34 protein-coding genes, 1 tRNA gene and 2 pseudogenes are annotated in these 57671 nt (G+C 51.2%); 18 read left to right on the top strand and 19 right to left on the bottom strand.

Annotated features, from left to right (window positions below; genetic code table 11):
• Nucleotides 1-110: 110 nt before the first annotated feature.
• Nucleotides 111-1553: a GTP-binding protein gene (locus tag NDA02_RS07670; RefSeq protein WP_190794429.1), complete on the top strand. Its 1443-nt coding sequence runs from the start codon at nt 111-113 to the stop codon at nt 1551-1553.
• 307 nt (nt 1554-1860) lie between these two features.
• Here the strand turns inward: NDA02_RS07670 and NDA02_RS07665 are convergent, their stop codons facing one another.
• Together NDA02_RS07665 and NDA02_RS07660 are read right to left on the bottom strand one after the other, a co-directional pair.
• Entirely contained in the window at nt 1861-4230 is a 2370-nt protein-coding gene (locus NDA02_RS07665; RefSeq protein WP_190794428.1) for a response regulator, read from the bottom strand.
• 9 nt (nt 4231-4239) lie between these two features.
• Nucleotides 4240-10278 (bottom strand): AAA family ATPase, encoded by a 6039-nt coding sequence (locus NDA02_RS07660; protein ID WP_348254741.1) that lies wholly within the window; start codon nt 10276-10278, stop codon nt 4240-4242.
• 477 nt (nt 10279-10755) lie between these two features.
• On the opposite strand from NDA02_RS07660, the pseudogene NDA02_RS07655 reads away from it, so the two are divergent.
• A pseudogene (locus tag NDA02_RS07655) lies at nt 10756-10890 on the top strand (IS1 family transposase); the annotation flags it as partial.
• A 466-nt stretch (nt 10891-11356) separates the two neighbouring features.
• Here NDA02_RS07655 and NDA02_RS07650 read toward each other — a convergent pair.
• The 3 genes from NDA02_RS07650 to NDA02_RS07640 all read right to left on the bottom strand — a co-directional run bounded on the left by NDA02_RS07650 (nt 11357) and on the right by NDA02_RS07640 (nt 15270).
• Complete coding sequence (locus tag NDA02_RS07650; protein WP_190791239.1) at nt 11357-11932, bottom strand: hypothetical protein; 576 nt, start codon at nt 11930-11932, stop codon at nt 11357-11359.
• Between the two features lie 228 nt (nt 11933-12160).
• Nucleotides 12161-12988 (bottom strand): CPBP family glutamic-type intramembrane protease, encoded by an 828-nt coding sequence (locus NDA02_RS07645; protein ID WP_190791240.1) that lies wholly within the window; start codon nt 12986-12988, stop codon nt 12161-12163.
• Between the two features lie 125 nt (nt 12989-13113).
• Entirely contained in the window at nt 13114-15270 is a 2157-nt protein-coding gene (locus NDA02_RS07640) for an ATP-dependent RecD-like DNA helicase (RefSeq protein ID WP_347277849.1), read from the bottom strand.
• A gap of 726 nt (nt 15271-15996) precedes the next feature.
• Here NDA02_RS07640 and NDA02_RS07635 point away from each other — a divergent pair.
• Together NDA02_RS07635 and NDA02_RS07630 are read left to right on the top strand one after the other, a co-directional pair.
• On the top strand, nt 15997-17250 hold the full coding sequence (locus tag NDA02_RS07635) for a DUF3747 domain-containing protein (RefSeq protein ID WP_190791241.1): 1254 nt from the start codon (nt 15997-15999) through the stop codon (nt 17248-17250).
• A gap of 819 nt (nt 17251-18069) precedes the next feature.
• Nucleotides 18070-19047, top strand: a complete 978-nt coding sequence (locus NDA02_RS07630; protein WP_347277848.1) for a phosphodiester glycosidase family protein — start codon at nt 18070-18072, stop codon at nt 19045-19047.
• Between the two features lie 122 nt (nt 19048-19169).
• Here NDA02_RS07630 and NDA02_RS07625 read toward each other — a convergent pair whose 3' ends face one another.
• Entirely contained in the window at nt 19170-20075 is a 906-nt protein-coding gene (locus NDA02_RS07625; RefSeq protein ID WP_190791248.1) for a heterodisulfide reductase-related iron-sulfur binding cluster, read from the bottom strand.
• Between the two features lie 198 nt (nt 20076-20273).
• Between NDA02_RS07625 and NDA02_RS07620 the strand changes: the two genes are divergently transcribed.
• From NDA02_RS07620 to NDA02_RS07565, 12 genes and pseudogenes are all read left to right on the top strand, one after another.
• Complete coding sequence (locus tag NDA02_RS07620) at nt 20274-22445, top strand: DNA polymerase III subunit gamma/tau (protein ID WP_242067246.1); 2172 nt, start codon at nt 20274-20276, stop codon at nt 22443-22445.
• 123 nt (nt 22446-22568) lie between these two features.
• Nucleotides 22569-23582, top strand: coding sequence for a hypothetical protein (locus tag NDA02_RS07615; RefSeq protein WP_190791250.1), 1014 nt, complete (start codon nt 22569-22571; stop codon nt 23580-23582).
• Nucleotides 23583-23857: 275 nt separating this feature from the next.
• The gene (locus NDA02_RS07610; protein ID WP_190791251.1) at nt 23858-24403 is read left to right on the top strand and encodes a pentapeptide repeat-containing protein; all 546 of its coding nucleotides are present in this window, start codon (nt 23858-23860) and stop codon (nt 24401-24403) included.
• 22 nt (nt 24404-24425) lie between these two features.
• Nucleotides 24426-24962 (top strand): DUF2243 domain-containing protein, encoded by a 537-nt coding sequence (locus tag NDA02_RS07605; protein WP_190791243.1) that lies wholly within the window; start codon nt 24426-24428, stop codon nt 24960-24962.
• A gap of 78 nt (nt 24963-25040) precedes the next feature.
• Nucleotides 25041-26228, top strand: coding sequence for a class I SAM-dependent rRNA methyltransferase (locus NDA02_RS07600; protein WP_190791244.1), 1188 nt, complete (start codon nt 25041-25043; stop codon nt 26226-26228).
• A 470-nt stretch (nt 26229-26698) separates the two neighbouring features.
• Entirely contained in the window at nt 26699-27505 is an 807-nt protein-coding gene (locus tag NDA02_RS07595; RefSeq protein ID WP_190791252.1) for an alpha/beta hydrolase, read from the top strand.
• The gene (locus NDA02_RS07590) at nt 27490-30258 is read left to right on the top strand and encodes an ATP-binding protein (RefSeq protein WP_348254739.1); all 2769 of its coding nucleotides are present in this window, start codon (nt 27490-27492) and stop codon (nt 30256-30258) included. The genes NDA02_RS07595 and NDA02_RS07590 overlap by 16 nt, the downstream gene beginning before the upstream one ends.
• Nucleotides 30255-32264: a response regulator gene (locus NDA02_RS07585; protein ID WP_348247482.1), complete on the top strand. Its 2010-nt coding sequence runs from the start codon at nt 30255-30257 to the stop codon at nt 32262-32264. The genes NDA02_RS07590 and NDA02_RS07585 overlap by 4 nt, the downstream gene beginning before the upstream one ends.
• A 236-nt stretch (nt 32265-32500) precedes the next feature.
• Nucleotides 32501-32995, top strand: coding sequence for a DUF4079 domain-containing protein (locus NDA02_RS07580; protein ID WP_190789951.1), 495 nt, complete (start codon nt 32501-32503; stop codon nt 32993-32995).
• A gap of 98 nt (nt 32996-33093) precedes the next feature.
• Nucleotides 33094-35511: a ComEC/Rec2 family competence protein gene (locus NDA02_RS07575; RefSeq protein ID WP_190789952.1), complete on the top strand. Its 2418-nt coding sequence runs from the start codon at nt 33094-33096 to the stop codon at nt 35509-35511.
• Nucleotides 35512-35525: 14 nt separating this feature from the next.
• Nucleotides 35526-35610 (top strand) — tRNA-Ser (locus NDA02_RS07570).
• Nucleotides 35587-36054 (top strand): annotated as a pseudogene (locus NDA02_RS07565) (glycerophosphodiester phosphodiesterase); the annotation flags it as partial. The gene NDA02_RS07570 and the pseudogene NDA02_RS07565, both read left to right, overlap by 24 nt.
• On the opposite strand, the gene topA reads toward NDA02_RS07565, so the two are convergent.
• From topA to NDA02_RS07525, 8 genes are all read right to left on the bottom strand, one after another.
• Nucleotides 36041-38350 carry a type I DNA topoisomerase gene (gene topA / locus NDA02_RS07560; RefSeq protein ID WP_190789953.1) on the bottom strand — a complete coding sequence of 770 codons (2310 nt, stop codon included), beginning with the start codon at nt 38348-38350 and terminating at the stop codon, nt 36041-36043. The pseudogene NDA02_RS07565 and the gene topA sit on opposite strands and share 14 nt — an antisense overlap.
• Before the next feature lie 160 nt (nt 38351-38510).
• Nucleotides 38511-39155, bottom strand: coding sequence for a DNA-3-methyladenine glycosylase (locus NDA02_RS07555; RefSeq protein WP_190789954.1), 645 nt, complete (start codon nt 39153-39155; stop codon nt 38511-38513).
• Between the two features lie 68 nt (nt 39156-39223).
• Nucleotides 39224-40033: an ABC transporter permease gene (locus NDA02_RS07550; protein ID WP_190789955.1), complete on the bottom strand. Its 810-nt coding sequence runs from the start codon at nt 40031-40033 to the stop codon at nt 39224-39226.
• A 27-nt stretch (nt 40034-40060) separates the two neighbouring features.
• On the bottom strand, nt 40061-40918 hold the full coding sequence (locus NDA02_RS07545; RefSeq protein WP_190789956.1) for an ABC transporter permease: 858 nt from the start codon (nt 40916-40918) through the stop codon (nt 40061-40063).
• A gap of 282 nt (nt 40919-41200) precedes the next feature.
• Nucleotides 41201-42514: an extracellular solute-binding protein gene (locus NDA02_RS07540; protein ID WP_190789957.1), complete on the bottom strand. Its 1314-nt coding sequence runs from the start codon at nt 42512-42514 to the stop codon at nt 41201-41203.
• 239 nt (nt 42515-42753) lie between these two features.
• On the bottom strand, nt 42754-43941 hold the full coding sequence (locus NDA02_RS07535) for an ABC transporter ATP-binding protein (protein ID WP_190789958.1): 1188 nt from the start codon (nt 43939-43941) through the stop codon (nt 42754-42756).
• Nucleotides 43942-44031: 90 nt separating this feature from the next.
• Nucleotides 44032-45378: a Zn-dependent hydrolase gene (locus NDA02_RS07530; protein WP_348254736.1), complete on the bottom strand. Its 1347-nt coding sequence runs from the start codon at nt 45376-45378 to the stop codon at nt 44032-44034.
• Nucleotides 45379-45518: 140 nt separating this feature from the next.
• Nucleotides 45519-46235 (bottom strand): GntR family transcriptional regulator, encoded by a 717-nt coding sequence (locus tag NDA02_RS07525; RefSeq protein WP_206755012.1) that lies wholly within the window; start codon nt 46233-46235, stop codon nt 45519-45521.
• 555 nt (nt 46236-46790) lie between these two features.
• Here NDA02_RS07525 and purN point away from each other — a divergent pair.
• Entirely contained in the window at nt 46791-47444 is a 654-nt protein-coding gene (gene purN, locus NDA02_RS07520; protein ID WP_348248598.1) for a phosphoribosylglycinamide formyltransferase, read from the top strand.
• Here the strand turns inward: purN and menD are convergent.
• The 5 genes from menD to serA all read right to left on the bottom strand — a co-directional run bounded on the left by menD (nt 47422) and on the right by serA (nt 54852).
• Nucleotides 47422-49182 carry a 2-succinyl-5-enolpyruvyl-6-hydroxy-3-cyclohexene-1-carboxylic-acid synthase gene (gene menD / locus NDA02_RS07515; protein ID WP_348248599.1) on the bottom strand — a complete coding sequence of 587 codons (1761 nt, stop codon included), beginning with the start codon at nt 49180-49182 and terminating at the stop codon, nt 47422-47424. The two genes, purN and menD, sit on opposite strands and share 23 nt — an antisense overlap.
• A gap of 42 nt (nt 49183-49224) precedes the next feature.
• Complete coding sequence (locus NDA02_RS07510) at nt 49225-50652, bottom strand: isochorismate synthase (protein ID WP_199296615.1); 1428 nt, start codon at nt 50650-50652, stop codon at nt 49225-49227.
• A gap of 205 nt (nt 50653-50857) precedes the next feature.
• Nucleotides 50858-52246 carry a cytochrome P450 gene (locus tag NDA02_RS07505; protein WP_242067396.1) on the bottom strand — a complete coding sequence of 463 codons (1389 nt, stop codon included), beginning with the start codon at nt 52244-52246 and terminating at the stop codon, nt 50858-50860.
• 72 nt (nt 52247-52318) lie between these two features.
• The gene (gene prmA, locus NDA02_RS07500) at nt 52319-53233 is read right to left on the bottom strand and encodes a 50S ribosomal protein L11 methyltransferase (RefSeq protein ID WP_190792513.1); all 915 of its coding nucleotides are present in this window, start codon (nt 53231-53233) and stop codon (nt 52319-52321) included.
• A 26-nt stretch (nt 53234-53259) separates the two neighbouring features.
• A complete protein-coding gene (gene serA, locus NDA02_RS07495) occupies nt 53260-54852 on the bottom strand; it encodes a phosphoglycerate dehydrogenase (protein ID WP_190792514.1) in 1593 nt (530 codons plus the stop codon).
• 379 nt (nt 54853-55231) lie between these two features.
• On the opposite strand from serA, the gene NDA02_RS07490 reads away from it, so the two are divergent.
• Nucleotides 55232-57343, top strand: coding sequence for a TolC family protein (locus NDA02_RS07490; RefSeq protein WP_348254733.1), 2112 nt, complete (start codon nt 55232-55234; stop codon nt 57341-57343).
• Nucleotides 57344-57671: the final 328 nt, after the last annotated feature.

The raw sequence follows: 57671 nt of genomic DNA, 5'->3' as shown, positions 1-57671 counted from the left end.
ACTTCCAAGACCACGGCATTCTCTACGCCCGCCTTCGTACTATCCGATCGCCCCAAAGCCCTGGTCTGAGTGAGAATAGAACTACATTTCTCATCTCGATCGCCTTTCCTATGGAAACGCCCCGTTCTTCTGCTGACTCTGCTCAATCGTCTGCCAGTTCTCATACCAGGCTGGTTCCGGCTCGGCTGCAAGATTTTCACTTCGATCGCGCCCATACAAGCTTGAAGCAGGCAATTAGCCGCTATGCCCAGCAGTTGCGAATTCGCAGACCCGGAACTCCCGTGGAGCTACAGGCAGCCCTGAAGACGGATCTCGATCGCCTCACGGCCAGTCTGGAAAAGCTGGATCAAGGGTTGATTCGGATTGCGGTGTTTGGGCTAGTGAGTCGCGGCAAGTCGGCGGTGGTAAATGCGCTACTGGGGCAAAAGGTGCTGCAAACGGGACCGATCAACGGCGTAACGCAATATCCGCGATCGGTGTACTGGTCGGTTCGAGAGGGAATGCCCGTTGAGCTAATTGACACGCCCGGATTAGATGAAGTGGGTGGCGAATCGCGGGCAAGCATGGCGCGACAGGTGGCAGACCAGGCGGATCTCATTCTGTTTGTGGTGGCAGGCGACATTACTCGCACCGAATACCGGGCACTGACTGATCTACAGCAGGCAAATAAGCCGATCGTCCTCGTATTTAACAAGGTAGATCTGTATCCGCGAGTCGATCGCCAGTCAATCTTCCAAAAGCTGCAAACCCTCTTTGTCCAAAGCGGTGACAGCGACGAGTTTAGACCCCGACTCAGTCCGCAAGACGTTGTCCTTGTTTCGGCAGAACCCGCACCGATGGAAGTTCGGGTCGAGTATCCTGACGGACGGGTCGAGTATGAGTGGGACGCACCAGAACCGCAAATTGACCCACTGCGCGAAAAGCTGCTGGAAATTCTCAATCGCGAAGGCAAATCCCTGCTGGCACTCAACGCACTGCGGCAAGCCAGCGAAACTGAAGGCTCGATCGCTCGCAAAACAGTGAAATTGCACGAGCAAGCCACTGAAGATCTGATTTGGCAGTTCGCTAAGTGGAAAGCGATCGCCATTGGCGCAAACCCGATCGCCGTTTTGGATCTAATGGGCGGAGCCGTCACTGATCTGCTAATGATCCGCGCGCTCGCTAAGCTCTACGGTCTACCTATGACCAGCTACGAAGCGGGGAAACTGCTGAAGGCAATTCTGTTTAGTTCGGGTGGCTTGCTGTTGGGTGAAGTGGGGAGCGGAGTGCTGCTCGGCATGGGCAAAAGCGGGGCTGCAGTGGCAACGGCATTTGATAGCGTCAATGGCATTATGACCTACGGCACAACAGCAGTCGCGCAGGCAACGCTGGCAGGTTTCGGCTCTTATCGCGTGGGTAAGGCGGCTCAGGTTTATCTGGAGCAAGGCTGCACCTGGGGACCGCTGGGCGCGGATACGGTGATTCAGGAGATTTTGAATCAGGTCGATCGCGAAACGGTGATTTATCGTCTGCGGCAGGAACTCCTTCAGAACGAACCGTTGAACAGGCTTTAATCGGGCTTAGATTGCGGTGGGTTTCCGAGTGTTTCCGCTGCCAAAACCATTGCTTCGGCAGCAAATTCAGCAGAGGGAATTTTGAGAAGCTGTACAATTCTTAATATTCCTTTGAGGAAGCAGACCTTTCCCGCTGAGTTCAGCAGAGAATCCGGTCACACACAATCTATTTGACATACCCGAGAAGTGATGGAAAAAGCTGTGATTTGAGTACCTAGATCTGACAGTTTCGATAGAAATTGTTTGCCTTTAAAAGTTTTTGCGACCCAACCTTCAGTAGACATACATTCACTATCAGCCAAACAACCTAATTTCCTGCTTCTACAGGTTGTTCTAATACAGCCCGTAACGTTCCTAGCAAATCTTGAATGGTATAGGGCTTATCAATAAAGTCCTTAACTTCGCTAGCTTCTCTCAATTTATCGTTAGACATAAATCCACTCATGGCAATCACTTTGATCCTCGGATTAATTCTCCGAAGGTTCTGAATCGTTGTTGGACCATCCATAGATGGCATCATCATATCCACTAAGGCAACAGTAATCTTATGTTTGTATTGAGCACAGAGCGAAATTGCTTCAATTCCATTATTCGCTATCAGCACACGGTAGTTATAGGCTTCTAATGAAGCTTTCGTTATTGCTAAAATTTCTGTTTCGTCATCTACAACAAGAATCCATTCTTCATTTCCATTAGGCGGATTAGAAGGTTCTACTCGTGGGGAAACGGATGCTCCTATCGCTGGTAAGAATACTTTAAATTCAGTGCCCTCTCCCAGCTTGCTAACCACATCAATGAACCCTCCGTGGCTTTTAACAATGCCTCTCACCGTAGAAAGTCCTAACCCTGTCCCTTTACCAATTTCTTTAGTTGTAAAAAACGGTTCAAAAATTCTATCCGTAATTTCAGCTGACATTCCGGTCCCTGTATCTTTGACTGTAAGTCCAATGTAGGAACCAATGGATGCATCAAGATTCATGCGGGCATAATGTTCATCTACAATCACGTTTGCAGCAGAGATGATGAGCGTACCGCCATTTGGCATCGCATCACGAGCATTAACGACCAGATTCATCAGCACTTGATGTAAGTGAGTTGCATCCCCAGAAACTGACCAAAGCCCCGGTTCCACATAGGCTAGCAACTCAATCGATTTTGGAAATGTCTTCTCAGCAATTTGCTTAACTTCGTAGACCAGATGCTTCACCTGCACGCTCGTCCGTTTCCCTTCCACGCCACGGGCAAATTGGAGGACTTGCTTGACGAGAGCAGCCCCACGTCTAGTATTCATTTCAATGATTTTAAATAAATGCTGGCTCTGCTCGTCGGCACTGGGAAACTTGTACTGTAACAATTGTGCTGTAGCTAGAACAGGGGTCAGGATGTTGTTGAGATCATGAGCAATGCCGCCTGCAAGGGTACCCAAACTCTCAAGCCGTTGAGTTCGCAGGAATTGGCTTTCGAGCTGTTTCTTTTCAGTGATGTCTGTATTAACTGTCAAGAAAGATTTGGGTTGCCCCTGGGCATCATGCATTAAGGTCCAACGGCTGGTGACAATAATTTCTTTGCCCTGCTTATTGACTTGATGCAATTCGCCTTGCCAAGTACCACATTCAATTAAACTTCTTTGAGCAACCTCGAGTTGCTTGAGTGAGTCTGGTCGATACAACAGTTGAGTCGCATTTTGGTCGATCGCCTCTTCAGCGTTCCATCCATAGAGATGCTCTGCACCCTTGTTCCAATACTGAATTTTGTTATCCAAATCTCGTACTAGAATGGCATCGGTTGTAATGTTGAGTAGAGCCGCCTGTTCCCGAATCTTGTCTTCTGCCTGCTTGTGCTGAGTTAGGTTAAGGACAAAACCAACGATTGCCTGAGATTCATCGAGCAAAGCCCCGCCAACCATGACAGGAATGCGGTATCCATCCTTGTGAAAATATTCCTTTTCAAAGGCACTAAACGCTCCAGTATTGGTTAATTCTGCCAGTGCGGCTTCATGGAGGTGGACATATCCTGGAGGTGTCATTGCGTGCCAATTTAACTTCCCAGCTTTCAAGTCAGCGCGATCGTATCCAACGATTTGGAGGAAGGCATCATTGGCGTCTGTAATACTGCCATCTGCCAGGCTAAAAATAATGCCAATCACATTGGATTCGATTAAACGTCTGAACCGGGCGTCACTGCGCTGCAGTGCTCTAAACGCTTGCTCACGTTCTTCTTCTACCCGCTGACGCTGTTGAATTTCCTTTTCTAGCCGCTCATTCTGCTCTGTTAATCGCTTGGTCAAGTTTTGCAGCCGAAAGTGAGTATTGATTCGCGCTAAAACTTCTTCATGATCTAGCGGTTTAGTGATGTAATCAACTGCCCCAAGATTTAAACCTTTGACCTTATCAACGTTATCGCTAACAGCGGTTAGAAAAATGATCGGGATCTCTTGCGTAGTTGAGTTTGCCTTTAGGCGACGGCACGTTTCAAACCCATCTATTCCGGGCATGAGAATGTCTAGCAAAATCAAGTCGGGTGGAGCATATTCTGCTAGAGCAATCGCTCTTTCCCCATCTTCAGCGATCACCACTTTGAAACCATCGGCTTCCAGCAAGTCGAGCAGCACATCTAGATTTGTGGGCGTATCATCCACGATTAAAATAACGCCTTTCTCAGCAATTCCTGTATTCATAAACACCTCCTAAAATTGCTTTAAAAATTCCAAAATTTGTCGCCCTTTAAATCCTTTGGCAAGCTGCCGCAAGTGGGTAGCAAAAGGGCTCCATTGCTGGTTTGACTCCTCCAACTGGGTTACTCGTTTGGCGATGGCTCGTAAATCTCCTCGCATGGCTAAATCCAGAAGAATAGCAACCTCTTCTGCTGGCGGAATCGAAAAATCAACTGAAAGGTTAGGGACAGCTGAGGCAGAACTCACTTGGCTATTTTCCTGCTGGTCCCTCTCTTTAAAGGGTTCTTGAATGTCGCTCTCATTTTCGTAAATCCATTCCAATTTCAGGTGTTCTTGCAATTTCTGGAGGAGGTCGGCCTCTCGAATTGGTTTCGACAGAAAATCATTGCAGCCTACCTTGAGACTCTGTTGCTGATCGAATTCAAAGACACTAGCCGAGACTGCAATCACAACGGTATCTTTTAGGGCTGGCATTAACCTGAGTTGTCGGGTTGCCTCAAAGCCGTCTAGATTCGGCATCACTAAGTCAATCAGAACAGCATCGGGCTGAAAATCCTGTGCTTTATTCAATCCGTCTTCACCATCCACAGCGTCTATGACGTCAAATCCGATCGGCTCTAAGAGATTCACAAGGATAGAGCGATTTGTCGGTTTGTCGTCCACCACTAAAATTTTCCGCCTGTCGCCTGTGAACCCAGTAATTGTGCGCTTTGAGGTAGCAGCATCTGTCGATGAATGGACCGCCACTAGGTCTAAATCAAACCAGAAAGTGCTACCTACACCCAAGGTACTCTTGACCTGAAGCGTTCCTCCCATCATCTCAACCAGCTGACAGCTGATGGCTAGCCCTAACCCCGTTCCTTCTGTCTTACGGCTATTTTCGCCCACCTGTTGAAACGGCTTGAAGATCTCATCAAGCTGATCAGCAGCAATGCCAACACCGGAATCTTCGACTTGAAAGCGAATCTTCTGCTCGTGATAACCCACCTTAAAAACAACCGTTCCCGTTTCAGTGAATTTGACGGCATTGCCAAGCAGGTTTAGCAGGACCTGGCGCAAGCGTTTGTCATCCGCCCGAATCACCTTAGGCAGAGAAGATGGTGTCTGATAGGTTAACGAAATGCCTTTTTGTTCAGCTTTAATTTTGCAGATCTCTACGATGCTTTGTAAGAATTCCGCAAAATGAAACTCTCTTGAATACAGCTCCATCTTACGGGCTTCAATTTTAGAAAGATCTAAAACATCATTGATCAGCGTTAGTAGGTGCTCTCCACATTGGTGAATGATTGCAATGCGATTCTTTTGCAGTTCGGATAAAGAGCGGTCTTTTTGACAAATTTGTGTATATCCTAAGATGCCATTCAGTGGCGTACGAAGTTCATGGCTCATGTTTGCCAGAAATTCACTCTTCGCTCGGTTGGCAGACTGGGCTATTTCTTCTGCCTGTTGGCGATCGCGAACCTCTTGCTGAAGCTGTAGGGTTCGCTCTTCTACTTTCATTTCCAGAGTTTTACTGTAATTCTCTAACTGTTCATGCGATCGTTTTAGATCAGTGTTGGCGGCTGCCAAATCTTGATAAAGACGGGCGTTTTCAAGGGAGATCGCCGCTTGGGAGGATAAAAGCTGCAAAACTTCTACTCGCTCTGCTGTAAAAGCACCCGTTGTTAAATTGTTTTCCAAATAGAGAATGCCAATGAGCTTACCTTGATGAACGATCGGCACACACAAAACGGATTTGGGCTGACGATCAAGAATATAGTCATCCGTTGTGAAAATTCCCTCACGGGTCGCTTCATTCAGAACCACATTCTCCTGCGTTTGCCGCACATAATTGATGATGGATAGCGGTAGCTGACTTGCCTCTACAGGAATAAATTGTTGAACGATGATTTCATGTTGATTAACCTGCCCAGTGGCTTCGATAAAGAGTTTCGAGTCTTTTTCTAGAATTAATATCCCTGTTTCTGCACCTGCATTTTCAAGCAGAATTTGCATCAACGTGGTTAGCAAATTGCTTAAAACAATTTCACCTGAAAGAGCTTGCGCGGCTTTCATGACGGTGGCTAAGTCCAGGTTGTGATTAGCTTCAGGATAATTTGTTGTTCTTTGAGGAATTGTCGCTTTTGTGCCGCTTTTAGCTGAAGTTCTGGTTAAAAATTGAGGGTATTTTTCTTCTAAATGCTCAACTTTAGCTTGAGCACCCCAAACCTGATAAGCATAATGCGCCTTTTGTAGATAGAGTTGAGCGATCGCATCTCTCCCCCATCCTAAATAACACTTACCTGCCAACTCATACGCCAATGCTTCTTCATTCAAATATTCGTTTTCTTTAGCCAAAGCAATAGCTTGATCATACCGTTCCATTGCTTGTTCTTTTTCATCTAAAACTCGATGCCGTTCTGCCTCTACTAAATAGAATTTGTGCAGGTAATTCATAGGGGCATGATGCGCCCAATTCTGCATTTTTTCTTGATTAGCTTTTACTCTGCCAAGAATTTCTTGCTGTTCGGACTGGAGGGCATCAGAATATACTGCCAGCTTAATTAAAGAATCATAGAAATGGAAGAGAGAAATATGGGGTGTTGCGATAACTGCGTCTAAATAGTCTTCTTCGATTACGGCATTTTCGATCGCTTCTGAGTAATTTTCAAATAAATAACAAAGTAAAAGTTTATTCAAATAGGTGTAAGCAATTGCTGCTCTATCGTTTGCTTGCTCGTGTAGTGGTAGCCCTATTTGTTCATCGTAGGCTTGACCTTGGAGACGGCAAGGATTTTCACTTTGCCCCAGCAGGTTTAAGGTAGCCTGCCAATAGATTTCGTGATAATTGAGTGCTGTTTTTTGCTTGATTTTATCAATTGCATCTCTATTGATTGACATCTCTCTTGCAAGGGCAGTCAATTCTTTGCTGCTGTAGTAAGCAAAATAGGAGTTTACTAATAGACCAAAAGCACCAAATTCCAAATCTCCTGTCTCCATCCCAATAGAATAAGCCGACATCAAAGGCTCTAACGTTTTTCTCAGATGTTCTTTCCAGGGTCGGATAAAGATATTGACAATAACGATCGTTTTAGCTTTAATTTCTTGAGTATTTAATCTTGACAGCAGATCTAAAGCTAATTGACCAAACTGATAGCCCGAGTCAATATCTCCCACAATTCCGCAAAGTAGAAGACCATAATTGGCATAAGCAGTAGGAGAAACGGGAGCATTACCGTGTTGGACTGATAGATCGACTTGTTTGCACACCGCCAATGGTAACAGTGCAGGAGCAGCAATATAGGCGGGAGCAAAGATACTTGCTAAAAGTTTAATGGCTGCTAGTTTGCAGGGATCACTCATTTGAGGCAGATCGACTAAATCCTCAATTCGTCTCCCATTCAAAATCACCGCAGTTTCGGAGAGTGCTTGTCCAATATCAAATGGAACTGGGTTTTCGGGAAAATTCACTCCCAACAGCTTTAAGGCTTGTAGTGCCGTATTAATTGCTTCTAGCAGTTTGTTCTGCAATACATGAGCTTGAATCTGAATCTCATATACTTTCACTTTTTCCAATAAAGTTTTAGCGCAGTTTTGCACAATGTCAACGAATCGCTGTACTGCTTCAAAATCACTGCTTAAATATGCCGACTCTGCTGCTTCAGTGTGCAGTGCTAATGCTAATTCGTACTGATCAGTCCAGCTATCTTCAACTAACAATTCAATCCCTGCTTGCAAATATTCAACAGCTGCAACATAAGCCATTGCTATCTTTGCTTTCTGTCCTGCTATCAAATTAAGCTGAGAAATTCTGTCTCGTTCTACTGGATCGGTAACTAGCTCAATTCCTAAGTTGAGGTGATCAACAATCTCAAATATCTTTTCTGATAACGTCTCTGATGACGTGTTTTGCCAAAGCAAACGCCCAATTTGCAAGTGAGTCGCTTGCTTAAAACTTTGATCAATCAGTGCATACGCGGCTTGTTGCACCCGATCGTGGAGAAATCTAAATTCCAGACTTACTAGATGTGTATCAATCAGGTCTTCAGATGCAAGCGTTAATTCAGAGGTTGGTAATACTAAGCCTTCTTCAATAGCTGGCAAAAGATCTTGATGGGTGTCAACTGGCGATCGCTTATAAATAATTGAAAGCGTCTGCAAGTCAAACGTATTACCCATACAAGCCGCCAACTGCAACACCTGCTGAGTAGATTCAGGTAATTTTCGCAACTTCTGAATCATCAACTCAATAACATTATCAGTAATATCAAGTGCCTCAATTTGGGTAATATTCCATTGCCAGCAAGGTTTATCTGCATTCAATGGAGTTGTGAAAGTTAACAGGCTTTCTTGATATAGCGTCTGGAGAAATTGGTTGACAAAGAAGGGGTTGCCAGATGTCTTGCGGATGACTAATTCGGCCAACGGTTGAACAGAACTTACATTACTGTGCAGCGTGTCAGCAATGAGATGGCTAATATCTGCGAGGGCTAAAGGAGCTAAGGTAATTTCATGAATGACAACGGCTTTAGAGCGTAGTAAATCAAGCGCCATCATCAAGGGATGACTTGGACTGACTTCATTATCTCGGTACGCTCCAATTAAAAACAAATAGCCTGTTTCTGCATCGTCTAGAATCACAGCAAGCAGTTTAAGCGTGGCAGAATCAGCCCATTGCAAATCGTCCAGAAACAGAACTAACGGGTGCTCTGGTGAGCAGAAAACACGGATAAAGTTTTGAAAAACAAGATTAAATCGGTTTTGTGCTTCCGTTGGTGCCAGCTCTACAGCAGCGGGTTGCTTGCCCACAATCAATTCCACGTCTGGAACAACATCAATAATGACTTGCGCATTGTTACCCAGAACATCTAAAAGTTTAGTTCGCCATTGCGCCAGTTGGGTTTCGCTTTCAGTCAGCAGTTGTTTCACTAATAACTGAAAGGCAGTAATAATCGCAGAGTAAGGAACATTGCGTTGAAATTGGTCAAATTTACCGGAGATGAAGTATCCTCTCGCACCAACGATCGGTCTGCGGATTTCGTTCACCAACGATGATTTACCAATGCCAGAGTAACCCTTAACCAGTATGGCTTCCGCTTTGCCAGTACTAACGCGATCGAAAGTGCTCATTAACAAACTCACTTCCCGATCGCGCCCATACAGCTTTTCTGGAATTGAAAATTGGCTAAATAAATCAAACTCTCCCACCTTGAAGTGGGAAATCGCACCAGAGGCTTCCAGCATCTTTAGACAAATCTCTAAGTCAGCCTTCAGCCCGAGTGCACTTTGATAACGGTCTTCTGCTGTTTTGGCGAGTAACTTCATGACAATATCGGACACTGCCTCTGGAATGTCCGAATTGACAAGATAAGGCGGGACTGGCGTTTTAGCAATGTGGCAGTGAATGATCTCTAAGGCATCGGTTGCTGGAAACGGCAACTGTCCAGTCAGCATTTCATAGAAAGTAACGCCTAGAGAATAAAAATCGGTGCGGTAGTCGATCGATCGGTTCATTCTCCCAGTCTGTTCTGGAGACATATAGGAGAGCGTTCCTTCGAGAACGTTGACGTGGTTAATCGTTGATTTTTCTCTTGTTAAATGTGTAGCAATACCAAAATCAATCAGCCTAACTGCACCTGTTGTTGTGTTAACCAGAATATTGTCAGCTTTAATATCTTTGTGAATAATGTGTTGCTGATGAATCTGTGCCAGAACTGAGGATAAGTGAATTATAATCTGTAAAGAAATATCTAAGTTGAGTTGTCGTGTGGCGATCGCTCTAGCTAACGACTCACCATCAAAATCAGCCAGAATCAGGGCTAGCCCGTTACCATTATTTTCTAACGCTAAAGGCTTAACAATTCCTTCAGGTTCTAGGTCTTGCAGAATCTGGTATTCATGTCTTAATCGAGTCAATTGCTCAACTGTTGGATACTCAGCTCTCAGTGTTTTTATAATGACAGAGGTAGGTTCTAGATCGCTCTTAGACACTGTCTTAGCTCGGTAAACGCGGTTAGTGTCTCCTTCATATAGAACTTCGAGCAAGTGGTAGCCAGCGATCGTAGTACTCATCTTCTTCTTTGTACTGATGATATGAGTAGATGATTAGTGCTCGAGTTTTATCTGTACCCAACGCAGCAAAGGTAGTTTGATTAGCCTTTAGACGCAATGAAATCAGTTGCAGAGCGGTCATTTCTATTCCTACGATAGATGGCATACCTTGGAGCTGTAGTGGGAGCAATAATACTTTACTTGTTAATCCTTAATACAGAGTTATGCCCTGAAGATAATAGGGTGAGAAGGCTATACGTTGGTATGCCTTAAACAAGTGTGAGATAGGTGGTGAGGGCATTCCAAGGAGACTGTAAATTAGAGTGGGTCAAAGGTCGGAAATGAGATCTACTGGATTACTGAAACTGAGACATAAGACTTCGCATCCCAGAGCAATTGACGAGGAATTGGGAAGAAACTGTCAGATTTAGGTACCCAAATCTGGGTTGTGCGCTAAACAAGTGTGGATAGATAGAATAAAAGCAATGCCGTGATAGTGTGTCTGCTATACGCTGTCCCTTCTGCGACCATAGCAAAATCTATCAACACGGTCGGACTCGTAAGGGTGCCCAACGCTTCAAATGCCCAACCTGCCAACAAACGTTTACGGAAACGTTCGACACGCTTTATTACCTATAAGTGGATTATTCAGGAAGAACTGCGTCGCTACCACGGCACGGGCTGGTCGGGAACGCTTTGCTTGCTGCCGTTTGTGCTGGGGATGGCAGTGCCTCAACTCTTGCGAATGTTTGACCCCAATGTGTCGGGCGAGTTTGGCTGGTTTTCGCTGCTGGGCATTGCGTGGATCTATATTGTGCAGTTTCGCCTCTACCACACCGTGAACCGGATTTATCAGGATGCAGGCATGAAGAAACCGCTCGCCGTCTGGTGGATTGCAATTCCCGGACTGAATCTGGTGGTTGGCTTGCGGCAAATTCACCTTCTCAGCGAGTTTTGGGCACAGCAGCAGGGTGTGGAAGGGAATGACCCGATCGCCAAATTCTTCCCGTTTTTATCTCAGCTCTAACATCGCAGGTTGAATGGATAGCTTGAATCAGCATCGCTCCGCCCTACAGGGGTTCCCTTTTCTAACCGATGCCTAACTCTTTACCGATCGTCGGCTGATGCGTTCTCGCAGTGCCCAAAGACTAATCATTGCTGCAAACCCTGCGCCTAAACTATCCATAATTAAATCTGTGACCGTATCGTTCACGTCGCCAATCACTTCAGTATTAAAAATAAATCCGGCTGACCATTCCATAATTTCCCAGATCGCACCGATCGCAATTCCAAAACTGGCAACGGTCAACACATAAAGCCAGGGATGTTGGCGAAACACGGACAGCATCGATCGATACACCAAAAACCCCAGTGCCAGCGTAATCGCAAAGGTAGTGAAGGCATGGGTAATTTCATCATAGGGTCCAGGCTGATAAAACAATCGCCACACCCAACCGCCTGCATTCAACAGGGCAGCAATCACAAACAGGAAATCAAACAGGGTCGGCAGCTTATCATCGGTGAGAATAAACACCAGAGCCGCAATCCAGAATCCTGCCAGCGCGATCGCATTGTTCCACTGCCCCTGAGCGATCGCCGCAATAATTGCAATGAACAGCACAAGCTCTCCAAGCCACGCTGCAATTCGATATCCTCGCCAGTTTGTTCTCATCATTTTACTGAACACTGCTTAATCAAGATAGCGATCGTCTGCATGATATCAATTCCTGGCCGCTCAACGATCCATAAACTCTGCTGAAAGGGTGGTTTGTGAAAGCGGTTTGCAATTTAACAGCTCAGACGACAGATTGCGTGTGGGCTCGGTATCTTGCCTGCCCAATTTGGGCAAGACGACCATTCCACAAGCCAGCTGAGAAGATTGCCCATGGCGTAAAGCCGATTTCTACAGGAACAGAGGCGCAATTCCGTGTAGAACGATATCTGCAACAAAGTGAGACAGCATCGCCGCCTCTAATCCAAACGTGAAGTAGAGATAGCCAAACCCAATCCCGGCTAATCCATTCAGCAAGATGGCTCGTGTAATCACTAGCGGCGTAAGCGGCAAAATCGCGGCGGTTGCGGGCAGGTGTCCTAAGCCAAACAGAATGGCTGCACTGATCGTCGCAATCCACAAAATCGATCGCGTCGGATGACCATTGGCACGATGAGCAATAAACTTGCCAATGAACGCAATCAACGAAAGAACAAACAGCCGCAGATAAATTTCTTCGTTAATGCCGCCGTAGAACGATGCAAGAAACCCTTGCCATACAGGAGGCTGAATCGCCGCTGCAACAGGACTGCTTGCCTGCCCCAATTGCTGAGCTAAAGCAGGCGCAAACACAAACGCATCAAGTCCCAACACCGCCAGCGATGCCACAATGCCCCAACCGATCGCCGGAAGCACAAACGCTTTGACCCGCTCACTCACTGACTCTCTTTCTGATTCTCCTTGAAGCAGAGCGCGTAAGATGGGTGTCCCTAGCCCTATGCGATTGGCAAAGAATAAGCCTGCGGCGATCGTAATTGCCAGCACGATCGCGGATTGTCCGATTTGTAGCGCAACGACAACAGGCAGCGAAAACGGAAGTTGAATCGTTGCCAAATTAGCAGATTGAAGGGTCAGTGCATAGGGAATTAGAGCGATCGAGCCCAGAATTCCGGCAAGCCAGAGCGTCAGAAAAATCCGTCGGTTCAAGGGTTTCGATTTTGATGGAACAGTTGCAACCATTGCAATAAATCTTCTCTAGCGCGATAGATTCTGTCAAGATTCTGCTCTATTCAAGCTTCGGCAAAGCCGCCTCCACCCAAAACGTAATCTTGCTCAAATTTCCCCTCATTTTCCCACTTCCCCACCTACGTCTGCAATCGTTCCGTCAGCAGCGTATATCGTTCTCGATCTTTTACTTGCCGCACCGCATAGCCGATCGCCTTTTGAGGTCCAACAAAGATCGCCAGTTTCCGAGCGCGGGTGAGTCCGGTGTAGATCAAGTTGCGCGACAGCAAGAGATAGTGCTGCATATACACGGGCAGGATCACGACCGGATATTCGCTGCCCTGAGATTTGTGGATACTGATGGCAAAGGCGAGAGCAATTTCATTCAAATCTGCGTAATCATAGCTGACGAGCCGATCGCCAAACAAAACCGTCACTTCCTGCTGATCGGTATCGATCGCCTCAATCACGCCCAAGTCCCCGTTAAACACTTCCCGGTTGTAGTCGTTGACCTGCTGAATAATGCGATCGCCGACTCGAAGCGTTGTGCCGCCGCGCGTGAGTTCTGCTTTGCCGAGTCCGGGCGGGTTGATGAGCTGCTGCAAGACCTGATTCAGGTTGCGAGTTCCCACTTCGCCGCGAGTCATCGGGCTAAGGATCTGCACCTCTTTGGGCTCAAAGCCAAGCGGGGGAATCAGGTGGGTAATCAAATCGCGGATTGCCTGCACCCCGTCTGGCGGTTCAGGTGCGTTGAGCGAAAGACAGTCCGATCGCGGCTGATTGGAAACTCGCTCGACTTGCGGCATCTGTCCCTGGTTGATGCGGTGGGCGTTCATCACAATCTGGCTGGTTTGCGCCTGCCGGAACACCTGAGTCAGTCGCACTACGGGAATTTCGCCAGAATGAATCAGATCGGACAGCACATTGCCTGCACCCACGCTGGGCAACTGATCAATATCGCCCACCAGCAACACCTGCGCCTCTGGGTCGATCGCCTTCATCAGCGAATTCGCCAGAAAGATATCGAGCATCGACGCTTCATCCACCACGATCGCCTCTGCCGGAATCGGGTTATCGCGATCGCGCTTGAAGCCCATTGTCGATGGGTCAAACTCCAGCAAACGGTGAATCGTTTTGGCTTCCTGTCCGGTCATTTCGCTCAGGCGTTGGGCGGCGCGTCCGGTGGGAGATGCTAAGGCGATCGATTTTCCCATTGCTTTCCAGAGGGCGACGATCGTGCGCGTGCAAAAGGTCTTTCCGGTTCCGGGTCCGCCTGTGAGAATCAGAACGCGCTGCTGGGCTGCCATCTCGACTGCCTGACGCTGCTGCTCTGAGAGCTGAAGCCCGTTTTTTTCGGTAAAGCGATCGATCCAACGCTGCACACGCGGCAGGTCTACCTGAACCGGCTCGATCAGCAGTCGCCGCGATCGCTCCGCTAAGCCAAACTCAGCGCCGTAAAAGGTGGGCAAATAGCACAAATACCCCCGGTCTAAACTGTCTTGAATCACCAGTTCGCCGTCCTGTGCCAACTGCGCGACCAGGGGCGCGATTTCTTCGGGAACAGGCTGGTGGTCAGCAATTGCCAATCGCTTTACCGTGCGATCGACCAATTCATCCTGCGGCAAAAAACAGTGACCCTCGTCCGCCGCTTCCCGCAAAACGTGCAAAATGCCACTGCGATAGCGATACGTGGAACCTGGAGGAATGCCCAGATTGCGGGCGATCGTGTCTGCCGTGACAAAGCCAATACCGTAAATGTCGCTGGCAAGCTGATAGGGGTTTTCTGTCACCACCTCGATCGATCGATCGCCGTACTGCTTAAAGATCTTCACTGCGTAGGTCGTCGAAACGCCGTGCCCCTGCAGGAACAGCATCACTTCTTTAATCGACTTTTGCTCGACCCAGGCTGCCTGGATGAGTTTGACCCGCTTCAGTGCAATTCCCGGCACTTCCACCAAGCGATCGATCTGATGTTCGATAATTTCCAGCGTCTCCAAGCCAAAGTGAGCCACGATCCGCTTTGCCGTCACGGGTCCAACGCCCTTGATCAGCCCACTTCCCAAATACTTCTCGATTCCCGTTAGCGTTGCAGGCTTGGTTTCTCGATACTGCATCACCTGAAACTGCTGCCCGAACTTCGGATGATCGCGCCAAATGCCTTGAAGCTGAAGCGTCTGCCCCGCCTGAATATTGGCAAAGCTGCCGACGATCGTAATCAGCTCACTGGTGCGGGGAACCTTCATTCGCGCCACGGTATAGCCCGTCTCCTCGGAGTGAAAGGTCAGCCGCTCCACCACGCCCTGCAACGCTTCTGTGGGCGCACGATACGAACCCGCTTCGTCTTTTGCTTTAGCGGCTGAAGGATTCCCGGCTGAAGTGTTCCCGGTGGAATGATAGGAGGTCTGAGGATCAGTCACAGTGTCTTATCGCGTCTTGATCAAGTCATGTCCCTTCTCTATCCTGCCACTGATTTTTAGAGGCGATCGAGATTGGGGAATCAAGAAGACGGTTCGGTTCAGATTCGGTTCAGAATCCAGTTCACAATCCAGTTCACAATCAATTCCTTTGGAACATTTTCGATCGCAAGAAGGTCAAGGCAAGCGGATGAGGACGAACGCGGTTAAATTTTCTGCTAATCTCCATCATCAGCTTGATTTCTTCTCAATGAGTTACTGATCCATCATTCGATCGCAAAAGCATTAGGAAACAAACCAAATCTTTCTGCGTCTTCGACTGATTTAACAGAAATTCAGATTTCCCTCCAGGCTATAGTTCATCTCATTTTCGATACAGAATTAGGGAACTTTTGATTTGATTTCCGTCTTTGATTTTGTGAGCTGAATTTACCGCTAAAGCGATCGTCTTTTGATTCCTTAGCTAGTTTGTTGAAATCGGAAGAATGTAGAAAAGGGCTGATTCAAACTGCAATTTTTTTAGTTCCAGACGGTCCTTTTATTCCAATCCTTTTTGCTATCGCAATTGTCATCATCGGTCTTTCATTCATTCGTCTTCGAGGTGTTCCTATGAAGTCTACTTTTCGTCGCCTTGCTGCCGTTGCCGCTGTCACCACCACTGCTGTTGCAAGTGCATTAACCGCCATTCCTTCGATCGCCGGACAGTTTGGGCAAAAAGAAGTGGATCAAAGTAAGTTTGTTGCGGTTGCAGCTCCGCTTCAGGGCGGCAGTAACCACCAGCTTTTGGTACTGGAACAGGTTTCTAGTGCGCGTCCTTGCTGGAGCGAATCGGGAGCAGCTCCGGTGGTCGTTGATCCGCTGCTGGTTCAGTTTGACTTCACAGGAATTTGCGGACGCAGCACCGACAGCAACGGCTACTCGATTCGAGTGAATGGCGAAGACCTGGGCTTGCAGTACAGCCTGCGCGTCGTGAAAAAAGATAACGATATGCTGCTGGTTGGTGCGTCGCGCGATCGTTCTAAGCCAATGCTGCTGCTGGGGCAAACTGACGGCGTCACCAATAACTTTGCCAAAATCAACCTGAATTCGGGCTGGCGGTTCACCAAGCGGATGTATGGCGAAAGCGTGCTGGGCCACGTTTATCTTACTTATGAAGGTGCAGCCGTGCCGACGATCGGGGCAGTTGGCGGCGGTACAGGAGCGGCTCCGGTGGTCACGCCTCCGAATCCGGGCACGGGTCAACCGACTTCTCGCTTCCGCGATACCGTGGGCGACATTTATCTGGCAGAGATCGATCGCGCCGTTCAGGTCGGCTTTATCTCTGGCTTTGAAGACAGCACCTTCCGCCCGCAGGCGGAGTTGACTCGTGAGCAGTTGGTTTCAATGGTGTTGGGGGCGATCGATAGCCTACCTAACGTGAATCTGAACGTTCCGGCTCAGGCAGGCGGCAACCCTTATTCCGATGTGGAAGCGTCGCGCTGGAGCGCAGCCCGGATTCAGTTTGCGAAGCAAAACAACCTGATCAGCGGCTACGAAGACGGCACATTCCGACCGGCTCAGCCTGTGACTCGTGCAGAGCTAATGGCAGTTCTGCGTCGGGCAGGTGAATATGCTAAGTCGCTTCAAGGTCAGCAGCCTCAGCTTCAGGGCAACCGTCCCGCGACTGCCTTCTCCGATACCAACGGTCACTGGGCAAACGGACTGATCAGCCAGATGTCCTCAGTGTGTAATGTAGCTTCTCCAGTGAATGAGCGCGGCACTGCCTTCTCGCCCAATAGCGCAGCTCAGCGAAACTATGCGGCGGCGGCAACCCTGCGAATGCTCAACTGTGTTAACCCTCAGCAAACTGCTGCTCAGCCGTAGCAAAACTTTTGCAGGCATCGGGAAACAGGGTTTTCTGGAAACGCTTGAGGTAAATACTTGACGCTGTCTACGGGTGGGTCTTTCGAGGCTCACCTGTTTTTTTGTATTGGAGAGGTTTTGTGCTGAAGTTGAGGTTGCAGACCGTAGTAAGGGGGCTGACGCATTCTTACAAGCTGCTATGTCTTCCGAGATATTTTACGAGACATAGAACCTATCCTTAATAGCGTCTCTGATTCGTTCCCAGAACAGCACAAAAATCTGTGCTCACTTATCAAACAAACGCTTTGTTTATATCATTACCTTTGCATCAATTTATGAAAGCTCAGCCTTGCGTATGTCTTGTCTGAGGAATTGTAAATAATTGTACGAAAGAATATCAAGGGATATTACAAGTCATGGACTTTCTCCCTGCTGCTGGCTAGTATTAATACATAGATAAATAAAGCCGTCAGCGAGAAACTCAGTATAAATACGCTGGCATTTAATAAATCAAACCCAGGCTGCTATAGTCTGGGTTTATTTTTGTTTCTTGTCTGAGTAATTTATCGCGTCATGTCTCAAACGATCGATTTTTCGTCGGGTTAGGCATCTTATCGACTCAATCTAAGTTGGGCAGGGCGTTCTCTAAGCAGCGATTTGAGAAGTCTTTGAGATGCTCCCTCAATGCTCCATAACTGGGGACTTCAAGGGGGGACTTTAACTGAGGACTTGGAAATTGCCTTCACCCTTCCTTTTAAGAAGATTGTCTTGAAGAAAAAATTTGAGGCAGAATACGGCAGGGAAGAAAAACTCGACAACTCAAATCCCTGAGGAGCAACAGTGAAACGTTGGTGGCTTGTTGGACTACTGCTTGTGGGGCTGGAAGTGCTGCTGTTTCAGGTAACGCATCGGGCCCAAACGCCCCCGCGCTCAGCCTCTACTGCTCAAATGCCTGCTTTTTCCGTTAATCCATCGGGCGATCCGTCGGGCAACCCATCTGTTGGTGAGATGGCTTCTCCTACTCCTAATCCAGCAGAGACAGTTCGCTATGAAACTTATACGCTGCCCCAAGCAACGGCTCATGTGCTGACGATTCCGAGCGGAAGTGGAGCGATCGTCCGAGTGGGGGTTGCGTCGGGCGCAGATTCCCTCGAAAACTTTGTCAAGTCTAGTGGGGCGATTGGGGCAATCAACGGTGGATATTTTGACCCGGAAAATTTGCTCTCCACTTCCTATGTAGTGCAGCAGGGGCAGCTTGTTGCCGATCCAAAACTGAACGATCGCCTGATGCAAAACCCGAATCTGGCTCCCTATATGGACAAGATTTTGAATCGATCGGAGTTTCGCCGCTATCAGTGTGAGGACGGAGTGCGCTATGCAATCACGCCGCAAAATGAAGCCACCCCTGCTGGATGCCAGCTTATCGATGGGCTGGGGGCAGGTCCGCAGCTTTTGCCCGCGCTCACCCTGGAACAAGAAGGCTTTCTGGCAGTGGAAAACGGGACAGTGATTCGAGACGCGATCGGCTACAGTCAGCCCAATGCGCGATCGGCGATCGGACTCACCGAGCAGGGAGACGTGGTGCTGGTCATGGTGGCAAAGCAGCCCAATAATCCCTCAAACTCTGGCATTTCCCTGCCTGCACTGGCGGAGTTTATGAAAACCCTGGGCGTGACACAGGCATTGAACCTGGACGGAGGCGGATCGTCTTCTCTGTACTATGACGGCAAAACGATCTTAGGTTCTGTGGATAACGCAGGAAACCCAGTGGGTCGATCGGTCAAGTCCGTGCTGCTGGTTGTGCCACCGACTCCTTAGAGGTGTTTGTTGAAAGGGTATTTGGGGAGTGTGAGAGGGACTACACTACCCCCTAAATCCCCCAAAAATGGCGGACTTTGAATTCCAGAAGTAAGTCATGGGATCTGTACTTCCGGCAGTGATTACAGCCCCAGCTTTTCCAGCACCGGACGAGTCGAAACCACATGGCGTTCTAAGCCGAGCCGCTTGGGTTCGATGCCAACCGCTAAGCCAATGAGCTGCGGCAAGTGCAGCACGGGCAAACCGAGCTTGCGACCGATCGTATCCGCAACTTCGGGCTGACGCGAATCCAGGTTTAGATGGCACAAGGGACAGGGCGTCACCATACAGTCTGCGCCAGAGTCGATCGCGTCCTGGATATGATTTCCTGCCATTTGAAACGCCTGAGACGGAGCATAGCTGGAAAGGGGCCAGCCACAGCACTGGGTTCTGCCCCGATAGAAAATGGGCGTTGCGCCGATCGTCTCGAACACGCGCTCCATCGACTGAGGATTGTAGGGATCGTCGTAAGGCAAATGCTTTTGTGCCCGCAGCAGGTAGCAGCCGTAGAAAGCCGCACACTTCAAGCCGGAGAGCTGGCGCGTCACTTTTTCCGAGAGGGCATCCAGCCCGTAGTCACCCACCAGTGCCCAGAGCAGATGCTTCACTTCAGACGTGCCTTTGTAGGGAGAGCAGCCTTCGTCTTTCAGTAAACCGTTGACCTTATCAAAATAAGCCGTATCCGATTCCTTCGCCTCCTTCAGCCGCTCATCGACGTGACCCAGCACCCCCTGACAGGTACTGCAATGAGTGAGCAAGGGCAGGTTGAGCGATTCGGCGAGGGCAATATTGCGGGCGTTGACGGTGTCCTCCATGAGCTGCGAGTCTTCCTTAAACGTCCCAGAGCCACAGCAGGACGCTTTTTTAAGCTCGATCAGCTCGATTCCCAGGGCTTCGGTCAGTGCCCCAGTGGACTGGTAAAGTTCCCGACAGGCGCCCTGTGCCACACATCCCGGAAAATAGGCGTACTTTAAAGTCATGGACAGCAGTATAAATGATCTAACATTTGCTCACTTCCATCATCTCTTTTTTAATGGGCGATCGTCCGAAGTTGACGCACTCCCTTAACATTGGTTGACTGAATCTCACCACAAGATTTCCCGCTCACCCCAAGCCAAACTTGCTAAAATCTTGACTCTCCCAGTCCCTCCCCTACCCATTCACTCATTCCCTCACCCCCCTCCCTCATGGTGACGACCCCGACCCCGCCCCTGCCCTACGAGCCGCTTCATCATAAATATCGTCCTCAAACCTTTGCTGAACTGGTTGGACAGGAGGCGATCGCCACCACATTGACCTATGCCCTGCGTCAGCAAAAAATCGCGCCTGCCTATCTCTTCACCGGAGCCAGGGGAACGGGAAAAACATCGAGTGCCAGGATTCTGGCAAAATCGCTCAACTGTCTGCAAAGCAATGTGCCTACTGAGACACCCTGCGGACGCTGCGAAGTTTGCCGATCGATCGCCAACGGCTCTGCCCTGGACGTGATCGAGATTGACGCCGCCAGCAACACAGGGGTAGATAACATTCGGGAGTTAATCGAACGCGCCCAGTTTGCCCCGGTTCAGTGTCGCTACAAAGTGTACGTGATTGACGAATGCCACATGTTGTCGACGGCATCCTTCAACGCCTTACTAAAGACTTTAGAAGAACCGCCCGATCGCGTTGTATTTGTATTAGCCACCACCGATCCGCAAAGAGTTTTACCGACGATTATTTCACGCTGCCAGCGATTCGATTTTCGGCGGATTGAATTAGGCGCGATGGTGAACCATTTGAGATCGATCGCTGCTAAAGAATCGATTCAAATTAACCCAGAAGCGCTTCAGTTGGTGGCGCAACTTTCCCAGGGCGGGCTGCGTGATGCTGAAAGTTTGCTGGATCAGTTGAGCTTGCTCGAAGGCGAAATTACTGCCGATCGCGTTTGGGATTTGGTGGGTGCGGTTCCAGAACGAGAGCTGCTGGCACTGGTGCAGGCAATGGCGGCAGATGATGGCGTGGGAGTGCTCGATCGGTCGCGGGCATTGCTCGATCGGGGTCGGGAACCGCTGGTGGTGCTGCAAAATCTGACCAGCTTTTATCGGGATATGCTGATTGCTAAAACCAGTCCCGATCGCCATGACTTAGTAGCAATCACGCCGCAGACTTGGGCAGAGCTGTGTGCCTTTGTCCAGCCCCTCGACCTGAGCCTGATTTTATCTGGACAGCAGCATCTCCGCACCTGTGAACCCCAGGTGAAAAACACCACGCAGCCACGCCTGTGGTTGGAAGTAACGCTGCTCGGGCTACTGCCTGCGGCAATGCAAAGCAGGTTTCCCGCTGGGGCGATCGGCAATATTACAGGCAATCTGGGAAGTTCAACGACCGTTCCCAAAATTACGATGCCTCCTCGTCCGGTTGCTCCGCCTGTTCAGCCTGCGTCTGAAGGAGCGCCTCCGCCAGTTCAAAAACCTGCGCCTGAAGCCAGCCCTGCTCAACCTGCGATCGAAGAAACCCGGCAAAACGCGACTCCGACCCGTAACCCTGCGGCAGCCCAAGCCGGAGCAAGCGGCAATGGTAATGGCAACGGCAATGGTAATGGCAACGGCAATGGTCATACGGCGATCGGCTCCAGCAACGGAACGCCCAAACCAGAATCCCCTGATCGGTCGCCTGCTCCCCCGATCGAGCCACAGCAGGACTGGTCTGAACTGTGGGAAAAAGTTCTGGGTCTGGTTCAGCCTTTTTCTACGCAAACCATGCTGCGGCAGCAGTGCCAGCTCATTCACTTCACAGGACAGGAAGCCCGGATTGGGGCACGATCGCAAAATCTGTTCAAGATGGCAAAAGATCGGCTGCCCAACATCGAAGCTGCGTTTGCAAAACTCTATCCACAGCCCATTAAAGTGACGCTGGAAGTGCTGGTGCGCAACGAGATAACGCCTGCGACCAGTGCCCCCATGCCTGCCCCGCCGACCCCCCTGTATCCTCCGGCTCCGCCTGCTGCTCCCCGCCAGGTCAAAGAAGAATCTCCTCCTGCGAAGGCGTTTGAATCAGCGAATGTTCCGCCAACTCAGAGCAGTTCTCCCAACGGAGTTAACCCGTCTCGGCTGCCGGTGCGCCCCTCTGAAACGGCGTTACCTACTGCTTCAGCGATGCCTGCCAGTGATTTTGTTGAACCTGCTGCAAGCTGGACTGCCGAAGATGAAGTTACTCGCGCTGCCAAAAGTTTGGCTCAAATGTTTAATGGTCAAATTGTGTGTTGGGATGATGAAACCGAGGGCGAATCGGTGAATGCCCTACCGGAGGAACCGTTGCCTGGAGGACAGCCTGTTTTAGAAACCCTGGATTCAGACCCGGATGGCGATGTCCCCTTTTAAGCTGGCAAACTTCAGGAATAATCGTGCGCTGAGCGGGGTGAACGGCTGCGCTTATTGCCCAAGACGTATGAAATCCAAGAGATTTCCGTAGATAATCGATCTGCACTGGGTAAAGCAGGCTTTATGAACGGAGACGATCGGCTGAACCTACCATTTGTGAACGATCTGTCTCAGCTTCCCCGAACCTTTGCCGAAACGATCGCTCAAATCGAAAAAGCTGCCCTGCAACGGCTGGCTGAAGAAGCAGATCGAAAAAAGCTCTATTACCATACCGAAACCCACATCAGGAACGTTCAGCGACGATCGCACCAAATTTTTGACGCAATTTACCCGGCTTTAACCCAGGAAGCCGCAGCCAATTCCACACCGATCGATCTGGAGCGAATGCGGCGATTGCTGAATCTGTGTGCGGTGGCGCATGATATGGTGCAGCTCTTTGAACACAATCCTCAAGGCCACATGGCGCGGCGGCGAACGCCCGGGGTCAGCGAAATTGCCACGATCGAGGAGCTTGTCGCCTATATTCATCAGACCAATCAGCAGCTAGAGCAGCAAAATTCCAGCCATGCCAGATTGACCGAGACCGATATTGCCATTATTCGAGAAGCAATCCACGCCACGATCTGCGCTTATGATTCTCAGGAGCAGGCGATTTATCAGCCGTTGCTTTATGACCCCCAGCAGTCTCCGGCCATCGTCACTCGGATTCTTGCCCTGGCAGATATCGGTGCGCTGGGAATGGACGGCATCGAGGTGTATAACCAGGAGGGCAGCCTGCTATTTTTGGAAGAAAATCCTGACGTGATTTCGCTCCTGCAAGACGGCACCCTCTATCAGCTCGAAGAAACCAATCCAGCCTTGGCGCAAAACATTCGGCAACGTTTATTAAGTCGCTGTCGCTTTCAGGTGAATTTTGCAAAAAGTCGGCTGGCGCGTATCGAGCCAGAGCTGCAAGGCTTTCCAGAAGCAGCAATTCCAGTTTTGAGGCATGAAATATTCAAATACCTGACTCCTGAGACCGTTCGGCGCGTTGAAGCCATTACGCCAACTGATAACGGAACTGGCTTGGGAAAGCTGCTTCAGTTTTTTCGATTTGAACAGTATCTCGATCTTGAGATTGAGGAGCTTGAGGTTTAGCAGGAGCTTGAAATTTAGATTGAGTCCGCCGAAACGAAATGGTTTGAGCGAAGAAACGGATAAAGACAAGCTGTACCTCTAGAGGGGCGTTTTGCAAACTGGGTTTCATTACGCTGAACAATACGGCGTAACAATACGGCTGGTTAATTATTCCAGCACAATGCGTCCAACGTAGTAATTCCAGCGCAGTGATTCCAGCCAGTGATTCCAGCGCAGTGATTACACCTGATTCCACCTGATTACACCTTGGCGAGATGGATACGGAGCGATCGGAAATGAATGCAGAAGAACTGATGCGGCGATACGAGGCAGGAGAACGGGACTTTAGCATTGCTGATCTGAGTCAGGCAAGTCTGGAAGGAGTGAACCTCAGCGGTGCAGTGTTGCATGGCGCAATGCTCGATCGGGCAAACCTGCGGGGCGCAAACTTGAGTCAAGCGGTGTTGAGCGGAGCCACGCTAAAAGGAGCGGATCTACGAGAAGCAGACCTGCGAGAAGCGGATCTGAGTGATGCAGTGCTAGATGAGGCACGGCTCACCGGAGCGAATCTGGAAGGGGCGATTCTAGATCAAGCCGACCTCACCAGTGCCAATCTGGAAGGCGCAGATCTGACCGGTGCAGACTTGAGCGAAGCGGAAATGTATGCAGCTGACCTGACGGGAGCAGAGCTAGACTATGCCAACCTGCAGCAGGCAAACCTGACGAAAGCCGAATTGGATAAAACGAATCTGAAAGGCGCAAATCTAGAAGACGCTAACCTGAAGGATGCGATTCTGGATGAGGCGATCGTAGAGGGCACAATTCTCGAAGGCAGGTTGTAGCAAGGGATTTTATGAGGTAGCCATGACCCTTAACCCTCCTTCCGCCTCCTCGGTTCAGCAATCTGCGGCGATCGATCGTTTGGTGGCGCGTCCCCTGATCATTGCCGGAGTTGTGCTGGGCTTGGGCATCGGCGGATTTTTTGACGGCATTATTCTGCATCAGCTTTTGCAGTGGCATCATATGTTTTCCAGCGTGGAAACCGATATGACTGTTGCTGGACTGGAGCTGAATACGCTGGGCGACGGGCTGTTTCACCTGCTCGATTATGGGCTGACGCTAACCGGGATTTATCTGCTGTGGCGTGCCGGACGTGCTGCCGATCGCTTCTGGTCGGGGCGGGTTCTGCTGGGGGCAATGCTGGCAGGCTTTGGACTGTTCAACCTGGTCGAAGGCGTGATTGATCACCATCTGCTGCAAATTCACCATGTGCGGTCGGGTCCGAACGAGCTGCTGTGGGATCTGGGCTTTTTAGCTTCTGGCGTTGTGCTGTTCGCGATCGGCTGGCTGCTGATACGAGCAGGTCAGAAACAGGGGGATCCACAGGCAGAGGTTCGCTAGGCTGGTAAGCCGAATCTTGACCCAGACCTCTGGCTCGATCGTTATAGTGGAAAAGTTGCTCACAGGCAGGGTCAGGCAATGCCTCAGTTTTCGCGGGTTATTTTGCGCCGCTCGAAGGAAGACGCAGTGAAGCGGTTTCATCCCTGGATTTTTTCGGGGGCGATCAAGCAAGCCGAGGCACAGGACGGCGATATCGTTGAAGTGTACAGCGACAGCGGCGAGTATTTGGCAACCGGGCTGTATCACGACAGCAATATTGCCGTTAAAATTCTTGCCTTTCATCCGGTCACTAACCTGGATGAGCTGTTTGCTAATCGCATTCAACAGGCGGTTCAGGTTCGCTCGCAGCTCGGCTTAACCGGGAGCGAAACCACTAACTGTTATCGATTAATTAATGCAGAAGGCGATAATCTACCCGGTCTGATTGTGGACTGGTACAACGGCACAGCGGTGATCCAGGCATACTCGATCGGGATGTATGGGCAGCGTCAGCGTATTCTTGCTGGACTGCAAGCGGTTTATGGAGAAAGCCTGAGAGCCGTTTATGACAAAAGTGCGTCAGTGCTGCCCCGATCGCTTGGCGCAACGCCAGAATATCTGCTGGGCGAAAAAACTGACGAGCCGGTGCGGGAATACGGGCATCACTTTCAGGTGGACTGGGAAACCGGACAAAAAACTGGATTTTTCCTTGACCAGCGCGAGCATCGCCAACTGCTGACCCGCTATGCTTCCGGGAAGCAGGTCTTAAACACCTTTAGCTATTCGGGCGGATTCTCGGTCTACGCGCTGCAAGCCGGAGCCACAACCGTGCATTCTGTTGATAGTTCCACAAAGGCGATCGATCTCACGAAACAGAATGTTGCCCTCAATCCGCTTCAAACGGGCACACCCGAAGGCACACACGAAGCCTTTACCGACGATGTGTTTGTCTTTCTCAAAACCTGCGATCGGCAGTATGACGTGATTGTGCTCGATCCGCCTGCTTTTGCCAAAAACGTGTCTGCTCGACATCAGGCAGTAATGGCATACAAGCGGCTCAATCTGCAAGCATTCAACAGGCTGCGATCGGGCGGGGTGCTGATGACGTTTTCCTGTTCTCAAGTCGTGCAGCGCGATCATTTCCAGGGGGCAGTTCTGGCAGCGGCGATCGAATCAGGCAGGTCAGTGCGAATTTTGCACCATCTGACGCAACCTGCGGATCATCCAGTGAATTTGTTTCACCCGGAGGGGCTGTATCTGAAGGGGTTAGTGTTGTGGGTGGAGTAGGTGTGGGTGGAGTAGGTGAAGAAGGGATGGCTGAGGAGATGAAAGGGTAAAGGAATGGGGCGATCGGGGGGTGCTATTAAGTTTGGTTTGGTTTGGGTTGATTCACGGGGCTGCCTTCTAAGATTGACATAGAAGAGGTTTGAGAAGTCCTGCTCCTGACTGGAACCCCCTCCCTAACCCCACGATTTGGGGGAACCGAGCCGCCTCCTACTCTTAAAGCCCTCCATTTATGGGAGATTTAGGGGGCAATTAGAACCCCCTTATACGCCTCAAACCCCTTCTTAAAACCTCATACCCCCTTCTCATGCCAGTTAAGTACCGAGAAGTGGCATCGCCTCTGCACCCTCGTGCCTTTATTGGGTGAGAAACGCTGTAAATCAGCTGTAAATCAATGGTAATTTTTCAGTGGCGATCGTTCGCTTGTCCTTTTACTCTCTGCCAACGAAATTTATCTGGTGCAGGCGATGGTTATGTTAAGCAGTGTATTGAAGCGAAATAATGTTGAGATGCTGGGGCAGGGAAAGCAAACCATCATTTTTGCTCATGGGTTCGGTTCAGACCAGACCGCGTGGCGGCATCAAGTTGCGGCATTTGAATCGGATTACCGAATTGTATTGTTTGACCATGTGGGAGCAGGAAATTCGGACATGGCTGCCTATAGCCCCCGCCGATATAGTTCGCTTTATAGCTATGCGGAAGATCTGCTAGAGCTGTGTACTGAGTTAAAGCTATCGCAGGTGATTCTTGTGGGGCACTCGGTCAGCGGCATGGTGAGTTTGCTGGCTGCGCTGGTTGATCCGAGTCGCTTTAGCCAGCTCTTTTTTATTGGGGCATCGCCTCGCTATGTGAATGATGCTGCCACTCACTACATCGGCGGGTTTGAGCAGTCTGATCTGGATGCGCTGTACGAAGCAATGTCTTCTAATTACTATGCCTGGGTCAGTGGCTTTGCGCCGATCGCGATGGGCAACCCCGAGCGTCCTGAACTGGCAACCGAGTTTGCCAATACGCTGTCTGCGATTCGTCCTGATATTGCTCAGGCAGTGGCGCGGGTCATTTTTCAGTCTGACCACCGGGCAGAATTGCCCCGGCTGAAAGTGCCGACTACGATTCTACAGTCGAACAATGACATTGCTGTGCCGCGAGTGGTCGGAGAATATTTGGCGCAACATATTCCCCACGCTCGCTTGATCAACATCCATGCTCAGGGACATTTTCCCCATATCAGTGCGCCTGAGGTCGTGACCCAAACTATTTCAGAATGTTTAGCCGCCTGACTCTGCTGCGCGATTACTTGATGGGAAAACGATGGAGCAACCGTTTCCTGAGCCACAAGCATCCTCCAATGCCAGACTGCCATCCAGAGCGACTGCCCAGCTTTGAACCTTTGCTGCTGGCTTTGACGACGGTTTTGCTGGGGCTGCAAGTGTTGAGCGGCTGTGCTCCGGTGCTGTGGCTGGCTCCCGTGATTTTTACCGGGTTTGTGCTGCGTCCTCCGACGCGATCGATCGTCCTGGCAAGTCTCGCGCTGGAAGGAATTTTGCTGCTGCTAAGCTGGGATGAGATGATGACCCGGCAACTGCTGACTGTGGGAATCGCTGGGCTGCTGAGTTCTTTTGTGCGGCGCGCTTTGCTGAAGCGAGAATGGCAAACGGCTACCCGCATCACCCTGGCAAGCCTGATCCAGCAAGAAACCGCCGCCAGTCCAGAGCAGACAATTGCCTTTGCCCTCACCACGCTTAAAACCTTTGCTTGCTCCGATGGGGCGATCGTGCTGCGTCAGCTTGATAATGTGACTGCGGAGGCACTCGTGTCGCTGCCTGACAACGCGCTTCCCGATCGGCTGACCACGCCCGCGCTGTTTGCCGAGGCAATTGCTCAAAATCAATGTATTTATCACACCGACTATCCGGCAACACCGAATGCGGCGGCGGTGCTAGTGGGACAGGGCGTTCAATCAGTTGCAGTGCTGCCTTTATCTGAAGTAGGGCAGGGGCAGGGAGCGATCGTGCTGTTCTGGTATCGATCGGTTCAGTTCTCGTCGGAGCTTCAGCAGTTTTTAGCGTCTTTGCTAAGCGGAATGCGAAACCTGCTGCGGTTTCAGGATATGACGCTGCGGCTCGAAAATTTGCAGGCGCGGCTGCGTGCCATCTTAGAAACCATTCCACAGGGCGTAGTGTTTGTGGATGAAAGCGGCGAACAGGGCTGGCTTAACTACATCGCAGCGATGCAGCTTGGATTACCGCAGGGAATGGCAGAACCAATGGCGATCGCCCAGGCTATGACCAGCCTCCGGCTAAAGGCAGACAACCAGCAAGACATCACCCAGCAGGCAGCCCAATTTTTTACCCAACCTCAGATCGAAATTCGCGACTGGCGATGGTTTTTTACCCAACCTCAGCCTCAGGTTTTAAGCCTTTCCAGTACACCAATTAATTTGCGCCATGTTCCTGGTCGCCTCTGGGTCATTGACGATATCACTGAACGCTGGCAAGCGGATGTCGTAACGCAGCAAGCAAAAGATATGGCAGAAGCGGCAAATCGGGCAAAAAGCGAGTTTTTAGCCAACATGAGCCACGAGCTGCGAACCCCCCTCAACGGCATTCTCGGCTACGCGCAGATCCTCAAAAAATCAACAAACTTGACCGAACAGCAGCGAAACGGGCTAGAAATTATTCACTACAGCGGCGAGCATTTACTAACCCTGATTAACGACGTTTTAGATTTATCGAAAATTGAAGCCCGAAAAATGGAACTGCATCCGCACGACTTTCATTTTTCTACATTTCTAGAAAATCTGGTGCAGATGTTTAAGGTTCGCACCCGTCAAGATGTTGCTTTTTTGTATGAACCCGTTGCCCCACTCCCTACTTTTGTACGAGCAGACGAAAAGCGGCTGCGTCAGGTTCTGCTGAATCTGTTAGGCAATGCGATTAAGTTTACCGAGCGGGGATGGATTACGTTTCGGGTTCAACCCGTTGACCATGCCCTGCAACCCGGTCTTTCCCGGCTGCGGTTTGAGGTGGAGGATACCGGGATCGGCATTTCGGCTGAGCAGCTAGAGCAGATTTTTCTACCGTTTCAGCAAGCTGGGGAAAATCGGCGACAATCCGAGGGAACCGGACTGGGGCTAACCATTACCCGGCAACTTGTGCAGCTAATGGGCAGCGAAATTCAGGTGAAAAGCCAGTTCGGGCTGGGCAGCAAGTTTTGGTTTGAGATTGTGCTTCCCGAAATTACAGACCAGAGTGGGATGTCCGCTGTCCTTCCGCCTGTTATTGTGGGCTACCACGGTGATCGTCGTAGGGTTCTGGTGGTCGATAACCAGTGGGAAAACCGCGCAGTGCTGCTGGGACTATTGCAACCGTTAGGATTTGAAACAATGGAAGCAGTAGACGGAAAAGACGGACTGGACAAGGCGCACGAGTTTCGCCCCGATGCCATTTTGATGGATCTGGTGATGCCCGTGATGGACGGGTTTGAGGCAATTCGGCAGCTACGATCGTCTCCAACGCTCAAAGATATTGCGATTATTGCCGTCTCTGCCAGCACCCTGGACTTTGACCAGGAAACCAGTCGGCGGGCAGGCTGTAATGGATTTCTCCCCAAGCCTGTGCGCGAAGTAGACCTGCTAGAGCATCTGCAAACTTACTTGAATTTAGCGTGGATTTGTCAGCCGTCCGAGGAGCCATTGCAGAAAGTCGAAACCCCTCAGGGCACGATGAAAGGCACGATGCGAAGCAGTTCCTCCTTCGGGGAAATTGTGCCTGATGCGCCCAATGGCATTTCCACTGGCATTCCCGCTAGCATTCCCGCTGCCCTTAAAATGCCGTCTGCCCAGGCTGAACTGAATACCCTCTTCGACCTTGCGATGCAGGGTGACTTGCAAGGCATTATGGATCACATCACTAACCTGGAACAGACGGACGATCGCTGGCTTTGCCTGACTCGTCCCCTGGCTCAGTTGGTTCGAGGATTTGAAGAACAGCAGATTTTAGAGCTTATTCGTCAGTATCGAGCACAGTTATGAACACTGTCACCCCAACGACAAGCCTGCCAGCGACAATTCTACCGGCGACAATTCTAATTGTTGACGATACTCCTACTAACCTGAACCTCCTGTTTGATTTTTTGCGAAATTCGGGGTTTAAGGTACTGGTTGCCCAAAGCGGCAAGAGCGCCCTGCAAAAGGTGGAATATGCCAAACCTGACTTAATCCTGCTGGATATTTTAATGCCGGAAATGGATGGGTTTGAAACCTGCCGCATCTTGAAATCTCAGGCATCGACGAAAGATACACCAATTATCTTCATGACTGCCCTTTCAGACACTGTGGATAAAGTCAGAGGACTACAGCTGGGAGCGGTAGACTACATCACCAAACCCTTTCAGCAAGAAGAGGTGCTTGCTCGAATTCAGCTTCACCTGAACCTGCGAAACCTCACCTGCCAAGTGCAGGAACAAAACGCTCGGCTCGAACAGGAAATTCAGGAGCGCATCCAGGCAGAAGCAATGGTACGGCGGCGCGAGGCACACCTGCGGCTGATCACCGATGCGCTACCCGTGATGATCTCTTATATCGATCGCGACCACTACTATCGCTTTGTCAATCGCGGCTATGAAGAGTGGTTTCAGCTTCCCCGCGAGGAACTCGAAAATCAACATTTGCGCGACCTGATGGGCGAAGCCCTGTATGAGGAATTGCTGCCAAAGCTGACGCTGGCACTGTCGGGACAAACCGTCATGTTTGAAAACACGATGCCTCGTCATAATAAGTTACATCATCTTGAAATTACCTATGTTCCTCATTTTGATGGAGAAATTGATGGAGAAGTTGATGGAGAAGAAGTTCGAGGAACTTATGTTCTGATCCAGGATGTGACCGAACGCAAACAGCTTGAACGACAGCTTTTGCGATCGCAGCGTATGGAAAGTCTGGGTACTTTAGCAAGCGGGATTGCCCATGACCTGAACAATGTACTGACGCCAATTTTGATGTCAGTTCAACTGTTGGCAATGAAATATCAGGATGAACAAAGTCAACGATGGCTGGAGCTACTCGAAACAAATACAAAACGCGGTGCAGATTTGATACGTCAGGTGATGTTGTTTGTACGAGGAATTGAAGGCGAGCATACTCTGATTCAAGCAGAGCAGCTGCTTAGGGAAATCAAGCCGATCGTGGAAGAAACGTTCCCCAAATCCATTACCATCTCTAGCTACATTGATCCAGATCTAGGGGTAGTTTCAGGAGATCTCACTCAACTGCATCAGGTGTTAATGAATCTCTGTATCAATGCGCGAGATGCTATGCCAAATGGGGGACAGCTCAAGCTCTCGGCTGAAAACTTAGAGGTTGATCCGGCATTTGCTCAGGCTCACCCAGAAGCTAGAATAGGTCGCTATATTCGGTTGACCGTCGCCGATACAGGTGAAGGCATTCCGCAAGAGGTGATAGATCGCATCTTTGAGCCCTTCTTTACCACAAAGGAATTCGGCAAGGGCACAGGGCTAGGGTTATCAACCGTAATTGGCATTGTTAAAAGCCACGGGGGGTTTATCACCGTTTCCAGCGAGATCAACCAGGGCACCCAGTTCAATATTTTTTTACCTACGATCGCCTCCAGCGTAACCCCGAACCCGGAAGAGAGCGACCTGCTTAGGGGACATGGAGAAATGGTCCTGGTTGTAGATGATGAAGCTGCCATTCGGGAAATCACCCAAACCTTGCTAGAAGCCCATGGCTATCAAACCTTAGTCGCTCGTGATGGCGTAGAAGCAATTTCGCTGTATATCCAGCATCCCGAAACCATTCATCTTGTTATTGTGGATATGATGATGCCGTCAATGGATGGGTCATTAGCCATTCGTGTGCTCAAAGAGATCAATCCTGACGTGCGAATTGTAGCGATGAGCGGCCTATCCCCAAGCGAACTGTGTCTAGACGTAATCGATGCAGACTTTCTCGCCTTCCTGCCAAAACCATTTACCACAAAGGATCTGTTGACTACGCTCAGTGAGATTGCAAAACGCTGAATTGCCCTGATCCCCTTTAAGACTTTTTCTGCGGCTCGCTCTAGTCTAAAAACCCTGGGTCAGGAGATTGTGAGGGAACTCTGGCAGGGTTAACGATGCTGGGAATGGGTTGGGCTGAAGGGTGGTTTGAAGATAATCGAGAATTTAAATTGCCCATCCACTCATCCACCTACTCACCCACCTCCAAAAAGACTTAATATTTCTTTAAAAATCTCTCTTCCAATCTGGAGGGCGCAATGTTAGAGCAATCCGCTGCACGGTTAAGTGATCTGTTAGAGCCGATCGCGGCATTCTTTCGTGAGTTGAATCTTCCAGAGCCGATTGTTCATTGGGGACATCCCGCAATGATGGGCATTGTGGTGCTAGTGATGGGAAGCTATGTGGCTTATGCAGGCTGGCGTGGACGACTGGCAACCGATCCAGAAGTTGCTGCAAAAAACTGGATGGATCACAAGAAACTGGCTCCGCTGATGTTTTTGTTTATCGCGCTGGGCTACACGGGCGGCGTGCTGTCGCTGGTGATGCAAAAGCAGCCTATTCTCAGCAGCACCCACTTCTGGACGGGATCGATCGCCCTGCTGCTGCTGACGCTGAATGGTCTGTTCATTGCGCTCAGTTTGGGGAAAGCTAAATCTGTTCTAAGAACAGTTCACGCTTATGTGGGCAGTGCTGCTTTTATGTTGCTGTTGCTGCACGGAGTGTTTGGCTTGAAGCTGGGGCTTTCGATTTAGCGATCGATTGCTGCTCAGATTATTGTTCAGGTCATCAATCTCGATCGCAGAAACAGCTTTACAGAACAGTTTTACAGAGCTGACTGCGATCTTTATTTATGACTCAAATCAGCGGTGCGATCATCGGTCTGGCCTATCTGCTGGGCTTACTAGCCACAGGGATTCCGGGAACCGTTCGCGGGATCCCCATCGGTTCTATTCTGTTGCTGTTTGCGGGAGTTGGCGCAGGGTTTATTGTTCCGCGCTGGAACCGATCGGCTCCCAAGCTAAAAATTTGGCTAATTGCGGCTCTGGTCGGGTTTACGGCAGGACTATATTTTGGCTGGCGAATGCCGGAGGCGACGGATACCGATATTAGCCGCTATGCCTCGTCGGCGTCTTCGGTAACGGTTACGGGTGAAATTATTAGTACCCCACGTTTGACGCGCAGCGAGAAGGTTCAGTTTGAGCTTGAGGTTTCTGACCTGCTCCCAGTTTCCCAGATGCAGACGGCAGATGAACACAGCAAAAGGGAACACAGCAAAAGGAACAGTTTGGGTAAGGGAAATTCGGGTAACGGAAATTCGGGTAACCGCACTTCGCAACCCGTTCCCATAGGGTCTATCACCCTTGATAATCGCCCTGTCACAGGCAGAATTTATGTCACCGTTCCCAACGATCGCCAAACGCCCTTTTATCCCGATCGCATCTATCCCGGTCAAACGATCGCCGTCACCGGTTCGCTGTATCTCCCTCGAACTGCGGGAAATCCAGGTGGGTTCAACTTTCGGCAGTATTTGCGGCGAAACGGCATCTTTACAGGGCTTCGAGGCGAAACAGTCAGAATTACCGAAAGTTCCTCACCGCCATTTTTTTGGTCGATTCGGCGGCGGATTGTCTCGGCTCAAGCGGCAGGGGCAGGAAGTCGAACCGGTGCTCTGCTAAGTGCGATCGTGGTTGGGCGGCGCGGGGTCGATGTGCCGTTTGGCATTCAAGATGCTTTTTCCCGGGTCGGATTAGCGCATGTTTTAGCGGCTTCGGGATTTCAAGTGACGCTGCTGGTTGGGGTGATTTTGTCGCTGGCAAAGCGATCGCAGCCTTGGACTCGATTTGGAATCGGACTCGCTGCCCTGATTTTCTATGTCGGTCTGACCGGGGCAGAGGCTCCCGCAGTTCGAGCAGGGGTCATGGGGGTCGTGGTGCTGCTGGCAATGACGATCGACCGCCGGGTGAAAATTTTGCCCGTCCTCCTGTTTGCGGCAACAGGGATGCTGCTATTCGATCCTTTAGCCATCTGGGATCTGGGCTTCCAGATGAGCTTTCTGGCAACCCTGGGGCTGATCGTAACCGTTCCCGTGCTGGACAAGTGGCTAGATTGGTTGCCGCCGCGCCTGACAAGCTGGATCACTGTTCCCACGGCGGCCTATTTGTGGCTACTGCCGCTTCAGCTAGGCGCGTTTGGGATCGTTTCGCCCTATAGTATTCCGATTAATGTGATTGCCAGCCCGATCGTGGCTCTGGTCAGTATCGGCGGCATGATCAGCGCAGGAGCGGGATTGATTTTGCCAGTTGTCGGAAGCGGGATGGCGTGGCTACTGTCTTTTCCAACGGAGTGGCTGATCTGGCTTGCAGAGAAGGGGGCTCAGCTTCCGGGAAGCGCGTATGCGGCGGGTTCAATCAATGCACTGCAAATTTTGCTTCTTTACGCTCTGGTTCTGCTGGTGTGGTGGAGTTCTCCTTGGCGGCAAAACTGGTGGCTGGCGGGAGTTTTGGCAATTTTGCTGGTGGCGGTTCCGGCTACGTATGCCTCAACCCAGCTGCGGCTGACCGTACTCCAGGCAAACGCTCCAGTGCTGCTGGTGCAAAATCAGGGGCAAACCGGACTGGTGAATCTTGGTCGGCAAAAAGATGTGCAATATACAGTTTTGCCACTGCTTCAGCGCCAGGGAATTAATCATCTCGATTGGGCGATCGATCTCAACCTGAATCAAGACTCGATCGCTGCCTGGAACGACTTGCTAAACCAGATGCCGATTTCTATGTTTTTCAGTCGCACTGCCGGGGCAGAATCAACCGCAGACTATCAGGATCTCAATCGCGCCATTCGATTGCAGCAGGGACAGGCAATTGCCCTAGCCGTCGGTCAACCAATCGATCTTGGCTCCGTTCAGCTTAAGCTGCTGAGTTTTCGTCCGATCGCCCTTCAGATGCAGGTGCAGGATAAAACCTGGCTACTGCTGCAAGACCTGATGCCCCGCAGTGAGAAACTTTCTGCGCTGATTCCTGCCCTACCGCAGGCGCACGTTTTATGGTGGTCGGGTGACTGGACAGACTCTCGTTTGTTGAAACAGGTGCAGCCCCAAACGGCGATCGTTTCCGGCGATGCCCCACGGCTCCAAGACCAACTCAACGCCCAACAAATCACGACTTACGTGACCGAGCAAGACGGAGCCGTGCAGTGGATTAGCGATGCCAAGCGATTTCCCTTCTGGAGCGATCGAGGATTTCGCCGATTTGCAGGGGATGCAGTACAATAATTTGAGCAACCTCAGGAGAGGTGGCAGAGCGGTTGAATGCGCTTGACTCGAAATCAAGTTTGGGGCAACTCAACGGGGGTTCGAATCCCCCCCTCTCCGTCCAAGTATAAATTCAAAGAATCCGGCTATGAAGCGGAAGTTTTAGAGGCATTGCAACCGCTGCATTTAGAGACGTTTGTGATTACGTCTTTTCGGCTTGAGGTGATCGATCGGGTTAAACAGCTCAGTCCCCAAATCACCATCGGTTTTTTGATAGATGCGAAGACGATCGATTTATTGCCCGATGCAAATTCGCTAAACGAAAAACTGAACGCGATCGCAGTTGATTTCCTGGCTCCAAATTGGCAGATTCTCGATCATCCGATCGTAGCTCAGCTCTCGCCGCAAATCTTTTGGGTGTGGACGGTGAATGAGGCGATCGTCATGCAGCAGCTTATTGCAGAAGCACGCTCTCGCGATCGACAAATTGCTGCCATCATTACCGATGAACCAGAAATGGGATTCGCAATGGCATCGAGTAGAAATGCAGCTAACCCTGATTAGAGGGACTTGAATTCTTTACAGTTTTCCTGGTGCGTGTTGAACTCCCTTTTCGCCTTGACCCTTTCTGCTGCCTTTGCGGACTGTTTTTTACAGGAGTCTTTGATGCAGGATCGGGGCCGCCATTCAGTTCACCATTCAGTTCACCGTTGAGGTCGCCAAACTTGGGACTCCAGAAACTTCCCTTTGCTGTGTAGAAATACACTGCATCTTTGTGCTTGCTGTCTTGCCTTTGAGTGCGATCGGAACATCGCAGCATGATTTTTTGCTGTCCGTCTTTTTGGTAGGTGTGTTCTTCCAGCGGCTGACGACAAACCGGACAGGGATAGGAAGTAAGTTTGTCGCTTGAGGATTGGGCTGAATTGGATGCAGATTGCCTTCTGGGCAATTCCCACTGCTGCGTTCGATCGCTCCAGAACAAAACGCTATCGCCGCATTGCTGGCACTTCAGGAAAAACCCCTTTGTCAGTTTACGACTCGGAATTCTTGCCATCTCGTGCTGACACTGAGGACAGGGAACATCGGTTAACTCGATAGGCTTACTGGGCATGGACTCAGCAATGTAGCTCAACATCTGCTTTTGTGCCTGGTCGATCGCAGGGGTAAAGTAGCCCTGATTCCAGTTCAGTAGCCATTCTTCCCAGCCGACTTCGCCTTGAGCAATGCGATCGAGTGCCTGCTCCATTTCTGCGGTAAACACCGGATCAACGAGTTTGGTGAGCAGCTTTTCCAGAGCGGCATCGAGTTCCAGTCCGAGTTCCGTAGGCTGGAGTTTACCCTTCTCGACATAAACATAGTTGCGCTGTTTCAGCGTTTTGATCGTGGGGGCATAGGTAGAAGGTCGTCCAATGCCTTTGCGCTCCATCAGCTGTACGAGTTTCGGCTCAGAATAGCGGGGGGGCGGCTGCGTTTGCTTTTGGTCTGCCTGCGATCGCTCCAGGGTGAGTGCCTGTCCTTCAGTAAGCAGCGGCAGTTGAGCGTCTGCCTGAAGGTTTTGCCAGTAGCGGGTATACCCTGCAAACTCCACCACCTGTCCTCTGGCTTCCCAATAGAGCGGTCCCGACTGGGTGATCACCCGAGTTTTGCGTAAGCGGGCAGGATTGCACTGAGACGCAACCGATCGCTTCCAGACCATCACATACAGATCAAACTCATCGGTTGATAATTCGGTTCTAAGCTGTGCCGAAGGACGACTAATATCTGTCGGGCGAATTGCCTCGTGTGCTTCTTGTGCCCCTTTGCGGCTGCGGTGCTGCGTCACTCGTTTGGGAACGTTGTCTGGGTCGCGGCCTTCGAGCCATTGCCGCACTGCCTGACAAAACTCAGGACTGAGGCTGACGCTGTCGGTTCGCATATAGGTAATCAGCCCCTTCTCGTAAAGGGATTGGGCAACCTGCATGGTTTTATCTGGGCTGAATCGCAGCTTTGCCCCGGCTGCCTGCTGCAGTGTGGAAGTGGTAAAGGGCGGCGGCGGAGACTGATAAGCAATTTTGCCCTCAACCGAAACGACCTGATGCGGATGCGCTTGAGCAACGGCAACCAATCGATCGGCTTCCGCCTGAGAGAGGACTTGATCTGAATCGATCGCCGCTTTGGGTTCTCCGGTATCGTCAGTGGAATTGGCGGCTTCGGCTTCAGTTTGACCTGTCTGAGCCGAGGCATTGAGCCTGACCCGATAAAATGCCCGGAAGCCCTCGGCATACTCCACCCAGACTGACCAGTAATCGTGGGGCTGAAACACCCGAATTTCTCGCTCGCGCTGGCAAAGCAGATGCAGGGTTGCGCTCTGAACTCGCCCCATTGATTTCGCGCCAATGTTGAGCTTCCAGACCACATACTTGCTGCCCCGATAGCCCACCAGCTTATCCAGACAGTCCCGCGCCCGCCCTGCCGCAATCAAATTGGTATCGAGCGGACGGGGATGTGCGATCGCCTGCCGCACTGCCTGGGGAGTAATTTCGTGGTAAACCACCCGCTGAGGATTTTTGAGGCGCAACTCCTGTGCCAGATGCCAGCTAATCACCTCGCCTTCTCGGTCTTCGTCACAGCCTAAAAAAACGCGATCGGCTTGCTTGACGGCTTGACGCAAATCAGAAAGCACTTTTTTGGCTTTCGCATCACGGGGAACATAGCGACACTGCACCGTTTTGTCGGTAAACTCAAAGCCGAGCGCGTCTTCACCTTCGTCTGCCAGTTCTCGCACATGCCCCATACTGGCTTTGACAAGCCAGCCATCACCAAGAATCTGCTTCAGTTTGGCAATTTTTCCCGGAGATTCAATCAAGAGAAGATTGGGCATAGCTAGAACGTCCACCGACAATAGCTGGCAGTATTTTTGTACTAATTATACCGCTTCAGCTTAAATCTGGGATAGTCCTTGAAACGCCGCCAGAAGGCAACCCCTGTTTAACAAGCTTTAATAGCCTTTAATAGGCTTTGATAGGCGTTTAATGGCAAGTTTACTCAGGAAGCACCTGAGCAAAATCCAGACTGCGCCAGAGATACCAGGAGGCGATCGTGCAGTAAGGCTGCCAGGACTGCCCCAATTCTCGGACGGCTTTCTGCGTTGGCAGGTCGGTTAGATGGTAAGCGCGTCGAACGGCTGCCCGAATGCCCAAATCATCTACAGGCAGCACATTCCAGCGATGCAGCCGAAAGATCAGCAGCATTTGCACCGTCCAGCGTCCAATTCCTTTAACAGGGGTGAGCGTTTGAATAATCGCTTCATCCTCCATTGCGTCCAGTTCAGTCAGGGTCGGTAGCCCGTCCTGTATTTTTTGTGCCAGGTCTTTGAGGTAAGCAATTTTGGGGCGAGAGATTCCCACTTCGCGCAGCACTTCGTCGGGCGTATCAAGCACCTGCTCTGGCGAAAGCGACTCAGGATAAAGCGCAACAAACCGTTTATGAATTGCGGCAGCGGCTTTAGTCGAAATCTGCTGCGACAAAATTGATTTGCTCAGCACCGAAAACAAATCGCCCGTGTGCTGTTCACGATCGAGCCTGCATTCCCCCACGCGATCGATTAAATCTGCCAAAACTGGATCAGCTTGTTTGAGCGCAGTCAGGGCGATCGGATAGGTTGGGGAGGCAAAGACAGAAGACATGGGTGAATCGATCCATGAGGACAATAGTTCTATCATGGCGCGATCGATCGGGCTTCTGCGGCTCAGCGTTATTCTCGCTGCTTTCTTAAGAAAAACTGATAAGCCGTCAGCGCACTGGCAATCACCGCAAACGAAAACGCTGTGGTTAGCGTTCCCAAGGCATAGAGCGCAGGCGAAGTCACGTTCGTGGTCATCCCGAAGATTTCCAGCGGCAGCGTGTTGTACTGTCCTGAAACCAGCGACGTGCGGGTGAATTCATCGTAGGACAGCGTGAATGCCAGCAAGCCCACCCCGATTAGCGTTGGGGCGATCAGCGGCAGCACCACTTCGCGAAACGTTCTAAAATTACCCGCACCCAGATCTCGCGCCGCTTCTTCGTAGGACGGATTAAAACGGTTAAACACGCCGATCATAATCAGGAACGCAAACGGCACTGTCCAGGTGAGCTGTGCGCCCAGACCCGAAGAAAACCAGTCGGTTTGCAGCCCCAATACCTGAAACGCGATCCCAATGCCCAGCGACACCAGCACACTCGGCACGACTAGACTGGAAATCGTCAGATAAAACAGCACCGTTGACCCGGTAAAGCGACGACGAAATGCCAGTCCTGCCATCACACTGACGCCGATCGACACCAGCAGCACGATCAGACTGAGCAAAAACGATCGCCCAAACGCATCGGTAAAGTTGCCGACTCGCTGTTCCTGAAACACCTGCCCCAGCCAGTAAAAGCTAAAGCCTTTCATGGGAAACGTCAGTCCGCCATCCGGTCCCTGAAGCGACAGGATAAAAATGGCGAACATCGGTCCGTAAAGGAACAGCACAAACAGGACAAAAAAAGCAGCCAGCAGATAAAACGAAAGCGATCGACGTTTCATGATTTCCTACCTATCTCTTACCAGTTCCTACAGTTCCTTGCGAATATCCACCACGCGCAAAATGCCCGCTACCAGAATCAGCGTCACAATCAGCAAAATCACCGCATTCGCCGCCGCCAAGGGATACTGCAAACTGCCAATCTGGGTCTGAATCAGCTTGCCCACCGAAGCCGCCTGCCCGCCGCCCATCAGCTGCACCGTAACAAACTCGCCCATCACCAGCGTCACTACAAAAATCGAGCCGATCGCAATTCCCGGAGCCGCTAGCGGCAAAACCACTTCCTTTAACACCTGCGTTCCTGACGCACCCATATCCAGCGCAGCCGCGATTAGATTGCGATCAATCCGCATCAGGCTGTTAAAGATTGGCGCAATCATAAAAAACGTATAGAGATGCACCATCGCCAGCACGATCGCAAAATCGGAATAAAGCAGAAACTCAAGCGGTGCATTCACGATTCCCAAATTGATCAAAAATTGATTCACCAGCCCTTCTTTTCCTAGCAGCGGAATCCAGGAAATCATCCGAATAATATTCGATGTCCAAAATGGAATGGTGCAGATCAAAAACAACACAATTTGCCACGTCTGACTTTCAATATAGAACGCCAAAAAATATGCCACTGGAAAGGCGATCGCCAAACAAAAAAACCAGACCAGCAAAACATATTTGAACGTATTCAGGTACGTCGCAAACGAAACCTTAGACGTAAAAATTGATAAATAATTCTCAAACGAAAACGCCGGAGTCATCGAATAGCCGTTGAACTGCCAAAAGCTAACGATGAAAATCAAGGCGATCGGAAACACCAGAAACAGCAAAAACACCAGCGTTTGGGGTGTAACAAGGAAGTAAGGAGAGAGGGATTTCCAGAGTTTGGACATGGGAGGGTGAATGAGTGGAAGGGTGCAATGAGTGGGAGGATGGGGAGATGCGTGAGGGGATAGGTGAGGAAATGAGGAGGAAATGGGCAGAAGAGCGAATGGGATGATTGACGATCGTCCTGTCTAGAATTGCAATCCTTAAGGAGCGTGAGTGCCTCGCGCAGGTCTGATGCCAGGCGCTTCCCTAGCGGCGATCGCTTCAATCACCGATATGCCTGCGCTCCTATTCATCCACTTATCCACTCATCTGCTCATCCACTTATCCACCCATCCACCCACTAACTACGACGCAATAAACTCATTCCACTTCTGCACCAAATAAGTGTTTTCCTGCATCGTGGAGTTCCAGACAACAATGTTGCCAAACCGCTCTTCAAAGGAGCCGCCGTCTCGTTTCGCACCCTGCTTTTCCAGGGTTTTGCCGAAGGGATCAACCATGTTAGTTGCAGCAGTTTTGCCTTCGTACCAGAAGTCCCACTCTTCCGGTTTCATAAACTTGCGTGCCGTTTCGGGAGCCGCGCTGTAGTAGCCCTGCCGTCCCAGAAACGCGCCCACCCAGCCGTCCAGCATCCAGTTCATGTAGTCATAAGCCGCATCGAGGGCAACGCCTGACAGGTTTTTCGACAAACCGATGCCGCCGCCCCAGCCGCGATAGCCTTCTTTCAGCGGAGCATAAACGCACTCAGTTCCCTTTGCTTTCACAGCCGTCACCGCAGGCGACCACATCGATTGCAGCACCACCTCACCGGACGACATCAGGTTGACCGATTCATCAAAGGTTTTCCAGAAGGCGCGAAACTGCCCGGCTTGCTTCTGCTCGATCAGGATATTGGTGATTTGGTCGATTTCTGCACGGGTCATGTTGCCCTTGTCGCCGAATTTCATCAGTCCGCCCGCTTCTGCCACCATTGCCGCGTCCATAATGCCGATCTGGGGAATGTCCAGAATCGACGTTTTGCCTTTATATTTCGGGTCAAATAGCTCTGCCCAGCTTTGGATCTGGGTTCCCACTAGGTCGGGACGATAGCCCAGCGTGTCGGCATTGTACTGAAACGGAATCATCGTCGCAAAATCAGTCGGAGTCGGCGAAAACTCCTTGGAGTCTGCGGCGGTCAGGTATTGCACCCTGTAGGGAGCCGTGCCCTGCGATTGTTCTACGGGCAGTCCCTTAAACTTGCCTGTAGTGAAGAAAGACACGATTTTGTCGTAGTTGGTGATGCGCTTGATGTCGATCGCCTGCAAGTTGCCCGACGGAATCACCAGCGGCAGCGAGAAATACTCCCCGTCAAAAATGTCGTACTGTCCGGGCTGCGTAATCGCAATCTGGTTGTTTTGCTCGGTGCTCAGGGCACGCATTTGCAGCTTGAAACCCAGGTCTTCCTGTGCCTTATCGCGCACTTCGTTGATTTGGGAAACGCCCGTGCCAATAAAGCGCAGCGTCACATCTTTGATCTGATTCGTGTTTACCTGCGGACCCGTTGCCGGATTGTTGGGCGTTCCCACGGGGGCTTCGTTGCGAGCGCAGCGCGTTGCCGTGACCAGGGCAGTTGCTGCTAAACCAGTCCGAATCAGTTGCCGACGAGAAATTTTAGCCATAGTTCTGTGAAAAATCCAAAAAAGAAAAAAGTGAGCGAAGCAATCTGTGAACTGAAATGGGGAAAGTGAATTGATGATCTTTCCACAATCCTCTTTGAGGCTCAGGAGAATGCTTGAGAAGTGACAAACTAAGCTCCGTTTGTTTCGCCCAAACGATCACCTGAGCGCAGCAAACCATTCTTCAAGTCATCTCCAAATCTGTTTTTCAAGTGTCTCCTATTGCAAGAAAATTTAATCTCCTAATGTGACAAAAACACACAGTCATTTGTTGCCCATTGCAACGTTACAAGCTGCCCTTCTGTGGCTTCCTGCGCGATCCAGTCGTGTGTTCGCACTTTGTAGGTAATTTCTTCTCCGGTTGCTTCCAGCATCAGCGAAACACGGGTGATATATCCCGTAAACTCGATCGCCGTTACCCTTGCTGCAAGCTGATTTGGGGCATCCGGGTCGAGTGCAGGGTAGGGAGCTATGATCATGCGATCGCTTCGCACACAGCAGGCTGCAGTCATGCCCACATCGGCGGCTTGTCCCCGACAGAGAAATGTACCAATGCGATCGACCTCAAGCTGCACCACACAGCCGCTTCCTGCGATCGTATTCGGTGAAACGCCCGTGACCTGGCCCACAAACAGATTGTTATCGCCGACAAAGCGAGCCACAAACCGCGAGGCAGGCGTGGCAAAAATCTGTTCCGGCGTGCCGATCTGATCAATATGCCCGTGATCCATCACCACGATTTGATCAGAAAGGGCGAAGGCTTCATCCTGTCCGTGCGTGACCTGAATAAACGTCATGCCAAATTGCTTTTGCAGCTTTCGCAGCTCGCCCCTGGTTTTGACCCGCAGGTTTTCATCCAGCGCGCTGAGTGGTTCATCCAGCAAGAGAACCTGAGGACGGGTAACGAGTGCCCTTGCGAGTGCGACCCGCTGCTGCTGACCGCCGCTGAGCATCGCAGGCTTACGCTGAGCAAATTTCTCCAGCCCAACGATCGCCAGCATTTCTTCCACTCGCGACTTCCGTTCTGCCGGAGTAACCCCCGCCATCTTCAAGCCAAACTCGATGTTTTGCCACACGGTTTTGTGCGGAAACAGGGCATAGTTTTGAAACACCATTGCCGTATTGCGCCTAGCAGGCGGAAGCTGATCGACCCGCTGATCTCCGATCCAGACTTCGCCGCTGGTGACTTCCTCGTGTCCTGCAATCATTCGCAGCGTACTGGTTTTGCCGCAGCCGCTCGGACCCAGCAAACAGCAGTAAGACCCTGCCGGAATTTCCAGGTTAACGTTTTCAACGGCAGTAAAAGAACCGTACTTTTTCGTGACCGATCGCAGCGTTACTCCTGCCGTTTGAGCGGGCGCTACGTGCAGCGCAGAGTCGATCGCAGAAGGATTGACAGGATGAGATGCGGAAACAGAAGACTGAGACATAAAAAATTATTCCAGGATGATTAGAAAACACCGCAGCAAACCATCAGTTCTTATCGAAAATTTGGGGCTGCTTTCAGTACAAAGCCTCCGCTAAGGTGAGATTGTGTTTCTTGTTACAAGAGCCAGGTTTTCGGGAAATTTTTCAGGTTTATTCGGATCGAATGCTACTTGCTCTGGCTGAGCCTGCTTCAATTTCAACTGATGATAGTGAGCATCCAGCCGCAGCAGCGTTTGCAGCAGCACATTTGCCCCCGCGACGCACTGTTCGGGCGAGGTATACTCGGTTCCCGAATGGCTGATGCCTGCCTGACTTGGCACAAAAATCATGCCCATCTCGGTAATGCGTCCCATTTCCATTGCGTCGTGTCCGGCACGGCTGGGCAAATGACAATAGCTCAGGTGCGTCTCCTCACAGATCTGCGCGATCGTCTGCTGAATGTGCTTCGCGGCAGGGGTTGGCTCTACTTCTAGAATCGGCTGAATTTCCATTGTGGTTTGCGTTGCGGTAGCAATCGTCTGCATTTGCTGCTGAATCTGGCTTAACATGGTGTCCAGCACCTCACAGGACAAATCGCGCAGGTCGATCGAGAGTTCCACCCGTCCCGGCACAATGTTCACCGCATTCGGCGCAACCGTGAGATAGCCAACCGTTCCCACGGGCTGAGACGGCATCGCCAGGGCAATTTGCTGCACTGCCAAAATCAACTGCGCGGCTGCAACCAAAGCATCCTGCCGCAGGGTCATTGGAGTCGTTCCTGCATGGTTGGGCTGTCCGGCAATGCTGACCTGATACCGCTGCATTCCCACCACGCCCTGCACCACGCCAATCTGATTGCCCGTTTTTTCCAGTACCGCGCCCTGCTCAACGTGCAATTCCACAAATGCCGCCAAATCCGATCGCTGGGCTTGTGCCAGAAAATCCCAGTTGCCGCCGATCGCTTCCAGCGCATCCTGAATCGGAACGCCAGTGGTGGTTTTGTAGCTCTCTGGTGCCGATTTGACGGTTCCCGCGATCGCCCGACTACCGATCATGGTGCTTTCTTCGTCGGTGAAGACAATTAGCTCGATCGGATGGTGCAGCCGTACGTCATTTTCCCGCAGGACGCGCACAATCTCGATCCCGGCAAGCACCCCCAGCACGCCGTCATAGCAACCGCCCGAAGGAACCGTGTCTATGTGGGAACCTGTCGCCAGCACGGGAGCGGTTTCATCCACGCCTGGGTATCTGCCAATCAAATTGCCTGCCGCATCGATTCGCACGGTCATGCCTGCGTCGGTCATCCACTGCTGCACCCGGTAACGTGCCTGCAAATCTTCAGGCGTAAAGGCAAGTCGGCAAATGTCTCCGTTGGATTGCCGCCCGATTTTTGCCAGCCGCTCGATACTGTCATTTAATCGATCGCCGTTCACCGTTAACCGTACTGTACTGTTCACCATCACCTCTAACCTTCCTACGCTCAAAATGATTTTTTCTTCTGTCGGTTTTTCTATCTGTTTTTTCTACCTTTTTTATCTTTTCTTCGATTCGTTCTCTAATTTATTCTCTAATTTGTTTTCTGATTTGTTCTTAACGTTAATTACTTTGCTGCATCCGAGTGATGCAAATGCTCAATGCTTTTGATCACCCTGGCTTTGCTGGCAGTGAGATGGTCTTGAATCGCTTGAGCGGCTGCCGATCGATCGCGCTGAGCAATTGCCTCATAAATCTGCCGATGCTCTCGCCGTACTTCCAGCACTTCTGGATCATGCCGCAGGGTTTCCATTCGCAATAACGCCATTTTGTCGAATACCTGATCGAGCAGAAACACTAGCCAGGGATTGTTTGCGCTCTCAGCGATCAGGTGATGAAAGCAATAGTCGAGGTTAAGGAGGCGATCGGCACAGGTTTTAGAACGGGGAGCATCAGAGCTTTCCAGCGTCAGCAAATGTTCTGCGTCGGTGACGTATTGCGCCAACTGCTGAATCTGGCTCTGGCTAGCGTGCTGGCAGGCTCCAACCACTGAAAGCTGCTCTAGCGCAAGCCGACAATCATAAAGCTGCATCGCGTCTGTTGCTGAGATCGCCGTAACCCGCAGTCCACCGCTGCCGTCTGCTGTGACTAATCCCTCGCGCTGGAGCTGGCGAATTGCCTCTCGAATCGGGGTGCGGCTTACCTGGAGCTGCTGAGCAAGCTGAGTTTCAACTAGCCGATCGCCCGGAGCTAACTGACCTGCAAGAATGCTCGATCGCAGTGCCTCGTAGGTCTGCTGATGCAATGATTTGGTGCGCTGAATGGGTGGTGCAGAAACGTTCAACAAGACACCTCCAAAAAACAAGCGATCGCCGTTCAGTTTGCTTAAGGTTGAGTTCGCCTAAGGGCAATCAGTTAAAGCCAGATGCAGTAAACCTAGATGCAGTAAAGCGGTGTTGAAACCTATGATGAGACTTGCGAAATTTCGTGAGCTGGCGCATTGATGAACCCGAAAACTGCTCCAGCTAAAGAATTTTTTGAGAAAAGTAACAGTTGAGAAAAGTAACAATTTGTATGCAGAATACTGTATGCAATTTCGATGGAAACAAGTAGCTATTTTCTCCACAGCTTCTAGGATTAAAAAGTAGTTTCTGCTACTATCCCTTCCTAAAAATCAGAAAATTTTTAATTCTTATCATCAAGAAACCCAGGGCGATCGGAAGTTGGGGGAAAGGGGCAGCCCTGTTAAAGGGTGTTTGAAAGGGGAAAATCATGACCCAAACTGCGCCAATTCTCAATGAATGGAAGACTGTTCGCGATCGCGCAGGTGATCTTTGATAGGCTAAGTTGAGCCAATTGAAGGCAAATTTGTCGTTCTTAACCTTGTCGTTCTTACTTTATGTCTGCTGCTGACGCTGCTCAAAGCCTGGTTTCCCCCGTCGCTTCTTCCCATTCGTTTCCAGCACCGCTTCGGCTTGGTGTGATGGCATCAGGCAACGGCAGCAATCTAGAATCGATCGCCCAAGCAATTGCAGACGGTCAGCTTCACGCCCAGATTCAGGTGCTTGTTTATAACAAACCTGATATCAAAGCGGCAGAGCGCGCCGATCGCTGGAACATTCCCAAACATTTGCTCAATCACAAAGAGTTTGCCAGCCGCGAAGCGTTGGACGAGGCGATCGTTTCCCTCCTGCGGCAGTCTCAGGTGGACTGGGTGATTATGGCAGGCTGGATGCGAATTGTTACTCCCGTTTTGATTCAGGCTTTCCCCAATCGAATTCTGAATATCCATCCCAGCCTGTTGCCCAGTTTTCCCGGAGTCCGTGCAGTTGAGCAGGCATTGGCTGCCGGAGTCAAAATTGCAGGCTGCACCGTGCATTACGTGATCCCGGAAGTCGATCGCGGTTCGATCATTATGCAGGCCGCCATCCCCGTGCTGGACAAGGATACGCCCGAAACGTTGCATCAGCGAATCCAGGAACAGGAGCATCGCATTTACCCACAGGCGATCGGATTGGCAGCATCAAAGGCTATGCCGATTGCAGTTGATTGAGAATCTGCCGTCGATAAATCGTGTCTCGCTTTCGATCGGTCTGCACTTCCAACAACCGAATGCCCTCTTGAGGCAACGTTTGAATGCGATCGATCAAACCCTGCCAGTCTCGAATGCGGTGATAGTCCACGCCGTAGGTGGCGCAAAGCTGGGCAAAATCGATGTCCTGAGGGGTAGCGAAAAAGTCTTCAAAGGGTGGCTCAAATTGGGCAATCGGCAGCATTTCAAAGATTCCGCCGCCGTTGTTGTTGATCAGCACGATCGTTAGATGTCCTTGCAGCTTATTTCGCAGCAAAAAGCCGTTCGTGTCATGCAGCAGTGCCAGATCGCCTGTGAGTAAAACGCTACTGGGCTGACGGTGGGCTGTGCCGATCGCCGCCGAAAGCGTGCCATCAATACCGTTTGCGCCCCGGTTGAAGCAGGGCTGAATTTGGCGATTTCCCGGCTGCCAGAACCACTCTATATCGCGCACGGGCATACTGTTGGCGATAAACAGCGGCGTTCCAGGAGGCAAGTGCTGAGACAGTAGCCACGATACTTTGCCTTCAAACAAAAAGTCGGTCTGTGCCAGGGTTCGATCGCGCTTCTGGCGGGCGATCGTCTCCATCTCAAGCCAGGACTTTAAGTAATGAGAAGGCGAACCCGTCCTGCGGGTCATTTGTGCCGCCACTTGCTCGATCGACAGTCGCAGATGAACGGTTCTCAGGTGCAGCGGGTCAAGATTGCGATCGTCCGGGTCGATAATCCACTGCATCAGCAACGGATCGGAATTGAGCCACTGGCGCAGGGTTTTGCTGGTGGGCATTTCACCAACGCGAATAACCCAGTCGGGCTGGAGTTTATCTGCCCAGTCAGAATTTCGCAGAATCAGGTCGTAAGTAGTAATCAGATTGGGATTCAGGTCGGCAGCATTTCGCACCGGAGACAGCCCTTCTGCCAGCACCGGAACACCCAGGGATTGCGATAAACGGGCGATCGATTCACAGTAGGTCTGACGATCGCCAGGCTGCGCGACGCCTGCAATGATTAAGCCGCGATGCGGGGCTGTTCCTGCTTCGGGATAATCGGACTGCTGCCACAGTGAAGGAACGGCAAATTGAGCCTCGAACTGCACAAACGGCGCAGGAGCAATTCCCCTAAAAAAATCGGTCGGAAATCGATCGCCGAGTGCCTTTGCTTCAGCCTGGGGAATTGGCGCAAGCGGATCGCGAAAGGGCAGATTCAGATGCACACAGCCCGCTACCGGCTGATGGGCACGTTCCCAGGCATAGACGATCGTTTGCCGCAAATATGCCAGCAGCGACAGTTCTAGCCCCGGTATCGACAGTTCACTGTACCAGTTAGGATAAGTTCCATACAGCTTTTGCTGATCGATCGTTTGCCCCGCATTGCATTCACGCAGTTCCGGCGGACGATCGCTCGTGAGAATGATCAAAGGCACACGGCTTTCCCGCGCCTCGATCACAGCCGGATAAAAGTTTGCCCCTGCCGTGCCTGAGGTGCAAACCAAGGCAACCGCCCGTCCCGTTTGTTTCGCCAATCCCAGCGCAAAAAAAGCCGCCGATCGCTCATCCAGTACCGGAATTGCCTCGATCGCCTTGTGCAGGGCAAAAGCAACCGTAAGCGGAGCCGATCGCGATCCGGGACAGATAACGGCGGTTTGGAGTCCCAGGCAGTGCAGCGTTTCCACCAGCACCGACGCCCAGACCGAGTTAGTATTGCTGAAATTGATCGGCATTCCTGACAGGCGAACCCAGAAAAAAGAGCAGAAGCTCCATTCTCACACTAATGCCCGCAGGAGTGCCTGAAGCTTCAGCCGGATTTCTGCCAGTTCGCGATCGGGATTAGACCCTGCCACAATGCCCGCCCCGGCATATAATCGGGCGCGATGTCCGTCGATCAGAGCCGATCGAATGCCAACGACAAATTCGGCGTTTCCTTGGGCGTCGATCCAGCCCAGGGGCGCGGCGTAGAGCGATCGTTCAAAGCCTTCGTACTGGCAAATCTGCTCACAGGCAACTTCGCGGGGTCGTCCGGCAACGGCAGGAGTGGGGTGCAGCTCGGCAACCAGGGCAAGCGGATGCAGGCTTGGCGGCAAAATTGCCTGAATCGGCGTATGAAGATGCTGAATATTGGCTAGTTTTCGCAGGGTTGGCGTTGCGGTGAAGCGAGGGGTTAGCCCTACATTGACCAATCTTTGCGTAATAAAATCAACAACGACCTGATGTTCGTGCCGCTCTTTGTCGCTGCGATAAAGCTGATCGCCCAGCGTATCATCCTCGATTGCCGTCCGTCCGCGTGGGGCAGATCCGGCAAGGGCATCGGTGAGAAAGCGGCGGTTTTGAATGCTCAACAATCGCTCCGGGCTCGCCCCAATAAAGCTCTGTCCGTTGCCGTTGCCGATCGAAAAAACCGTGCATCCTGAATGCAACTGCCGCAAATCGTTGAGCGATCGTCCCCATTGAAACGGAAGCTGAGAAATCACATCGATCGCATGAGCCAGCACCACCTTATCAAACTGATGGGTTTCGATCGATTTCAGCACCGAAGTCACAGCAGGCTGAAACGAATTGTGGTCAATAATTTCCCATTGATTGAGGAGTGGAGTAATGCCTTGCGGAAGCTGAAAAACGTCGTACTGCGCCTGACAAATCGATCGAAATTCCTGCCAGATCGTCTGGGTTAACTGCTGCAAATTCGAGTCAGATTGAATCGGCAAATTCACGATCGCCCCGTGATGTTCCTGCCAGCGAATAATCTGCCAGCGAGGGAGAAAAACGGTCGCGCCCGGAAAAGGAGAATCGCAATGAGTTTGCTGATCAAAAAAAGTAAAACTACAAAAAAATCGAGGCGTTGTCCAGGGAAAATCAACCGGATAGCTCGCTAATATTTGGTCAAGCTGAGTTTGAATGAAATTTTGTGCCTGCTTAAATCTTTCTTTGCCGTTCACTGTTAGCGCAACCGCTGAGCCAATCGCCGCAATCGATCGCCCTTGATCACGATTTTCTAAATAGAAATGAAGCTGATTCGATCGATGCAGATGATTAAGAACAATCAATGGATCGATTACGCTGCAAGAGGAAGTGCTTTGCATCGCCTCGATTTCAAGGGCAACACTAGCAATTTTAGGCTGATTTTCTGCAATCGATCGCTTGCGGCAAAAGTCAAGAAACTGATAAATTTGTTTACAGTCTTGCAGGGGTTGCAAGTGAGTAAAAGGCGACTGACAAAGCATCGAAGAAAAACAGTCCTTCTAAAAAATAAGTTGTCAAAAGGATCAGTCAAAAGGGTCACAGTCTGCTGTGTCGAACCGTCAGGAATTCTTACAATTCCTAATTCCTAATTACAGATTTTAACCTGCTTAGACTTTACCCCAGGAAGATGTTTGAGAAGTCATAACCCTGAGCTGCCTTCTAACTCACCAGCACCTTTGCGCCTCGCCGATCGCCCACTCGCATTCGAAACTCCTTCGGCGGCACAAACGTAATGCCCCGTCGCGTCGGTTTTACCACAGGCAGCATTTCGCTCGAACGGGTTAGCGTCACCTGGCGAAGCACCGTCGCCAGCACCAGCTTCATTTCATACATTGCCAACGCCATGCCAATACAGCTTCGACTGCCGCCACCAAACGGCAAATATTCATAGGGCGATTTCGCCTTGCCCAAAAACCGCTCCGGCTCAAACCGATCGGGATTCGGATAGGTATCCGCCCGGCGATGCGCCAGATAAATCGAGGGAATCAGCACGGTTCCCGGTTCAAACCGATAGCCCATAAGCTCGATCGCCTCCTTGGTCCAGCGCGGCTGCGAAATCAGCGCGATCGGATAAATTCGCAATGCTTCTTTACACACTGCGTTGAGATAAGGCTGGTTTGCTACGGTCATCGGGTCAGCCTGTTCGCCCAGCGTATCCAGCTCTTGTAGGAGGCGATCGGCAATTTGCGGTTCGCGCTGAAGCCAGTAAAAAATCCAGGTTAAGCCAGAAGCCGTTGTTTCATGTCCCAGCAGCAGCAGCGTCATGAGCTGATCGCGCAGTTCTACATCGCTGAGCGGCTGTCCTTCTGCATCCGTGGCGCTCATCAGCACCGATAGAATGTCCGATCGATCATGAATGCCCTGGCTCCGGCGATCGGCAATCTCGGCATACAGCAACGCATCAATCTGCTGCCGAATCCGCACAAACTGTCCCCACGGACTCCACGCCCCCAAATCCTGCTGCAACGGCGGCAAAAAAAACTGCACCGAATAGGTCGGCGAATTGATATCCTCCAGCAATCGATGCAAAAGCCGCTGAAGCTGCTGATAGCGACTGCCGGGCTTCAACCCGAACACGACGCGCAAAATGACTTCCAGCGAAATGTCTAGCATCTCTGACTGAATCTTTAGCACCGATCCCACCGACCAGCGATCGATCGCCTCGGTCGTCAAGTCACAAATCACCTGTCCCCAGCGATACAGCCCCTCCCCATGAAGCGCAGGCATAAGCATCTGCCGCTGTTGCTGATGGCGCGATCCGTCCTGCATAATCAGCGATTCATTTCCGGTCAGCGGACGAAACACATCCGTCACCTTGCCCAGTTCCAGCTTGCTCGACAGTGTGGTAAAAATCGCCTGGATCGCATCTGGGTGACTAAAGAACACTACAGGCGGCGAATTGATTCCCAGCACCCGCGTCGTAAAGGGATCGCCGTATCGCTGCGATTGTTGATCAAAAAAGGCGATCGGGTCCGCAATCAAACTCAGCGTTTGCAGCAAAGACGGCAGCCTAGAACCGCTCGGAAGCACCATAGATCTCCGCTCCATCCACAGTTTTGTACTCCACAGTCCATAGTCTACCGCTCAATCCCGCGCCCCCGCCCGTCCTGTAACTTCTCCTTACCCATGCCAATTACCAGGCAGATTTTCTGCTCGGCGAATATTCAAACAGCACCAGTCCTGCCGCCTCCAGAGGGTTGCCATTGTCCAGCCGTGTTCCTCTAAGCAATCGGCGATCGGCTGGACCTGGTCAATCAAAATCCCGCTGAGAATGCCCCAGGTATCTGGCTTGGAAATGTCGCTAAAGGACGGAATGAGTTGCAGGATGACTTCTGCCAGAATGTTGCATACAAAGCCATCGACCGGAGCGGGCAGCATTTCCTTGAGGCGATCGAGGCTGCCTTCTTCAACCATCAGGCGATCGGGCGGCAACTCGTTCAGCTCAACATTACTCTTGGTCGCATCGACTGCCAGAATGTCTGTATCGACGGCATAAGCTCGCTCTGCACCCAGCAAAATTGCTCCCACCGAGAGAATGCCGGAGCCGCAGCCAATATCCGCGACGATCGTTCCTGGTAGCGGGTCGTTGAGTCGCATCTCTAATGCTTCCAGGCAAAGCTGGGTCGTGGCATGCGCACCTGTGCCAAAGGCAACGCCCGGATCGAGTTTGATGATCAGCCGATCGGTTTCGGGGATGGGAAGCCAGGCGGGATTGATTAAAAAACGATCGCCGATCGGTTCAGGATGCCAGTGGTCTTTCCAGCTTTTAGACCAGTCTTCTTCATCGATTAAGTGCCATTGGACGATCGGCGCGGGCAGTTCGGCGCAGAGCAGATCTTGTTTGAGCAACAGAGCCAGGGCAGCCAGATCGAGCTGCTGGGATTTGATTTGCGGCAGGTATGCCTTGACGGTGAACGTGTTGCCCCGTAACTCACTCGCCATGCCGCGACAGCCAAACGCCTGCAATCGCCAAAAGAGGAGTTCCTCTGCCGCCGGATCAGCCCCGACCTGAATTTCCCACCAGCTACTTGCCAAGAGTGATCACCTCACGAGACCTCGGTTCAGGAAATTTCGGCTAGGGTCACGGTGTAGGCATCACGAATTCCCTGTTCTTTTTTGATTTCCTCCAAAACGCCGTCTGGCACGGGGTCATCAATGCTCAGCACCATCACGGCATCGCCGCGCACGATCTTGCGTCCGACCTGCATACTGGCAATATTGACATTCAGGTTGCCCAGCAGTGATCCCAGCTTACCGATGATCCCCGGCATATCGCGGTGCAGCGTAAACAGCATATAGCGGCTTGGCGGCACGTTGATCGGAAAGTCATCGATGCTGGTAATGCGAATTTCATTGTCGCCCAGGAGTGCGCCCGTGACGGAATGTTCGCCCAGCGAGCCGACTGCCGACAGATGCAGCGAGCCTGGATAGTCACGCACCGACGCATCGCGAGTTTCGATCACGCGGATGCCCCGCTCTTTTGCCTCAATGCTGGCGTTGACGTAATTGACCCGCTCCTGCAAAGCGTTGGACAATAAGCCCTTGAGTGCTGCGACGACCATCGGCTGACTGTCGTTCGTTGCCAGATCGCCCTGTAAGCGAATCGTGAGCGACTCGATCCGTTTGCCGGAAAGCTGACTCACCAGATTGCCCAACGTTTCTGCAAGCTGCAAGAAAGGACGCATTTTCTCCATCACGTCGGGACGCAGACCGGGAATATTCACCGCCGATCGCGCCGGGAGCCCCAGCAGCACATCGCGGATTTGCTCTGCCACATCGATCGCCACATTCACCTGCGCTTCTTCAGTGGAGGCTCCCAGGTGCGGCGTGAGCACTAGATTTTTACTCAGGCTGGTAAGGGGCGATTCGCCCAGCGGCTCGTTTTCATACACATCCAGCGCGGCTCCGCCAATTTGCCCGGCGTCGATCGCCTTTGCCAGCGCAGCCTCATCGATAATGCCGCCTCTGGCACAGTTGACAATGCGAACGGTGGGCTTCATTTTTGCCAGCGCGTCGGCATTGATTAAATGATAAGTATCCGGCGTTTTGGGAATGTGAAGCGTGATGTAGTCCGACTCGCGGAAGAGAAAATCAAGCTCGACGAGCTGACAACCGATTTGCTCTGCCCGTTCAGCCGATAAATAAGGATCATACGCTAGCAGACGCATTCCCATAGCGCGAGCGATCCCGGCAACGTGCGACCCGATCTTGCCCAAGCCAACGACGCCTAGCGTTTTCTTGTAAACTTCTACACCCGTAAAGCTCTTGCGATCCCACTTGCCGCCCTTCACCGACTGATTGGCATCAGGAATGTAGCGTGACAGAGCCAGCATCATTGCTACGGCATGTTCCGCAGCGGCGACCGTGTTTCCTTCGGGCGAGTTGACCACCAGAATTCCGCGTCGCGTGGCAGCAGGCACATCCACATTATCGACTCCGACTCCGGCTCGTCCAATGATCTTGAGCTGCGTTCCTGCGTCGATGACTTCTTGAGTTACGCGGGTTCCAGAACGAATCATCAGGGCATCGTAGTCTGGAATGATCTGCACGAGTTCGGCAGCGGAAAGGCTGGTCTTCACGTCAACCTGAGCCACCTGGGAGAGAATATCAATGCCAACTTGATCGATCGGGTCGGAGACAAGAACCTTGGGCATGGGATCAGCTACATGAGATAGAAACCGGGAAAACAAACAGCAAGCAAAAAGCCAGGTTTTCCACAAGTCGCCATTCTACTGCAAACCTGTCCTCGTCATGGGTCTTTCCCGAAAAGTTTTCTGCTTTTATCGCCTTTGCGAATGGGCGGTGAGCAGGGATGTCGAGCTGCATTGAATTTTGAGCTGAATCGATCGTCTTTTGCGTCTTTGCGATAACGTTAAAGGCGGTTTGCGGCGCGGCTATCTGATGCGTTTCAGCCAGGCTGTTGCAGGCGAAAATGCTGGCTATTTTTCATTTGCCAAGGCACAGAATAACCAGTATTCTGCATAAGGTCGCTCTTATCGTCTCGTAAAGCCCATCTGGTTTGTTTTTCGACGTATGCGCTCTCCCAATCCGCTTGTTGCGATCGGCATCACCACCCTGATTACTGTTGGTGCAGTTCATTCTGGCTCTGCTCAAGCAAGTTCGTCTGTCCAAACTCCATCGCCTGCTGAACCCTCAGCTTCCGAAAAGTCAGAGCAGCGATCGCCCCGGTCTGACGTGCCTGCGGCTGAAGCGACATCTCAGGAAACTCCGGCTACCGAAGCCGCACAAACGGAGGCAACTTCCCCGGTCGCTGAACCGGTAGCTGAAACTGCGGCTAAACCCGTGGCTGAATCTGCCCAACCTGGCGAAGCCAAAACACCTGCTTCTGAGACTTCTGCTGCGGATGCTGCGGATACTGTTTCCCAGGCAGAACCTTCCACAGGAGAGGCAGACGACCCGCAAACGGAACCGTTGCCTGATTCAACCCCGGATTCAACCCCGAATACCTCAGAAACAGATACTTCGGATACTCCAACAGCAGATACTTCCGAGACAAGTACTTCCGAAATGGGTACTCCAACAGATACCTCGGAAACAAACACTTTCGAGACAAATACGTCCGAGACAAGTACTTCCGAAACGGGTACTCCAGAGGCAGATACTCTAACGGAAGAAACAGATACTTCTACTTCTTCAGAAACCGAAGCCTCAGATACTCCAGACACAGATACTCCAGACACAGGCACCCCGACAGAAGCGACTCCTTCCTCCCCCAGCACGAGTGGCAGAGTCCAGTCTCCCGACTATCTCAACCCCAGCCCAAATCCGCTCGATTTTCCGACCCGTCCTGAAGAAGTCGAACTCCAGGGAACACAGCCGATTACGCTGCGGCAGGCAGTTGATTTGGCAGTTCGCAATAATCCTCAGCTTCGCCAGGCGCGGCAGCAGCGCGATCAGGCACAGGCACAGCTCGATCAGGCAAGAGCTGCAAATAATCCCACCGTCAGCGTCAATGCAAACCTGGTGCAGCAGGGTCAGGAAAGCCCTGTTACGTCTCAGCAGCCCCCGTTCACTGTGAACAATCAGGGACAGGTCGTACCCAACCCAAACGCGGGACCCGGAGAAACCGAAATTCAATCGAGTGATGCTGCAAGTCTAAGCGGTAATTTAGAAGTGAGCTACGCGCTGTTTACCTCTGGAAGGCGATCGTCGCTGATTCGTGCCTCAGAAGGACAGGTTCGGGTTCAGCAGCTTGAAATCGAGCGGCAAACGAATGAGCTCATTCTGCAAGTCGCGACTGCCTATTTTGATTTGCAGCAGGCAGGGGCACAGGTGAGAATCTTTCAGTCCAACGTGGAGCAGGCAGAACAAAGCTTGCGAGATGCAGAGGCACTGGAGCGGGCAGGCGTTGGAACCCGGTTTGATGTGTTGCAGGCACAAGTCGATGTGGCAAACGCCCAGCAAAATTTAACGCAGCAGCTCAGCAGTTTTGATATTGCTCGTCGCAATTTAACCCAGTTGCTCAATACGTCGAATGGCGTTGACCTCACCGCAGCCGACCCGATCGAAGTTGCTGGAGACTGGAACCTGAGCCTAGAGCAAAGCATTGTTGAGGCACTCAGAAATCGCGCCGAGCTAGAACAGCAGCTCATCCAGCGAGAGGCATCCGAAGAGCAGCGACAGGCAGCCCTGGCACAGCTTGGACCGCAGGTCAACCTGCAAGGCTCCTTTGGCTTGAACAACAACCTGGATGCGGGCAACGGATTTTTAAACAACTATCAGCTCGGCGTCGGGCTGAGCCTTAACCTATACGACGGAGGAGCTGCCAGAGCAGAAGCAAGAGCGCAAGAAACGAATATTGCCCAGGCAGAAAGCCAATTTGAAAGCCTTCAGAATCAAATTCGGTTTGAAACCGAGCAGGCCTATTCTCAGCTTCAAGCTAGCGCAACCAACATTCAAACCACGGCTCTCGCAGTACAGCAGGCCGCAGAAGCCCTTCGACTGGCAAGACTTCGCTTTCAGGCAGGCGTTGGAACCCAGACCGACGTGCTGCGGCAGCAAACCGCTCTGGCGCAAACCCAGGTAAATAACCTTCAGGCAATTTTGGGCTATAACCGCGCCCTGGCAACGCTTCAGCGACAGGTTAGCAACCTTCCCGAAGGCTTCATCGGCGATACCCCTTAGACGATCGGTAAGTTTGGAAGAGAAAACGGCTACCCGCGTCCTACAGGCGCGTAAGTCCCATTACAGATGAGGATGGCTAGCTATCTTCGTTGGCGTTGCGAACAGGGGTCACACTGGAGTCAAAATAAAGCTCATATTCTGCGTCAGCCTGCTCGATTTCAACCTCATAAAACGTCCCTTGAGGGGTCTGCTCGATCTCGTGTTTGGTGATGGTGTATAGCTTTACGCGATTAGGTTAGAACGCTAGGCTAGGGGAAAACCAGCGTCTAGAAGTGCCTATGCCTTCCCCTTATGGTGACGACCTGCGTCGCAAAGCAATTAATGCCGT

The organism is Leptolyngbya sp. ST-U4 (genome assembly GCF_039962215.1).
GTDB lineage: Bacteria > Cyanobacteriota > Cyanobacteriia > Elainellales > Elainellaceae > Leptolyngbya_A.
This window is presented reverse-complemented; position numbering and strand designations above follow the sequence as displayed.

Coding starts and splice junctions, on each gene's coding strand:
- NDA02_RS07670 (WP_190794429.1), top strand. CDS start 111: ATGGAAACGCCCCGTTCTTCTGCTGACTCTGCTCAATCGTCTGCCAGT.
- NDA02_RS07665 (WP_190794428.1), bottom strand. CDS start 4,230: ATGAATACAGGAATTGCTGAGAAAGGCGTTATTTTAATCGTGGATGAT.
- NDA02_RS07660 (WP_348254741.1), bottom strand. CDS start 10,278: ATGAGTACTACGATCGCTGGCTACCACTTGCTCGAAGTTCTATATGAA.
- NDA02_RS07650 (WP_190791239.1), bottom strand. CDS start 11,932: ATGATGAGAACAAACTGGCGAGGATATCGAATTGCAGCGTGGCTTGGA.
- NDA02_RS07645 (WP_190791240.1), bottom strand. CDS start 12,988: ATGGTTGCAACTGTTCCATCAAAATCGAAACCCTTGAACCGACGGATT.
- NDA02_RS07635 (WP_190791241.1), top strand. CDS start 15,997: ATGAAGTCTACTTTTCGTCGCCTTGCTGCCGTTGCCGCTGTCACCACC.
- NDA02_RS07620 (WP_242067246.1), top strand. CDS start 20,274: ATGGTGACGACCCCGACCCCGCCCCTGCCCTACGAGCCGCTTCATCAT.
- NDA02_RS07615 (WP_190791250.1), top strand. CDS start 22,569: ATGAACGGAGACGATCGGCTGAACCTACCATTTGTGAACGATCTGTCT.
- NDA02_RS07610 (WP_190791251.1), top strand. CDS start 23,858: ATGAATGCAGAAGAACTGATGCGGCGATACGAGGCAGGAGAACGGGAC.
- NDA02_RS07605 (WP_190791243.1), top strand. CDS start 24,426: ATGACCCTTAACCCTCCTTCCGCCTCCTCGGTTCAGCAATCTGCGGCG.
- NDA02_RS07600 (WP_190791244.1), top strand. CDS start 25,041: ATGCCTCAGTTTTCGCGGGTTATTTTGCGCCGCTCGAAGGAAGACGCA.
- NDA02_RS07595 (WP_190791252.1), top strand. CDS start 26,699: ATGTTAAGCAGTGTATTGAAGCGAAATAATGTTGAGATGCTGGGGCAG.
- NDA02_RS07590 (WP_348254739.1), top strand. CDS start 27,490: ATGTTTAGCCGCCTGACTCTGCTGCGCGATTACTTGATGGGAAAACGA.
- NDA02_RS07585 (WP_348247482.1), top strand. CDS start 30,255: ATGAACACTGTCACCCCAACGACAAGCCTGCCAGCGACAATTCTACCG.
- NDA02_RS07580 (WP_190789951.1), top strand. CDS start 32,501: ATGTTAGAGCAATCCGCTGCACGGTTAAGTGATCTGTTAGAGCCGATC.
- NDA02_RS07575 (WP_190789952.1), top strand. CDS start 33,094: ATGACTCAAATCAGCGGTGCGATCATCGGTCTGGCCTATCTGCTGGGC.
- topA (WP_190789953.1), bottom strand. CDS start 38,350: ATGCCCAATCTTCTCTTGATTGAATCTCCGGGAAAAATTGCCAAACTG.
- NDA02_RS07555 (WP_190789954.1), bottom strand. CDS start 39,155: ATGTCTTCTGTCTTTGCCTCCCCAACCTATCCGATCGCCCTGACTGCG.
- NDA02_RS07550 (WP_190789955.1), bottom strand. CDS start 40,033: ATGAAACGTCGATCGCTTTCGTTTTATCTGCTGGCTGCTTTTTTTGTC.
- NDA02_RS07545 (WP_190789956.1), bottom strand. CDS start 40,918: ATGTCCAAACTCTGGAAATCCCTCTCTCCTTACTTCCTTGTTACACCC.
- NDA02_RS07540 (WP_190789957.1), bottom strand. CDS start 42,514: ATGGCTAAAATTTCTCGTCGGCAACTGATTCGGACTGGTTTAGCAGCA.
- NDA02_RS07535 (WP_190789958.1), bottom strand. CDS start 43,941: ATGTCTCAGTCTTCTGTTTCCGCATCTCATCCTGTCAATCCTTCTGCG.
- NDA02_RS07530 (WP_348254736.1), bottom strand. CDS start 45,378: ATGGTGAACAGTACAGTACGGTTAACGGTGAACGGCGATCGATTAAAT.
- purN (WP_348248598.1), top strand. CDS start 46,791: ATGTCTGCTGCTGACGCTGCTCAAAGCCTGGTTTCCCCCGTCGCTTCT.
- menD (WP_348248599.1), bottom strand. CDS start 49,182: ATGCCGATCAATTTCAGCAATACTAACTCGGTCTGGGCGTCGGTGCTG.
- NDA02_RS07505 (WP_242067396.1), bottom strand. CDS start 52,246: ATGGAGCGGAGATCTATGGTGCTTCCGAGCGGTTCTAGGCTGCCGTCT.
- serA (WP_190792514.1), bottom strand. CDS start 54,852: ATGCCCAAGGTTCTTGTCTCCGACCCGATCGATCAAGTTGGCATTGAT.
- NDA02_RS07490 (WP_348254733.1), top strand. CDS start 55,232: ATGCGCTCTCCCAATCCGCTTGTTGCGATCGGCATCACCACCCTGATT.